General features: G+C 41.5%; 49 protein-coding genes and 1 riboswitch (1 of these 50 running past the window's edge). Of the genes, 8 read left to right on the top strand and 41 right to left on the bottom strand.

The window, feature by feature from the left end:
• Nucleotides 1–283 precede the first annotated feature (283 nt).
• The 6 genes from PQO05_RS14810 to PQO05_RS14785 all read right to left on the bottom strand — a co-directional run bounded on the left by PQO05_RS14810 (nucleotide 284) and on the right by PQO05_RS14785 (nucleotide 7463).
• Nucleotides 284–1708 carry a DUF3943 domain-containing protein gene (locus tag PQO05_RS14810; RefSeq protein ID WP_273628097.1) on the bottom strand — a complete coding sequence of 475 codons (1425 nt, stop codon included), beginning with the start codon at nucleotides 1706–1708 and terminating at the stop codon, nucleotides 284–286.
• Nucleotides 1709–1739: 31 nt separating this feature from the next.
• Nucleotides 1740–2507: a DUF2490 domain-containing protein gene (locus tag PQO05_RS14805; protein ID WP_273628096.1), complete on the bottom strand. Its 768-nt coding sequence runs from the start codon at nucleotides 2505–2507 to the stop codon at nucleotides 1740–1742.
• A 77-nt stretch (nucleotides 2508–2584) separates the two neighbouring features.
• Entirely contained in the window at nucleotides 2585–3007 is a 423-nt protein-coding gene (locus tag PQO05_RS14800; protein ID WP_273628095.1) for a hypothetical protein, read from the bottom strand.
• Between the two features lie 139 nt (nucleotides 3008–3146).
• Nucleotides 3147–4127: a SphA family protein gene (locus PQO05_RS14795; protein ID WP_273628094.1), complete on the bottom strand. Its 981-nt coding sequence runs from the start codon at nucleotides 4125–4127 to the stop codon at nucleotides 3147–3149.
• A 747-nt stretch (nucleotides 4128–4874) separates the two neighbouring features.
• On the bottom strand, nucleotides 4875–6080 hold the full coding sequence (locus tag PQO05_RS14790) for a helix-turn-helix domain-containing protein (RefSeq protein ID WP_273628093.1): 1206 nt from the start codon (nucleotides 6078–6080) through the stop codon (nucleotides 4875–4877).
• Nucleotides 6081–6320: 240 nt separating this feature from the next.
• Nucleotides 6321–7463, bottom strand: coding sequence for an AraC family transcriptional regulator (locus PQO05_RS14785; RefSeq protein ID WP_273628092.1), 1143 nt, complete (start codon nucleotides 7461–7463; stop codon nucleotides 6321–6323).
• A 316-nt stretch (nucleotides 7464–7779) separates the two neighbouring features.
• Between PQO05_RS14785 and PQO05_RS14780 the strand changes: the two genes are divergently transcribed.
• Nucleotides 7780–9402: a sensor histidine kinase gene (locus PQO05_RS14780; RefSeq protein ID WP_273628091.1), complete on the top strand. Its 1623-nt coding sequence runs from the start codon at nucleotides 7780–7782 to the stop codon at nucleotides 9400–9402.
• A gap of 199 nt (nucleotides 9403–9601) precedes the next feature.
• Here the strand turns inward: PQO05_RS14780 and PQO05_RS14775 are convergent, their stop codons facing one another.
• The 24 genes from PQO05_RS14775 to PQO05_RS14660 all read right to left on the bottom strand — a co-directional run bounded on the left by PQO05_RS14775 (nucleotide 9602) and on the right by PQO05_RS14660 (nucleotide 34725).
• Entirely contained in the window at nucleotides 9602–10030 is a 429-nt protein-coding gene (locus PQO05_RS14775; protein ID WP_273628090.1) for a phosphate-starvation-inducible PsiE family protein, read from the bottom strand.
• 18 nt (nucleotides 10031–10048) lie between these two features.
• Entirely contained in the window at nucleotides 10049–11428 is a 1380-nt protein-coding gene (locus tag PQO05_RS14770) for a DUF2252 domain-containing protein (protein ID WP_273628089.1), read from the bottom strand.
• A 35-nt stretch (nucleotides 11429–11463) separates the two neighbouring features.
• A complete protein-coding gene (locus PQO05_RS14765; RefSeq protein WP_273628088.1) occupies nucleotides 11464–12327 on the bottom strand; it encodes a DUF6515 family protein in 864 nt (287 codons plus the stop codon).
• A 21-nt stretch (nucleotides 12328–12348) separates the two neighbouring features.
• Nucleotides 12349–13089, bottom strand: coding sequence for a DUF2092 domain-containing protein (locus PQO05_RS14760; protein WP_273628087.1), 741 nt, complete (start codon nucleotides 13087–13089; stop codon nucleotides 12349–12351).
• Between the two features lie 34 nt (nucleotides 13090–13123).
• Nucleotides 13124–14551: a DUF1254 domain-containing protein gene (locus PQO05_RS14755; RefSeq protein ID WP_273628086.1), complete on the bottom strand. Its 1428-nt coding sequence runs from the start codon at nucleotides 14549–14551 to the stop codon at nucleotides 13124–13126.
• Between the two features lie 31 nt (nucleotides 14552–14582).
• A complete protein-coding gene (locus PQO05_RS14750; protein WP_273628085.1) occupies nucleotides 14583–15236 on the bottom strand; it encodes a hypothetical protein in 654 nt (217 codons plus the stop codon).
• Nucleotides 15237–15298: 62 nt separating this feature from the next.
• Complete coding sequence (locus PQO05_RS14745) at nucleotides 15299–16120, bottom strand: hypothetical protein (RefSeq protein WP_273628084.1); 822 nt, start codon at nucleotides 16118–16120, stop codon at nucleotides 15299–15301.
• A 22-nt stretch (nucleotides 16121–16142) separates the two neighbouring features.
• The gene (locus PQO05_RS14740; protein WP_273628082.1) at nucleotides 16143–16778 is read right to left on the bottom strand and encodes an outer membrane beta-barrel protein; all 636 of its coding nucleotides are present in this window, start codon (nucleotides 16776–16778) and stop codon (nucleotides 16143–16145) included.
• Between the two features lie 98 nt (nucleotides 16779–16876).
• Nucleotides 16877–17449 carry a DUF4136 domain-containing protein gene (locus PQO05_RS14735; protein WP_273628081.1) on the bottom strand — a complete coding sequence of 191 codons (573 nt, stop codon included), beginning with the start codon at nucleotides 17447–17449 and terminating at the stop codon, nucleotides 16877–16879.
• Between the two features lie 210 nt (nucleotides 17450–17659).
• Nucleotides 17660–18856: a BamA/TamA family outer membrane protein gene (locus PQO05_RS14730; protein ID WP_273628080.1), complete on the bottom strand. Its 1197-nt coding sequence runs from the start codon at nucleotides 18854–18856 to the stop codon at nucleotides 17660–17662.
• A 4-nt stretch (nucleotides 18857–18860) separates the two neighbouring features.
• Nucleotides 18861–19841, bottom strand: a complete 981-nt coding sequence (locus PQO05_RS14725) for a hypothetical protein (RefSeq protein WP_273628079.1) — start codon at nucleotides 19839–19841, stop codon at nucleotides 18861–18863.
• A 44-nt stretch (nucleotides 19842–19885) separates the two neighbouring features.
• A complete protein-coding gene (locus PQO05_RS14720) occupies nucleotides 19886–20368 on the bottom strand; it encodes a hypothetical protein (RefSeq protein ID WP_273628078.1) in 483 nt (160 codons plus the stop codon).
• A gap of 29 nt (nucleotides 20369–20397) precedes the next feature.
• Complete coding sequence (locus tag PQO05_RS14715; RefSeq protein WP_273628077.1) at nucleotides 20398–21195, bottom strand: outer membrane beta-barrel protein; 798 nt, start codon at nucleotides 21193–21195, stop codon at nucleotides 20398–20400.
• 232 nt (nucleotides 21196–21427) lie between these two features.
• A complete protein-coding gene (locus tag PQO05_RS14710; RefSeq protein WP_273628076.1) occupies nucleotides 21428–22675 on the bottom strand; it encodes a formylglycine-generating enzyme family protein in 1248 nt (415 codons plus the stop codon).
• Between the two features lie 62 nt (nucleotides 22676–22737).
• Complete coding sequence (locus PQO05_RS14705) at nucleotides 22738–23778, bottom strand: HAD family hydrolase (RefSeq protein ID WP_273628075.1); 1041 nt, start codon at nucleotides 23776–23778, stop codon at nucleotides 22738–22740.
• 12 nt (nucleotides 23779–23790) lie between these two features.
• Entirely contained in the window at nucleotides 23791–24930 is a 1140-nt protein-coding gene (locus tag PQO05_RS14700) for a glycosyl hydrolase family 18 protein (protein WP_273628074.1), read from the bottom strand.
• Nucleotides 24927–26282, bottom strand: a complete 1356-nt coding sequence (locus PQO05_RS14695) for a BatD family protein (protein ID WP_273628072.1) — start codon at nucleotides 26280–26282, stop codon at nucleotides 24927–24929. The genes PQO05_RS14700 and PQO05_RS14695 overlap by 4 nt, the downstream gene beginning before the upstream one ends.
• Nucleotides 26276–28042 (bottom strand): VWA domain-containing protein, encoded by a 1767-nt coding sequence (locus tag PQO05_RS14690; protein ID WP_273628071.1) that lies wholly within the window; start codon nucleotides 28040–28042, stop codon nucleotides 26276–26278. Before PQO05_RS14690 ends, PQO05_RS14695 begins: the two co-directional genes overlap by 7 nt.
• 4 nt (nucleotides 28043–28046) lie before the next feature.
• Nucleotides 28047–29030 (bottom strand): VWA domain-containing protein, encoded by a 984-nt coding sequence (locus tag PQO05_RS14685; RefSeq protein ID WP_273628070.1) that lies wholly within the window; start codon nucleotides 29028–29030, stop codon nucleotides 28047–28049.
• Nucleotides 29020–29505: a DUF4381 domain-containing protein gene (locus PQO05_RS14680; protein WP_273628069.1), complete on the bottom strand. Its 486-nt coding sequence runs from the start codon at nucleotides 29503–29505 to the stop codon at nucleotides 29020–29022. The genes PQO05_RS14685 and PQO05_RS14680 overlap by 11 nt, the downstream gene beginning before the upstream one ends.
• A 37-nt stretch (nucleotides 29506–29542) precedes the next feature.
• Entirely contained in the window at nucleotides 29543–30496 is a 954-nt protein-coding gene (locus PQO05_RS14675) for a DUF58 domain-containing protein (RefSeq protein WP_273628068.1), read from the bottom strand.
• 15 nt (nucleotides 30497–30511) lie between these two features.
• Nucleotides 30512–31471 carry an AAA family ATPase gene (locus PQO05_RS14670; protein ID WP_273628067.1) on the bottom strand — a complete coding sequence of 320 codons (960 nt, stop codon included), beginning with the start codon at nucleotides 31469–31471 and terminating at the stop codon, nucleotides 30512–30514.
• 78 nt (nucleotides 31472–31549) lie between these two features.
• Nucleotides 31550–33100 (bottom strand): arylsulfatase, encoded by a 1551-nt coding sequence (locus PQO05_RS14665; protein WP_273628066.1) that lies wholly within the window; start codon nucleotides 33098–33100, stop codon nucleotides 31550–31552.
• Nucleotides 33101–33117: 17 nt separating this feature from the next.
• The gene (locus PQO05_RS14660) at nucleotides 33118–34725 is read right to left on the bottom strand and encodes an arylsulfatase (protein ID WP_273628065.1); all 1608 of its coding nucleotides are present in this window, start codon (nucleotides 34723–34725) and stop codon (nucleotides 33118–33120) included.
• A 509-nt stretch (nucleotides 34726–35234) separates the two neighbouring features.
• Here PQO05_RS14660 and PQO05_RS14655 point away from each other — a divergent pair.
• Complete coding sequence (locus PQO05_RS14655; protein ID WP_273628064.1) at nucleotides 35235–37601, top strand: phosphoketolase family protein; 2367 nt, start codon at nucleotides 35235–35237, stop codon at nucleotides 37599–37601.
• A 66-nt stretch (nucleotides 37602–37667) separates the two neighbouring features.
• On the opposite strand, the gene PQO05_RS14650 is transcribed toward PQO05_RS14655, so the two are convergent.
• The 7 genes from PQO05_RS14650 to PQO05_RS14620 all read right to left on the bottom strand — a co-directional run bounded on the left by PQO05_RS14650 (nucleotide 37668) and on the right by PQO05_RS14620 (nucleotide 45062).
• Complete coding sequence (locus tag PQO05_RS14650; RefSeq protein ID WP_273628063.1) at nucleotides 37668–39863, bottom strand: bifunctional alpha,alpha-trehalose-phosphate synthase (UDP-forming)/trehalose-phosphatase; 2196 nt, start codon at nucleotides 39861–39863, stop codon at nucleotides 37668–37670.
• A gap of 134 nt (nucleotides 39864–39997) precedes the next feature.
• On the bottom strand, nucleotides 39998–40501 hold the full coding sequence (locus tag PQO05_RS14645) for a hypothetical protein (protein WP_273628062.1): 504 nt from the start codon (nucleotides 40499–40501) through the stop codon (nucleotides 39998–40000).
• Nucleotides 40502–40951: 450 nt separating this feature from the next.
• A complete protein-coding gene (locus PQO05_RS14640) occupies nucleotides 40952–41758 on the bottom strand; it encodes an SDR family oxidoreductase (protein WP_273628061.1) in 807 nt (268 codons plus the stop codon).
• A 99-nt stretch (nucleotides 41759–41857) separates the two neighbouring features.
• On the bottom strand, nucleotides 41858–42601 hold the full coding sequence (locus tag PQO05_RS14635; protein WP_273628060.1) for a menaquinone biosynthetic enzyme MqnA/MqnD family protein: 744 nt from the start codon (nucleotides 42599–42601) through the stop codon (nucleotides 41858–41860).
• A gap of 8 nt (nucleotides 42602–42609) precedes the next feature.
• Complete coding sequence (locus PQO05_RS14630) at nucleotides 42610–43227, bottom strand: histidine phosphatase family protein (RefSeq protein WP_273628059.1); 618 nt, start codon at nucleotides 43225–43227, stop codon at nucleotides 42610–42612.
• 20 nt (nucleotides 43228–43247) lie between these two features.
• Nucleotides 43248–44441 (bottom strand): aminofutalosine synthase MqnE, encoded by a 1194-nt coding sequence (gene mqnE / locus PQO05_RS14625; RefSeq protein WP_273628058.1) that lies wholly within the window; start codon nucleotides 44439–44441, stop codon nucleotides 43248–43250.
• Between the two features lie 90 nt (nucleotides 44442–44531).
• Nucleotides 44532–45062, bottom strand: a complete 531-nt coding sequence (locus PQO05_RS14620) for a hypothetical protein (RefSeq protein ID WP_273628057.1) — start codon at nucleotides 45060–45062, stop codon at nucleotides 44532–44534.
• Nucleotides 45063–45157: 95 nt separating this feature from the next.
• Here PQO05_RS14620 and PQO05_RS14615 point away from each other — a divergent pair, with 95 nt between their 5' ends.
• A complete protein-coding gene (locus tag PQO05_RS14615; RefSeq protein WP_273628056.1) occupies nucleotides 45158–46279 on the top strand; it encodes a trans-sulfuration enzyme family protein in 1122 nt (373 codons plus the stop codon).
• A gap of 14 nt (nucleotides 46280–46293) precedes the next feature.
• Here the strand turns inward: PQO05_RS14615 and PQO05_RS14610 are convergent, their stop codons facing one another.
• Complete coding sequence (locus PQO05_RS14610) at nucleotides 46294–46452, bottom strand: hypothetical protein (protein WP_273628055.1); 159 nt, start codon at nucleotides 46450–46452, stop codon at nucleotides 46294–46296.
• Nucleotides 46453–46659: 207 nt separating this feature from the next.
• Nucleotides 46660–46774: riboswitch (SAM riboswitch) on the top strand.
• Between the two features lie 233 nt (nucleotides 46775–47007).
• Here PQO05_RS14610 and PQO05_RS14605 point away from each other — a divergent pair.
• From PQO05_RS14605 to PQO05_RS14585, 5 genes are all read left to right on the top strand, one after another.
• Nucleotides 47008–48333 (top strand): O-acetylhomoserine aminocarboxypropyltransferase/cysteine synthase family protein, encoded by a 1326-nt coding sequence (locus PQO05_RS14605; protein ID WP_273628054.1) that lies wholly within the window; start codon nucleotides 47008–47010, stop codon nucleotides 48331–48333.
• Between the two features lie 52 nt (nucleotides 48334–48385).
• Nucleotides 48386–49441: a homoserine O-acetyltransferase family protein gene (locus PQO05_RS14600; protein WP_273628053.1), complete on the top strand. Its 1056-nt coding sequence runs from the start codon at nucleotides 48386–48388 to the stop codon at nucleotides 49439–49441.
• 298 nt (nucleotides 49442–49739) lie between these two features.
• A complete protein-coding gene (locus PQO05_RS14595) occupies nucleotides 49740–50915 on the top strand; it encodes a glycosyltransferase family 87 protein (RefSeq protein ID WP_273628052.1) in 1176 nt (391 codons plus the stop codon).
• On the top strand, nucleotides 50912–51868 hold the full coding sequence (locus PQO05_RS14590; RefSeq protein ID WP_273628051.1) for a glycosyltransferase family 2 protein: 957 nt from the start codon (nucleotides 50912–50914) through the stop codon (nucleotides 51866–51868). The genes PQO05_RS14595 and PQO05_RS14590 overlap by 4 nt, the downstream gene beginning before the upstream one ends.
• Nucleotides 51849–52628, top strand: a complete 780-nt coding sequence (locus tag PQO05_RS14585; protein ID WP_273628050.1) for a polysaccharide deacetylase family protein — start codon at nucleotides 51849–51851, stop codon at nucleotides 52626–52628. The genes PQO05_RS14590 and PQO05_RS14585 overlap by 20 nt, the downstream gene beginning before the upstream one ends.
• Before the next feature lie 184 nt (nucleotides 52629–52812).
• Here PQO05_RS14585 and PQO05_RS14580 read toward each other — a convergent pair whose 3' ends face one another.
• The 3 genes in view from PQO05_RS14580 to PQO05_RS14570 are tightly spaced (at most 49 nt apart) and all read right to left on the bottom strand, a layout consistent with a single transcriptional unit that may run on beyond the window.
• Nucleotides 52813–54396 (bottom strand): dihydrolipoamide acetyltransferase family protein, encoded by a 1584-nt coding sequence (locus PQO05_RS14580; protein WP_273628049.1) that lies wholly within the window; start codon nucleotides 54394–54396, stop codon nucleotides 52813–52815.
• 49 nt (nucleotides 54397–54445) lie between these two features.
• Nucleotides 54446–55690: a competence/damage-inducible protein A gene (locus PQO05_RS14575; RefSeq protein ID WP_273628048.1), complete on the bottom strand. Its 1245-nt coding sequence runs from the start codon at nucleotides 55688–55690 to the stop codon at nucleotides 54446–54448.
• A gap of 2 nt (nucleotides 55691–55692) precedes the next feature.
• A protein-coding gene (locus tag PQO05_RS14570; RefSeq protein ID WP_273628047.1) for a putative LPS assembly protein LptD crosses the window boundary here: on the bottom strand, nucleotides 55693–57671 show its 3' portion. 670 nt of this gene lie beyond the right edge of the window; 1979 of the gene's 2649 nt are visible here — the last part of the coding sequence; the start codon falls outside the window, past its right edge; it ends in the stop codon at nucleotides 55693–55695.

Genomic DNA, 57671 nt, shown 5'->3' with positions numbered 1-57671 from the left:
ATGTAGCTATTTACAAAGGCTTGTTTTGTTGCATATTTAAAAATGCAACTTAAGGGGTTAAGGAAAGCCCGCTCAATGAAGCTGCAAATCCTCAAAAAATACCTTAAACAAAAAAGTCAGGCCCTTGCGGACCTGACTAACAACCTATGAAAAACATGTGCCTATCTTTACCCCTAAATACTAAGCACATTACCAAATTTGAGGAGCTTTTATCATATCCCCAATTAATTATTACCTTTTTAAGTATCACATTGAAATTTGAAACTGCAAAAAATTTGCACCCTTAAATTTTGTAACCAATTGCCAACCTCAGATAAGGATACTTCTTATTAATATCATCATAATCTCTATAATAACCCTTAAGGTTAAAGAAACCACCTTCTGCCCCTACTGATACTTTATTAAATATCCTATACCTGGCTTCTGTTGAGAAGGTATGCAAAAAGTAACTTGATTTACTACCATTGAGTGTTACAAACCAACCACCCTGGTAATTAATTACGCCCGTAAACCTATTGTTTACCAATATTCCCCCATGTGCAATTAAGCTTATACCGGGCCCGTAGTCGTAATTACGCCCCTCGCCATAATATAAATATGCATCGGGCACTGCTCCCAGTACTATTGCACCTGTACCGAAGCGGGTTAAAAATTTCACCTTATCATTAACATCATATTCTGAATATAGGCTGAGGTTAACGCTTTGCCCACCATACTCAAATGATGAGTTATGGTAAAAATCATAGTTGAGGGTTAATGACAATAATTGCTCCTGCTTTAAAGTTGAATTGAGCTCCCATGATGATAGTAAGCCATTTACACGAACCGTGTTTAATCGTGCTGTATCATCGGCCCCCATTTCAACCATGATATCAAAATTATTAAATGCCTTTTTCGATTCGCGATATGGGTCGCCATAAAGCAAGCGCAGCCTGGCATACCAGCCGGTTTTGCCTTTGGTAAACAGCCCCTCATTCTTCTCACTGATCTGCCTTGCCCCCAGGTCTATTATACCAACTACACTTGTTGTATCCAAATCTGTATCTGGTTCATGCGATACCTTACCCCATTTACCATCAAGCAACCTGTTAAAACCATTCATTGGGTTTAATAAGAAACCAGCCACTTCGCTCATCTGCCTTTTAAAACCACGTTGATGCTTATTCACAACCCGGTTAGAGAGGCGGTACGTCATTTCACCCAATGATATCCCGCCGAAACTGGTATTAATAAAATCGTTAGGGGCCGGGTTGTGAGTTTCGCCGGCAATTTCCCACATAAAACTTCCCGCAAAGGCCGCTGGTGCTGATTGCCAGAACGAGTAACCATTACTCCTGAAAGCACTGTAATACATACTCCCTTGGATTGGATGTGCAATTTGGTTGGTGGTGAAATTATTATCGTCCCACTCCCAGCTGCTTGGTTTTAGGTTATGGCCTATACTTTTAAATGTTATATGTGCAAAATCGGCATCCCTCACAAAATAATTATACGACCAGGGGATAATTTGCGCCAGCATTAACTCGCCGGATGCCCGCCAAAAATGCTTTTTCACAGCCTGCGGTTTGTATAATGTGGAGGTATCTTTTAAGATCTTTGTTTTAGTTGTATCGGTCGCATCAGCAAAAACTACAGATTTGCAAAAAAATACTGTTAATAGCGTTATTAACGAAACTAAAAATTTCAAGATCACCCTATTTCGTTTCATTTTTAAAACTTTAATGAGTGTACAATTCCTATTAATTAGCACTAGATCCTTCAGGGGTTTTCTTACCAAACAAGGCATGGCCAATTCTTGGCAAAAGGTTAGTAAATACCACATTACATTGTATGGCATTATAACTTTGGTTCTCACCGGGCCGGGGTAAAAACTCATTAGAATAAGATAACTCTAACTGACAGTTATTTGTAATCCCATAACCTATACCTGCAGAAACCCTGTTTCGATCGAACAAGCCGCTGCCGCTTACCTTACTGCTGGTTTTAAAGAATAATTCTTCGGATCCTATACCGTAAAATACCCCTTTTGCAATTACGCTTCCATTTAGTGGGTAAACAACTTTTATTTGGCCCCGTAATCGGTCAACTGCCTCAAAAACAGAATCCACGTTTTTGATATGCCTGTCTTCTATACGCCAACGCGTTGTGAGGATGAGGCGCTTTCGTTTAATGTAATAGATGGCTTGTGCTGCGCTGCGCCACTCCGGTGCCTCTCGCTGATCGATCTCGGGGACATATTTGTTATAATAAAAAGCATAAAAGAACGAAAGTTTCCATTTATCATTAGGGTTATAATGCACCCAGGCCCGCGTGTATAGTTGTGCCAAACTGCTAAACAAACTTGTGTGGCCCGGTTTTGTAGTCCAGCTTTGCCCCACATTAAATTCTAATGACCACTTTTGGCTCAGATCATGGCTAAAATCGATCTCATTATTAGCCTGGTTATAACTTTGTGTCTGGGCATATACCCCTAAAGTCGTTAACTGACTTACGATTGTTAAGCACAAAATTATAATACATCTACGGTTCATCTAAAAAGCAACTTATTATAATTAAAAGAAATGTAAGAATAGATTACTATTCTTTATTTCATCGCAAAAACGGTAACGTTCGCACGCCCTCTCGCCACGCCCCTTGTATCGTACCAAAAATCAATTCTTCTTATTTTGCGCTGGCCAACTCCGCGAAGGTCTATTATCCGGCTTTCACCACCCTGTGGAATATCCATCATGGTTTCAATGTTGTCTGGTGCACCGTCGGCGTAGGTTACCACCATCTTTACCATCCGTAAAGGAGCATCGGTTACCTTAAATTTCACCGCCCTGAAGTTATTAAATGGCTCGCGCACAATTATACCGTCATGGTCTGCTGTAAATCTGGCCTGTGTGGTGCCAATAATTTGCCAGCTACCTACCGGCGCAGCCCTTGGTGTGCGTATTTGCTGGGCTTTTACCATTTGTGTAATAAGCAACGCCAGTGTTAAAAATGTAAATAGTGTTTTTTTCATGTATGTAGTGTTTAAGGTTTTTATTAAGATCGCTTCAGATTATGAACACCATGCCAATGGGCATTAAAAGAATGTATGCTACCCATTACAATCTTATAAAGTAGTTCTGTAACAGGTTAATAAATGAGTAAGTCACGCTCTACTCCGCCTTCTTTTTAGAGGCTGTACTGAACACATGGGCGATGGTTACAAAAAATGTATTGCCCTGAAAACGGTTTACCGCACTAAATTCGTCGAACCAGCGCAGGCCAAATAACATTCTCGATTTTGTCAATAATATATTGCCTTCCAAACCAGCTGAGTAAACATGGTCTTTACCCGGCAGGTAAATACTGTTTGCATAAGGAGTAATTATCGCAGGTGCCGGCAACTCATCATTAGAGGTCTTAAATTGCATATAATATACCGCCCCCGCTTTGATAATTGAACTTGGAATTTTAGAGCCATTAAAGGTATACCAGGTTTTGCCAAGGCCACCCTCTATCGATAATATGTCCCCCGGCTTGATGTCGGTACCTTTTTTATCATTATGGATCTCATAAGAAAACAGGGACGAAAATGAGATCGAGCCTTTTGGATCAAGCCTCAAAGTTGTGCCGGTTTGAAACTCATTGGTAAACATACCCAAACCTGCGTTGCTGCTGCCCCCAAATTCGTATTTACCGGTAGGTATATACATGCCATAACTGAAAACAACATCAGCAACCTTTGTTTTCCAACCTAACTGGAATGGTTGAAGATAGGTATCACTATAAGCAAATGAACTTTTAGAATCTACGTTATTACCTTGAATCCTGTTTTGGGCAAAAGGCAGTAATACAGATGCGCCATAATTTGCGCCCAGAATTTTCAAACTGCTTACATAACTGCCGCCCACACCGGTAATAAACATGTTGAAATTTGGTTCGGCTATTTTATTACCATTGGCATTTTTTAGGGATGAGGCATCATAGAAATAAAGGGGTACAAGTAGTGAAAACGTTTCGGCAGGTGCTTGCGAACCCGCATCGAGCCCTATACCGCCCAGTAACCTATCACCTTTAAGTTGGGAAAATCCTTTTTGTGCACTTATGCAAAGCAACAGGCAAGTTATTATTGACAGTGTACTTTTATTTTTCATAATGATATGGGTGTTGTTTAAAACAAAGGAACACAACTAATGATGCATTTAATCGTGTTTTTGCCATGCGGTTGGTTGCATTTTTAAAAGTGCAACAATAGTGTTTGCCTGTTGGCTGCAAGTTTGGACGGCTTAAACTCAAGTGTGACTATCTGTTTTCCTTTTTCTGTATATCACACGCATAACCGGTTTTTGTGCCCTGGTATTTTTAACCGGGAGCATGAGATATAATATTGCCAGAAACCTTTTAAGCTTTATTACATAATCGCTGTAAAATCTCTTTTTAGCCATCTTCTGAAATATTCAATACATTTAATTAATCTCAGGTAAGGGGCGTAATGAGATTTGAAATCGCGTAAATACTATTTAGAAAAAAATCATGTAATTCATGGTTATTCCGGGTATATCTTAATCTTCAGCCATATATGCGGTGGTTAACCCTATTGCTACAAGAAGGTATGATAAATTGGCTGCGAATAATATTTCCTGGTAAACAGCACCAGTGATGCCGGTATTTTTGCTACGTGCAGATAAGTTTGGGTAGCTAAACAGCAACCAATCTAAATTAACAACACAGTTAAAAATTGTGCCGGGAAATAATAACCTTTTTTCATTTCAATTTAAAATATCTACTTATTGGTAACCAATACAAAAAAACTATACATTTTGTATTTTAATGCTTTTTCGGTTAAAAAAGCCGTTGCATTTTTAAATGTAGAACCTATTCTAAATATGAAACGGGTTAATCTATGCCCGGTGTTTGCTCTTTTTGAGGGAATTAAAGTATTCTGAAGGTGAAAGGCCTGTAAATTTAATAAAGGCACGGAAAAATGTAGTTCTGGAGGTAAAACCAATTTCCCAGCATATACCTTCAAGTGTCAGCTGCTTCCATTCAATATCATCAATATTATTTTTGAGATATTCAATTCTTCTCAGATTGATAAAGTCCTGAAAATGTAGTTTAAACTCACTGCTGATTAAGCTTGATAAATGGTGTGCCGGTATACCGGTTTGTTCAGAAAGGTCTTTTACGGTTATACCCTTGTTTAAATAAGGTTTTGTTTGCTTAAGCACATCATCCAATATCAGTAAATATTCGTCCTTCTTTTTAGAAGTAAAAAGCTGTTTTACAATCAGAGATTTATCAGAGTCAACAAACTCCTCCACAGCATGCCGGGTAAATGTATGCGGGTTTACAGTTAAATTAAGCCCTGCATGCTCAAGGCTGTATAAAATATGTGGGTTAGATATTAAAAAAACTAATGTTATAAGCAGGATAAACGACATGGTAGTATCGCTCACAAAATCGAGACTGATAAAACTGATGTTTACAATACGTTGTACAAGCAGTAAACTAAACAATAAGATTAAAGTAATATTGAAAACCTTAACCCAATTAATTAACCTGTGGTTGTAGTGCAATGGTATGGTATGCCTTTTACGTTCAAAATTTATAATACATACACTTTGTAAAAATGTATAAAAAAGCCATAACATTGATTTACCTATAGACAGATCATAATATAAATCGGCATGGGTTACGTTAACAAACCAGTTAACAGAACTATCGGTTAGCGCCCTTTGAATGGCTTCGGGGTTGCGCAGGCTTAAATTGGTTAACACTAAAATAATTATCGCAAACGGCACAAAGTTTACCCAGTCATATTTCCGGTACATATTTAATGGGTAAAAAACATTGCGGATATATAAGTAGGCGCTTGGTGCCACCAGGTAGGTAATTGATTTGGCTATAATAAATAAAAAGGGAAGATCAATCAGCATATTCTGCATGTAGCAGAAGTTATATATAGAGCACAATGACAGGCTGAAGATGCACAAACTGAGATAGAAATTTTGCAGGAAATACTTTTTCGATGAGATTAATACAACAGACACTCCTACTCCAGCCAATCCGGTTGAAAAGAAGAAAAAGGGTAAAAGTTTTGAGTCCATAGGTCGAGTTTTTTATTAATGTTAACGAAAGTTTTTAACCGTGGGTTACAACCTTTAGGTGTAAACCTTGTTTCAAATCACTAATTAGGGGTAAAATGATATTATGAAACAAAAAGTATTATTCTATATTATATAGAGAGGGCCTTATTATATAGTAATATTTGACCCTAAGATATTACGAGTTATATCTTTTAAAGAAACTATATTAATATTTATGGTTTCAAATTATAATCTGAACCATTACAAATCTCTTTTAAAGTACGTTGTTGGCGTTTCGCCGGTAACTTTTATAAATGCCCTGTAAAAGGTAGTACGCGAATTAAAGCCCGCTTCGAGCGCAATACCTTCAAATGTATAGTTCGCTATTTTTTGCCCGCTGATACTATTAATAATATATTCAACCCGGTATTTATTAATTAAGTCCCTGAAACTAAGATGAAACTCGGTATTAATAGTTGCCGATAGTACATGCGTGGGTATATCCAGGTCTTCGGCCATCAGTGCCAAATTATAACCCTTGTTTAAATAATGTTTTTGATTTTGCAACAAATCGGCAATAGCATCTTTTACGGTTTTTAATTTTTCGGTTTTATCCGCAACCTTTTGCTCCGTATTAGTTACCAAAACTAATTCTTCATCAAAACTATAAAGCACTCTGGGCTTTAAAACCAGTATTACAGAAATGGTTAATAATTGCAGTGATACAGATACGTTAATAAAATCTTGCAGTGTATTAAAGTATAAGCCTAAAATGCTGGTTAAAAGTATCAGGCTAAATGTTGCGGTAGTTAGCAAACTGTACAATTTTAGCCAATTGATTAGGACTTCGTATTTCACCCTGATTTTGTGCGAGGCCGCAGATAAAAAATCGGTAATAACTTTCCATTGAAAATAAACATATATAAAAGCAATAATGGTGCGGAATATGAAATGGAAATGCGGCTCTAAGAAACCTTCGCGCAGGTAAATAACTTCAGCCCTGTGCGCCTGATAATACTGAATTACCTGTAGTTTATAATCAGTGCCTCTTAGATAAAAAGGCATCAGCTCAATTAATAAAAAAAGGCAGGGAAAGAAATGCACCCAATCAAATTTCCTGAATTGTGTTTCGCCATTAATTGTGGTACGCACATACAAATAAGAAGCCGGGGCCACCAGGTACATAACCGGCGCAACAAGCCTGAACAAATGTGGCCATACAAAAATAAGATGCGAGTACATGATGGCCATATACAGGCAAAACAGTGCATACGATATAAGTGATACACCAAGTAATCGTTTATTGAAGGTGTTTTTTTGAGGAAACAGCAACAGTATTAAGCTTACAATAACACCATAAACAGATGTTATAAGCATAAATCCTGCAATAAAATCAAATCTCATTTGCAAAATCCAGAATCGTGATAATATTTTAAGGTAACAGCAATAACAGTTTTTTATACGAAGCTTATTATCTTATAGTTATTTATTTTATCGCAAAAAGAAGAACAGCATTGCATTTTTGAATCAATATTAACGTTTAGTTATCCACACTTGTCCAAAATGTTAAGGTTTACACTATAAAAAAATGTACCACATTATTTTATGTATCATATTTAAAACTGGAACTTATGAACAAGCTCAATACAACAGGTTTAGGCAACAAGCGCTTTATATTTAAACTATAAATAAGCACGCTTTACCCCTGATAACTGGATTTATGAGCAAAAGACACACTATTGATTTGGGGTTAAGACAGGGGTATGAGGATGCCCGTATTAATGCACTAACCCGATACAGGATAGCCGGTACCCTGCCGGAAGAAATTTTTGACCATTACGTACAAATGGCCACCCTGATTTTTAGAATCCCTGCCGCTATTATTGCTTTTGTAAGTGCCGACCTGGTGCATTATAAAGCAAGCATTGGAGTAGGCAGTACAGCCCACAGTACACGCTATGGAATTACGTGTGCCGAAACTATTGATTGCGGGAAAGATATACATACGGTTGACCTGGCAAAAATCAACTATGGCCCAAGCCCGTCAAACTCTGATTCTGAGCCTGTTTACAATTATTACGTGGGTACACCCATTGTTACAGCCGATGGATATACGATAGGCTGTTTAAGCCTGCTGGATCATAAAGTACGGAAACTTACCGACGAACAGCATTCGGTATTAAAAATATTAGCCTCAGCTGTAATGGATGCTATTGAGGAACGCCTTAAAAATTTGCAGGATAGGGAGCGCAACCAATGGTTCTCAAAAACCACACAGGAGGGCATGTGGGAATGGGATATTTACCAGGATAAAATATGGTGGAACTCCGGCTTCAGTATCATCTTCGGCTATCCTCCTGCTACATCAAACCATTATGATTTAAATTTTTGGTGCAGCAGGTTTGAGGAGAATGCCTGTGGTAATATGAAAGATATAATGAACTCATTTATACTGGATGGCGAGTATCTCTTTAAAAAGGCCGATGATTCACTGGCGCATGTGCTTGTTAGGTCGGTTATAATCAGGGACGATTTTGGCCAGCCGGTAAAAGTGATCGGATCTATGCTTGATATCAGCGAACGGTTTAAAAACGAAGAGCTAAACCGCAAGGCCAATCAAGACCTGATGCGGAATAAGGATGAATTTATAAGCATAGCCAGCCACGAAATAAAAACACCTATCACCATTATTAAATCGTATTCGCAAATTATAAGAAAAGAGGCTGAGCGCGATGTTTACGATGATACCAATTTGCGGGTTTATGCCGAGCGGATTCAAAAGCAAAGTGACAAGTTGCTAAAATTGGTTGAGAACCTGTTAGACATATCCCGAATTAATACCGGGAAAATGGTTATCTATCCCGAAACATTCGATTTTACCAAACTGTTGGACCAAACACTTGATGAGCTGGATGCCAGGTCTGGAAGCCACATTATTGAACTTACGGGGGATACACCATTACGTGTATATGCTGATGAATTTCGCATTGGCCAGGTATTAACCAATTTAATTACCAATGCTATTAAATATTCGCCAGGTGCCGAACGGATAATCATCAATTGTGTTAAAAACACAGAGAATAATACGGCAACTATTTCTGTGCAGGACTTTGGCAAAGGCATAGCTAAGTGCGACCAGGAAAAATTATTCCAAAAATTCGAACGTATTATCAATATGCACGAAAACCAGGTTTCGGGAACCGGCCTTGGTTTAAGCATTGCTATGGAGATTATGAAACAACATGGAAGCACCATTATACTGCAAAGCGAAGAAGGCAAAGGTTCTACATTCTCATTTGAACTGATGCTCTCTCCTGCGTTCAGTTCACATCTTAATATATAGTGACATTTTGTTGTCAGCAAAAAAGACTTTTAAGACAATAAAAGTGGAACAAGGCACGAATGAAAAAAGCATCGGATTTACTACTTAATATACTAAATATCAAATAAATATAATTATACCAATTGGTACAATACATACTTTTAAATTTGTAACATCGAACAGGTGGAATATGTGGAACGTTCCAGTATTTTATTAAATATTATTCGCTTTCATTTACGTTAGATTTTTCTGATCTTGAAACCAGGAAATAGCCTGCTGATAAAGAAATTATTAAAGCCGCAATAGCGAATTCTGCTAAAGGGGTTACTTCCTCCATATCAAATATTAAGATTTTCCTTGTTACTGCAATAAGCCCTACAATTAATATAATTTTAAGTTTAGTAGAGTGATTATGCGAGAAAACTTTAATGGTCTGGATAATTTCAAGCGTTAACAAAATAGTAAAAAACACCCCCGCAATAGATCTGCCCTTGGCCTCCAGGACGTATGTTTTATCCTGGATACTATGAACCAACCTAAATACAAAGCTGAACATCAGATCTATTGTCTGGTAGCAAACAAACAGCATAGCTATGGCCATTAGTGCATAAGAAATATACTTTTCAAAATATCTAAAGAAGTTCTCCATACATCATCAATAAAATTATTAAACCTCGGCCTGTACACTAATCCGGCCATTCTGCGCTGCAATTAACAGTGCTTCATAGTCTTTCTCAGTTTGATCGGCATAGCCAACCGCGAAACCGGCAATGGCCTCAGCAAATACATCGCTTTTGCCAACATAACCGGCAATTTCGGGCGACATGCCACTTTTTGCATGTGATTTGGCCAGCGCCCAGCCGCATAGCAAGGCGTAATTTGAATATATGCCAGGTGTGAAATTGTCAATATTGGCGCTTGCCTTCATGTCGCGCAATTGCCTTACGTAAAAGTCGCGGCCTTCATTTGATCGTGTCCACCCTAAAAAAATATCGCTTACTGCCTGCATCAACTTCTGGCCGTTCACAATGCGCTCCCCATGATTTTTGTAGGGTGTTTTGGGATTGTAAGATTCCAATACCGATTTCTTAGCTTCTTTAAACTGCAAAATCAGTGGATCATCATCTTCGGCCATAAATAATGCGATGTAACACCTGGTACCTACGCTGCCTACTCCTACCACCTTAACCGCAACATCCACAAGGCGAAACCTTCGCAGCAAGGCTTTTTTATCATCTGTAATATGTTCGAGGTAACCATCAAAAAACACCTGTGCTTTCTCAAACAATTCACCATTATCCGGCAGGTGATAAATTAATGGAGGTTCATCAACAATCTTTCTTTTACCATCCTGCATGGCTGATAATTTGGGAAATGCGTTTTCCTGTGTCCGGCGCTTTGCCTTTGAAGCAGCCAGTTTAAAACGTTTGGTAAACTCCTCTTCACTCTTAAATAATTCCAGGATTGTTTTCTTATCGAGGCGGCTATACCAAATATCCAATTGATGCATGGTGGCGTATTTTTGCATCTTTTCGGCATACATTTTCACGGCGCTAAACGCTGCTTTCTTGTTTTCCTTATCTGCAAATCCCCTATACCTGCCGGCAAGCACAATGCTTGCAGCTAATCTTTTTAAATCCCACTCAAACGGGGCACTCAGGGTTTCGTCAAAATCATTGATATCAAAAACCTGTTTCCGCTCGGGCGTGGCGTAACCGCCGAAATTCATTAAATGGCAATCGCCGCAAGATTGTACATATATACCACTATTGGGTGTATACGACAGGTCTTCAGCCATAATAAGTGCTGCACCTCTGAAAAATGCAAACGGCGATTGCAGCATCCGCGAATGCCTTATCGGTACCAGATCCGGCAGTCTATCCTCGTTTGAATCGATGATAAGGCTAACAGGGTCTACCCTATCGGCCTTATCATACGCACTACTGCTATGCGCTTCTCTTGGCGTTTGTTCACGCTTGGTTTTACCATCATTAGATCTTTCTTCTAAAGTAGGCAGCGGTTCCCAAACTTTTCTTCCTTGTTTCATATCAATACCTTTCCCAATTCAGAGGTACAGCGTTATTACTTACTGATTACAACCACTTCGTAAGCATCTTTACCATCCTGCGAAATTGGCTGGTAATAGGTGTTATTGTATACCATGTACTTTTTGCCATCAATTTCCTGTTCGGCAGATCCTTCGGGCAATTGTGTAACAGTGGCCCCTACCGGCGGCTGAACAACCTTAAATGATGTTGCACTTATTTTTGTGTAGTAAGCCCCTCCGAAATAATAGTAGGTAGTACCGTTTGTAATTACCGTTGTATATCCCGATGGCAGCGAACTAACCGTAGCACCAACCGGAGCCGGTACCACTTTATAACCGCCAGAACTTTGCACATAATAAACGCCCTCATCATAATGATACTGTTCGTTCTCTATGCTGATAACAATGGCCGCCGTAGTTAAGGTTGCTACGAAGAAACCTATCGGGTGCCAGTATGGCCCCCAGTAAAATGGCACAAAGGGGTGATAAATGTATGGCATTGGCACAATTGGCCTTGGCCCGTATGGATAATAAGGATGCGGCGGCGGTGGAGGCGGCGGACCAGGATGTGGCCCAGGACCCGGACCTGGAGGATGCGGGTTAGGACCCGGGCCCGGATGCGGACCAGGTGATGGCCCGGGGCCGGGATTAGGATGTGGATTGGGGTTTACAGGTTTGCGCGTACCAGAGCCACCGGCACCGGGGCGCATACCACCGCCATTACCGCCGTTAAAACCGTGGAAACCACCTCCTCCGTTAAAGCCTCCGCCCCCGCCGCCGAAACCATGAAACCCTCCATGATGAAAGCGCTGGGCCAAAGAGCGATCTGGTGAGAAAATAAATACAAGAAGGCCAAACATAATAACAACCGGGCCTTGTTTTCTGATCAAATTTTTCATGACAATACCTTTTGTAAATTGTTATTGGTTAGCCGTTGGTTTAATAACTATCTTTTGTGAATTTGGCGGCACTATAAATTCAAATACCGAAGCAGGTATATCCGTATTAATATCCCAGCCCGAATAGATAGCCTCAAATTGAGGTGAACCCGGCCTGTTATTGTAAACAATTACCATTTTGGCCGGCAAAAACATCACATCATTTTGTATCCAAAACTGGTAGGTCATGGTAGAGTCTTTACCTGCTATGTGAAAACACTCCTTACCATTAACCATTGATTTACCAACGAGCGACAAATTAATAGCCGTTGATTTAATATCTTCTACAAAGGATGGGTAGAAAAAATCGGCTGCGGGTACTTCAATGCCATAAGTTTTGCTTAACAGCTGGATAGTTTCCAACGATGTAGCCGGTACATTATCGATATTGCTGTAGTCGTTATTATCGTACGAATAATAGGTTATTTGCTTCCCATTATAAATTAAGGCATGGCGCTCATTTTCTTCTTTATTATCAATCATTAATTTATCCGGAAAATGCGCATAAACCTCTTCTTCCTTCGATCGCTTAACAAGCCCGTAAGCATCAGTTGGTGTGTCATAAAATGCCTCTACGTGCACCTTGCACGATGTGATACTTTTTAAAGTATTACTCATACGCTGCATAATATACAAGGCTGATGTATCAACATTCTGGGCTCGTAAACTAATACCCGTTGCCAGTATCAGCCCCGATAAACATAAAATGAATTTAGTACGCATCTCTGTAAGTATTTAATAGTGATAAATTATCGGTTTACTTGCCCTGCTTTACAGGTAAAGGCTGTTTCCAAACGCCATTTGTCACGGCTTCTTTCGGCCCGTACAACCGTACTACATAATTAAACGGACCCGATGCCGGGCTTGGCAACCAATTGGATTCCTTATCTTTTCCGGGCGAGGTTGACTGTAAATAAATGATCAGGCTTCCATCTTTTTCATATTTCAAGGCTTTGCTCCTGTCGCCTATCGAGTAGCGGTTAATTGGATTTTTAACCAGATAACGCTGTGGGATAACGTATGCAGTAATGCTCCAGAAGTATTTCACCGGCGGGATCTGATCCTTAGTAAAAGTCAGTGTATACTTGCTTGTCCCCATCAGATACTTGCCGGTATTATCCCTGATACTGCCTGTATATACAGCTTCTTCTTTTGTATTGCCAAAAAGCCCCATAGCCGCAGCCGTAGCCCGGGTTAAATAGTTATTATGCAGATCTTCCCGTGTACCGAAAAGATTGATAGAACTAATTGTTTTAGCCTCGCTCTTAGCCAGGGTCTGCTGCCCATCTTTTATACCGGCATTAATAGCATCGGTAATTTCTTTCGGGTACTTGATCTTATCTGTTGCTAAACCCGGCGCAATGCCAATACTGGCAAATCTTTTCCGCAGGTTTATTTCTGATGGGTGTACACTGGTGTATTGCAACAATGAATTAAGCACACCAATAAATGCGGTAGAAGAATAATCTTTATCCTTCCACACAGGTAGCGGTAAAGCATATTTAACCAGCGCCGGGGCCGCTTTCTTTTCAAACTCGTGCAATGGCATCAACTTGTACTGTGCCTGGATGCTCTTTACATTAGGAATATCACTTTCACCTTTTACCTCTGTGCGGCCTAAAATGGTTACCAGGTTGGTTTCGCATTTAAATACCTTGTCAACTCCTGCAGGTTTATCGCCATGCCAGTTAGGGCCAACAATCATATAATTGCCGGCTTTAGTGCCAGTGGCACGTGTGCCTACATAAGCAAAATTATAAGTATACAAATCAATAAGCTGCATTACATAATACCGGTTGCTAATGTCGGGCACATGCAATATCACAGGCTCGGCAGTAAGGTTAAGCATAGCCCATGAGTATGGCGTGTCATCATTAGGCGTAACAATGCTGGTATCTGCAGGTGTAAACATTTTAGCATAATGCTTAAAACGATTAAAACCGCCTGCATAATCAGAATAGTTCTTATTGATACCATACAGGTAAATGGTTTTATAGTTATAAAACATTGAATAGCCATAAATCCAGGCATCTTTAGCGATAGCCCTTGCCGAATCAATATTCACAACCTGCGCCTTACCATTGATAGTCACAGTTGAGTTATTAAAATTACCCGGTTTTTTACCCTGACTATATCCGTCAGCGAACAGAAATACCGGAAAAAGAATAATGAGAAGCTTTTTCATTGTATACTTTTAATGAATTAAAACCAGCCGCTTATTTAGCAGTTGGGGCAACTAATCCATCTTTCACAACTTGCTCTGCCAATGCTTTTTCGTAGCCTTTCAGGAAGTCCTCCAGTGATGATGGATCGTAAGTTTTAGATTGTGCCGACCATACCAGTTTTTCTGAGGTGGCATCGTATAGGTTGGTTTCTATGTAATACACTTTACTGTTTTCATAATAGCCCGGTGAGTAGAAGCTGTTGTAACCGTAATTCCAGTAAGCACCAAAACTGCCATAATAACCAAAGCCCGGAGCCGGATACACACCTGTGCCTGGTACATAATGGGTTTCGGTTTCCTTGTTAACCAATGCTATTGTTAAAATACCATCGCAATTTTTATCACGAATGGCTTTCAAAACGGCATCTTTATCTTTATCGTTGCCGCTTGAATGGAAATCGGGAGGGAAAACATCCATACTTTTTACACTTGCAATACCCTTAGTGCTTAAGTATTGCGACATTCCATTTTCTACGGTTTGCTTAGCAGCAGCATTACCGGTAAGCGCCGATACAAACAGATTTTTGAATGCAACCTGGGTTACACCCGGTGCTTTGTATGAGCCAACAATTGAAGTACTTGATCCACAAGCCGAAACAAATAATACTGCAACCAGCAGTAAGTTGAGATAACCTAACTTTTTCATGATTTTTAGTTTTAAAGACGTTTATGTGTTTTCTATAAATGTTGTTTATTGTTTAAACTCTGTTACTTAGGGAATACCAATGCAAATACAGCCCTGATACCAAAGTCTGCCCTCGATATATCCGGTCCGGCTATTGGGATCCGTGGGCCTACGCCCAGTTGCACCGTTTGACTCCCCAGTTTGGTTACCCCTGTTATTATTGGATTTAAAAATCCGCTGAACGTACCCGTGTGCCAGTTTTCTGTCAACTCTGCATTTGCACCCAAACCGGCACCGCTTTTCCAGTTATGGGTAAAAAATGGCTGCATAAATAATTGGTTAACAGCCGATCGGTCTGATGCACCAACAACAGACCAGATCTGGTTAAATAACAACCCATAGGTAAGTGCACCTTGCTGCTTTAATACTAAAGCGCTTGGCCCAATACCAAACTTCTGCGTACCTAAATACTTACTGGTACCAGTTGGGATTAATAATGCCGGGCCAACTCCCCATATCAATCCGTTATTAATTTTAGTTGGTGCGAAGAATGCCGTTGCGGTAATATCACTTAAACCAGTTTGGCTTGTACCAACTCCTGTAATATTTGTTTGTGCAATAACCGGTAGGATAACCCTTACAATCATGTTCAAATTTGGGTTTAAAGAAACAGGCACAACCGGCTGGATATTCAGTGTGTTTTTAGAACCTTTGTTTGGGCCTATCCCCCAATCAGTATTGTTTTGAAAGGGCACACTGATTAGGCTTGCTACCGGGTTCGATAGCTTTTTGGCTAGTTCTTCTGCACTTTCTGCTTTGGCCGTATCCGGTTTACTTTTTTGCTGGGCAATAGCCAGCGTGGTTAGTAAAAAACCAAATACAACTGTTAATACTAAATTTTTCATGTTGTAAGGGTTAAATAATTAATTACGGTGCAGTAAAAAGCAAGCCCACCGTAATAGGGAACTGTGCTAAATGGTTGATATGGAATGCATCGTTGCTATTGGTGGCGTAATTATAAGCTACACTTACAAAGCCACCTACATTACGGTTAAACTTGCCTAACGCCCCTACTTCTGGCCTTACAACAAAACCCCAGTTATTTGAGCCAACGCTGTAAATGTTGAAGTAGGCGTTTTGTTCGCTATACTCTGCACCTAAACCTATACCGGCATAAGGCCTCACCATAGCACCCGGGAAATAATAGCGGATGCTGGCAGTTATGGGTGACGTATAGATCTGCCTGATCATGTCACTGGTTACTGCGCCGGTACCATCGGGCCTTTGGTAAGTTTGTTTTTTGAAGTATTGATCGAACGAATTGTAGCTAACTCCAATACCCACAGACACATCGGGCGTAATCATCCGGTGATAATCGAACCGGGCACCTGCCCAGCTGGTTTTGGTTAAGTAATTGCTATTGGTTGGAATGGACACCTCGTATCCAACAAAAAACAAGTCGCGACCGAGGTTAAGATCACTCTGAGCTTTAGTTTGCGTCTGGGCTTGCGCATAGTTGCAAAAACCTATTAATGCAACTATGATATATGTTAATCTTTTCATGATATGTCGAATTTTGATGTTATAAATAGGGAACTGTCCGTTAATTGGCTTTGAAATAAGGTGATTGCGTAAAGCCTTGATTAATTGAGTTAATACCTCTATTTAAATTCCCCCCCCACATCAGATCCTAAAGCGCCAAATGCTGTAGAGTTCCAGATCACCCGGTACTCGCGGTTAGTTTTAGCGTTCTTCAAATCATAAGCGTCGAGGATAACACTACCTGTTGTATAGGTGTAAACGGTAGTCCACGGGTAGTAATAAGGATAATACCCACCCCACCAATATGGGAACCAACCGGCATAGCCATCCCACCAGCCGGGATAATAAACATCAACATTTACTTGTTTGATAACCCCCAGGCGAAGGCCGAGATCGGGCTTGTTAAGTTTTGAGTTAGTAACAAATGTGTACCCTCTCGCCGTCATATTGGTTTTCACAGCATTAACCAACTGCTGTGCGTTGGCATCGGTAATAACAGTGTCTTTACCTGTACCACCCAGATTGATGACCGTATCAGATATGTAATAGGTTTTGTAAGTATTAAACGATACTGATTTATCGAAATTTGTTGACACGATAAAGTCGGAAGACAATTGATTATAATCGGGTTCTTTTCTGCACGATGCAAATCCAATTGCAACTGCAATTAATAAAAGAATATGTTTTTTCATGTTTAGAAATATTAGATTAATGATGTTGTTTTGGTAAATGAACTGAAGCCCGATTGGGCTTATTATATACTTATACCAATACCTACGGCATGTTGCCGTATACATGTAATATGTGTCGAAGTTCTTTACGTATCGACATCCAACTCACTGTTCCTGAACTAAATACAATTCGCATAATTATTATAAATTTTAGTTAAATAAATTCTCTCGTTACCGCAGCCAACTGCTGCCAAACACAATATAGTATGCCCATTTCTCTGGGCCACGTGCTACATCCGCGCCCATACGCAGGCCAAATTTTCGTGCTATGAGGTACCTGAAACCTGTGCCATAACTATACACCAGGTCGTTTGCAAACATGTCGCTCCATTTATCATAAGCAACGCCGGTGCCGCCATAAAACACGGCGCTCCAACGTTTATAAAAATCCCAGCGGGTTTCTACCTCAGACTGTAAAGTGGCTTTGCCCTGGTACCTGCCTGATGGCACCCCTCTTAAATTGACAAATGGTAAAGTGTAAAATGGTGGGCTGCCTAATGATTGTTGCCCCTCTATGCGCAGGCCACCTATCAGTTTTTTAAAAATTGGGGTATATCCAATAGCCGAATAATCGATTTGCCAGGAGTTGTAATCGCTGCCTAAAATGGAATTTGACCAAAAGAAATCTGCCTGGAGGCGCACCCCTTTATTAGGTGTAAAAATGTTATCGCGGCTATCGTATTGAAAAACACCTCCTACCTGACTGATGATGCTATTCAGTTCTTTCGAAGTGACAAAATCCGGCATGTTATCTCCCTTCGAAGAAATTTTCGCGTCCAGGAAAAGATATTGGATACCGGCACTCCACCTATTATTATTGCCAAATTGTTTCAAAGCCTGCAAATAGATGGGCACAACCTTGAAATTAAACTTGAATTCTTTTTCGCCTATAACGGGGAATGTATGATAAAAACTAAGGTTAAGGCTACCGTAAGCAGCCATTGCCCTATAAGTAATATTGGGTTTAGCAAATGTACCGCCCCTAAATAAACCAGCCATCCAACTGTTATTGGCTGTGTACATAGCCAAAGCACCTGTAATATCCGGGTTGATGCGCCTGATCCTTACCTTACCATTTACAGTATCAATAAGCGGTGCCCTTTGCTTTAAAAATACAGGCACCAGTGCGCCACCTATACCCCCTAATGCCGGTTCGGTAATTGGAACCGGTACTAACACAAATCCACCTGCGTAAATCATATAATTACTTAGATCGAAAGCATGATCGAGTGAATCTTTGAAAGAAACCTTATGCTTTTCCTTTTTCTTCGTAGTGTCTTTTGGAGCATCCTGCGCCATAACCGTTGCAACAGACAGGCAAAAAACACCAAGAATAATCAGCATAGATATGTGTCGAAGTTTCTTCATGTTTTTATAATCCAAAGCGATAGTTAACTGATATTAATAGTGATTTACGGCCTCCCAGAAAGCCTCCCTCTGATCTGAATTGCCAGTGATGGTTCAACTGATACTGCCCACCTGCCAGCATGCTCCAGTTAGAGGTTGCCCGTTTAATTAATGAGTATGATATAGATGCGTTTTGCAGATCAAGCCCGTTTATTTTGTCTAATAATTTTTCGGCAATCTGTTTGGTTACTATCTTTTGGGCGGGTGTAAGTGTTTGGTACCAGGCAGCAGTTTCATCTTTAATGGCCTCCAAATCGGGCTTGGCCGCATTGGTGTTTAAATCGCTGAATTGGATTGTACCCGTAGTAGTGCGCCCAATAAAAATCCCGGATGTACCTACCCAAAAGGTAATATTCCTATCGGGATGCGATTTGAAATTGATGGCGTGCCCAAAACGGCCGCTGTATGACCGTGTATGGATCGCGCCGTCAATTTTGTCTAAGAATGACCAGGTTTGATTAGCATCTATAATACCGAAAATACCATACATTGCCCCTCCCAGTGATACGCCGAGGCCTGTAGTTGGCCCTTTGAACTTAGCGGTACTCGAGAAGTTAATGGGCGATGTGATATTTACATTGGTACTTGCAAATGTTTCACCAACAATACCATAAACATTAAAGAATGGCAATGCCCACAGATCAAACCGCGTACTTACGGACTGAAAATTGGCTTTAACCTCACCAAATTTGATGAAGTTGAGTGGAACTAATGGACCGTCATTAAACCCCACCTGCAGATCGGAAATATTAATGAGTTGCGAACCGGTAAAATAATTTACCATTACCCCCGCCGGCAAAGGCATATCGATACCCTTTTTCACAACTCTTTTGCCCCATGCCGGAAACGTATAAGGATAGTTGGAATGTTTAATACTATCGATATACTTTTGCCTGATGGTGCTATCAGGCTTGGATTGGGCCAAAAGAGCTGCGGGTATTATCATACTAATAATTAATATGAGTGTCCTTGCCGTCATATTGGTAGGTATTAGTTATGCTTGGTTTTATCCAATTCGTCAATAAATGGAATATTATCCTGCACTTTCAACCTTACAATCTGTTGCAGGTAATTCTCTAACTGATAAAATTTAACTGCATTTTTGTCGCCTATTGTGCTTGCAAATTTGGGGAAATATGAACTTTGCAAGTCGGTAAACGCCCTGTCATTTGCAAATGTGCGTACAGCAAGTGCAGAAAACGCCTGTCCTTTCATGGTGTCATACCCCTTTAAATAATCGTTGACAATGGCTGCGCGTTTCTTACTTAAAGCCAGTCTTTTAGCCTCATAATTTTCATACAATGGCCAAAATTGTTTGCTTTGGGCAGCAGTCATCTGGATGTTTTGCTTTACCAGATCGGCTTTCTGTTTTTGGAAAACACTCTGTACAATGGCCAGGTCTTCATTACTAACCTGCGCAAATGCGCTAACAGTGAACAAGGTTACAATTGCTGCTAAAATGATACGTTTCATAGTGTGTGATTTTTATTGAGTTTAATTGTTTATGATTTAGATTTTCCGATGGCTATTGGGATACCCACGCCTAACTGTATGTATTGATTTTTTGCATTGAAAGGCACTTCGTCTTTGTACACATTTACAAAGCCTTGCGAAAAACGAAGATTAAGCCTTACGCCTTTGCCCTGGTAAAAGGCATATTGGATATCTGCGGCCACGTCAAAATCTACCAAGCCGTATTGATCACGTAAGTTGTAGGTGATGCTTTCTTTACCACCATCGGGCAGGGTTATTTTATATATATCTTTAGCGATGGTTCTAACTGCAAGCTGTGGACCTGCTGCGAAGCTTAGCCCTGTTGTTACATGATACCGCAGTAATGGGCTCAGCTCGAAATAAGTAAGCTTTCGCCTGATATCAGCATCTTCGGCACCCGGCACATTGGGTTGTAACTGATAAGCTAACGGAATTGCAGCAGCCCCTCTGGATGATTTAAAAATGAAGTAGTTACTTAGCTCCCATTGCCCTTTTAACTTTACATTGGTATACGCACCGATAATAAGGCCCGGCAGTAAATTGCTGCTTGGCGTGTTGGTTAAACCAGAGGTTTCCATACCAATATGGATCCCCAACGACAGGTTATCGTTGTGTATATTTTTACCAAACAATAAAGCCAGCAAAGCTTGCCCATGCACCGGTAAACAGTGCGCCGATAAGCACAATACCAACAATACATATTTAAAGGTTTTATACATCAGGCTGATTTTTAAGGCGTTTTTATTTGGGGTACTATACAAAGTAACCTCATTAACATGCCCGGAAGATGTATTTAGGGGTTCCAAATTGTTGCAATTCAAAAGATGCAACCCAATTTTTATGTGCAACAGCCTAAAAATCGATGAAAGATGGATTTTTTGAGGCTCTACATTTTAAATGAAGATCTCGCGCGTTTACAACGCGTGCGTAATACTTTCCGGCGATTGCATCGCCAGCGCATAAAACAACAAAGCATCATGGATTATCATGATGCTTTGTTATATAATTAAAAAAATTTAACCGGTGTATTTGAAACGATTAATTAGATGCCATTTTATTTGCAGATACAGGGGCTACATCTTTCACACAGCGGAAACCGATATGGTTAGATGCCGATCTGTAATCGCCTTTGCCGCGGGTGCCCACCATGTACCGGGTGCAATACTGGTCGGTACATAAAAATGAGCCGCCTCTTTGTACTTTCTTTTTAACGCCTGGTTCATCGGGATCATAAGAATCAGCCGGGCCTTTAGGGTTATTAGTTACTTTATTATTTGAAACAGTTTGATAATAATCCGGGCGGTACCAGTCATTACACCACTCCCAGGCGTTGCCTGCTATATCATATAAGCCATAACCGTTTGCAGGAAATTGTTTTACGGGGGCTAAGCCTTTAAAGCCATCAATACCTGCATCTTTATCAGGGAAAGAACCTTCAAATATATTGGCCATCCATTTGCCGCCGGGCTTTAGCTCATTGCCCCAGGCATATAATTTGCCTGATTCACCTCCTCTGGCTGCATATTCCCACTCAGCTTCTGTTGGTAAACGTTTACCTGCCCATTTAGCATAAGCAGCGGCATCCTGCCAGCAAACCTGCACTACCGGGTAATTATCTTTCCCTATAATATTAGTGTTCGGGCCTTCGGGGTGCCTCCAATCTGCGCCCTTAACGTAATCCCACCATTGCAGGTAATTGTTCAAAGGTACTTTTTGCGGCGGCGCTATAAATACCATAGATCCCGCTACCAGATTTTCTTCGGGCGCATCCGGAAATTCTTCGCGGGTTGGTTTTTGCTCTGCAACAGTTACATACCCCGTAGCTTTTACAAATGCGGCAAATTGTTTATTGGTAACCTCGGTAGCATCCATATAAAATGAGTGCAGGGCTACACGGTGAACCGGGCGTGCATCATTCATCATCTCGTGCCCGCCATCATTCATACCTACGGGGTTTACACCACCCATACTAAACTCGCCGCCATCAATAAATTTCATGCCGGCAGGCACTTCGCCAACACCGGCCGGTTTATCAAATACGGTTTCTCTGAACTCACGGCCGCCGCCTTCCATAAATGTGGCGCTGTCAGACCGTGTAAGCCCTGTTGGCCTGCACATAGAAGCTGCGCTGCCCGGAAAGTTTATCTTTTTAACGATATAGGTCTTTTTAACTTCTGTAACCTTAGCTGCAGAAGTAACATTATTTTCGGTTTTATCGGGATGGTTTTTACAAGCCTGTAAAGCCACCAGTGTTACTCCCAATAATATTAATGCCTTGCTTTTCATAGATGGATGCATCTTTATACCAAATTAGGTTTTTATAATTAATAATAGACCAATATGTACTACTAATTTACTGGGAATATTTTCTTCCAATCACTTTTCATACTTACTACATGCCATTTGTTGGCAGCAGCAGCGTTTAACGAAGCATTATCTTTTTCTTTATAAGCAAATTCGCGCACTGCATCATCATGATTAACCATTAATTGAAAGCTCGCATACTTATTACTTTGCGAAAATTTAAGCATCTGGATATCGCCACCGCTTTTTTCGTTACCGCAGGCAAAAACCGGTATTTTACCAATATGCCATTGTATGTTAACCGGCTTACCGGCCTTATCACAGATGGACGCGATTTTACCCTCGCGCATAATTTTGTGCGTAGCCTCATCAAACTTGTACTGTAGTTTTGTGCCTATCACCTGCTCTTTAGGGATACCATAATACCTGTCAGAAATTGCCCTTACGAACTCTATAGTCCCACCAGAACAGATGAACGTTTTAAACCCATTGCTGCGCAAATACTTCAATAATTCTAATTGTGGCTGATAAGTTGCATCCTGTACCGGGTATTTTTGCCTTTGAATTACATAATGGGCAGTATCAAAATAGAGTTTAACGGAACGATCAAACTCCTCTTCCGATGTACCCGACAGTGACTTTATGATAGCTCCTGCAATTACAGATTCATCTGCGGTAGCCAGGTAGGCTTTATCCTTTGTAATAATAGCCTTATAAGGTTGTTGTTGAGCCAGCTGTGGATTAGCCTGGATCATTTTTTTAAATGCAAGCTTTGCATATTCCAGTTCAATAGTGGGTTGCTCGGCCCAGAGTGTACCGTCATTATCGAAAGTGGCAATACGGTCTTCAACCGGGATAAAATCCTTTCCCGAACTTTTGGTCACTTTTTCAACATAAGCAATAATAGATTTCTTCAACGGGCCATCATTCCACGAAGGCAGCGGGTCGCCAATGGCTTTATTGATTGTGATTACGCTAACCTTTTTCTCATCTGCTTTCTTAGTATTGAACGATAAAACGGCAATACCAACTGTTACTACGCAAGCCACCGTTATGAGCTGTTTACCTCGGTTGTAAGTTTTCATACTGATCTTGTTTTAGTGTTTACTTTTATATTTTTTATTGGCCGCCGTATTTACCGCAGCAGTTATTAACGAATATTTGTTGTTTACATCCTGGCCCAGTTCCCAAAACATAATGCCTCCGCCAAAACGCATTGCACCTATTGTTTTCCGCTTCACGGTTTTAATACCGTCATAATAAATAGTGTAATGATGCGACGTGTCTTTGATTGATACCGGCTTTTTAGTTTTGATAATTGCACTGTCGCTATAAGCATTGCCGCCTTCTTTCAGTATGGTTTTAAAGGTTAAAACATGGCCACCCTGCGGTATACCACTCGGTCTGCCGTATATAGGCATTCCTAATACAGCTTTGTCTTTGCTCATTTTACGCACCCGCAACCAATAGTAGAAACTATTGTAGGCTATTTTACTGTGCTGTACATAGGGATCATCTTCATCATAAGCATCGTAAATCATCACATTGAACCAATCAACCCAGGGGCCGGTCAGTAATTCATCCTCAATAGCACTTGCCCGTTTGGCCTTGTTAATACCCGGTGCAACTGCACAGCTGAAATAATATTGGCCGTTAACATGGCAGCTATCACCCAATTCTTTTGCGAATAGCGTGAATGGCTTATCTGTTTTCTCTTTTTTTGTGGGGAACTCCCAATCCAGGTCTACCCCATCTGCCTTGTATTGGCGTATCAACTGCATAATTTGTGCAATGCATTTAGATCGTTCTGCAGCACTTTTCGTCATGATCTTAAATTCGGAAGGTTCGCCGCTAATACCCAAAAATGCCTTACTATGATTACGGTGCGCGCGCCTTACGAGTGTTTCTAAAGCCCGTGGATGCATTGCTTTTACTATATTATTTTTCAATACCTGTGCGCAGGCATAAACGATCACATTACATTGTGCGAATTTCTTTTCAGCCACCTCTGTCGAGTCGCGCGAATCCAGTATGTACCCAACAATCTTAAACCCAAACTCAGGAGGGGCAAATATTTTTCCAGACAATTTTTTAAGTGTGTGAATGGTATCAGTCTTTTTAGCAACGCTTGAATCTGGTTTAGATGCCTCCTTCTTTGCGTCTGAATTACAGGCGCATAGCAATGCTATACCTGTTAGGGAAAACAAGTAACTGAGTGATCTCTTTGTTTTGCTCATTCTTCCCATTCGGTTTGATTTAAGGCAATCTTATTATTCACTTTTACTTTGGCTTCATCCTTTAATTGTGCTCTATATTTCTTGATATTCTTCTTGAAATCAGCATCTACTGCTCCATCTGAATTATCGCCTGCGTATTGCTTCTTGTAGAAAGCGGCAATTTCTTCATCAATATTATTTGCACTTCTTTTTCTGGTATCATTTTGCAGTGATGCAGATTTATTGGTAACCGAAAACCGATCCCACCAGGCGTACATATTATTTAACAATACCAGGGACGAATTAGACGAGCGCTTAAACCTGGCGAACCAATAAGGCTCACTTTGCAAATAAGCCCGGCGTTTGGTAATTATTATTTTCACCAACCCTACTATCATTTTTATAATAAAATACAGCACGCAAAGCGCAACTAAGCTGTACAAGGCAAAATAGTACCATGGGATACCATAAATTAATTTGGGGCCGTGTTTAATCTTTGCAGTAGATTTGATAGGCTGTTGTTTATTCAGGCTATCCTTCAGTGTTTTTAAAATGCCCAGATTTGGATTTGGCGCTACGTGAATTTTTATCGCAGGTGTACTTCTTTTATAAACACGACTATTATTAGGATTAAACCATTCAATAGTGAAAGCCGGCATTACAAAATTGCCCTCTTTCTCCAATAAATAGTTAACGGTTTGTGTGCGGGTTCCATTAGCATCATAATCGTCACGCGTATCGGCAAGGGTTGCCGAACCTGGGTAAACGCCAGCCCAATCCAGACTGTCTGCCTTTAGTTCGGGGATAAATTGCGGTAAAGTACCCTTAGCATTAATAACTGTTGTGCTGATGATCACATCGCCAACTTTTAACTTACTAAGTGGCTTATTCCAAGTTTTGCTGATAGATACGTCCTTGGCGACAAACCAATTATCTGTCGACATATTTTTGGGAACAGGCTTAACGATATAAGATAGTGGCTGGGTTTTTATATTAACTTTTTGGCCCTTGTAATCATTAACCGCAGGCGTTGTGGCTACGATATTTATAGCGGGTAAAGTAAACCGGCCCGGTTTGTACGGGAATACTATAAAATAGAATTGTAACCCGGCGTATTGCTTCCCTTTTACGGTGAACACACCGGGTTGTGTCCTGTCGAAAGGTAAAATAAAAGCATTTGGAATTTGCAGGTTATCAAACTCCAATGGTGCGGTATACCAGGTTTCGGTTAATACAGTGAAAGTAACTTTAAATGGCTGTTGGGCATAAACCGTATTCCTGTCGAGTTGGGTTTGGGCAAAGCAGTTTACCTGCGCTTTGGTGGCAAAGGCAATACAAATAAATAACCCGATGAACATTAATTTCTTTACCACGGCGTTTTGCTTTTTTTAACGTTTCTGTAATAAAGTTTTTCCTGCAATAAAAAACGCTTATGTAAAAACTCACCCGGATCAGCTGCTGCTCTTCGTAACAGAATATTACTTGGCAATTGTCCGCTTCTATCAGGTGGCGTACCTTTACCCGGCGATTTTGATTCTTTTGCGATATGAATATTACTGGCCACCTCGTCTGATGTTCGGTCGCCGAACTTGGGCATATTTTTAACCCTCGTATCAGCACTCAGTTTCTCATCTTCCGATTGGGGTTTATGTTCTTTTAGCGGATCATCTTTATGCTTTTTCTTTGATGCAATCTGTTTATCGCCAAACTTATTGGTAACAGATTGCCCATCAAACCTTGCAATGGAATCTGCTTTGTGCTTTATGTTTTTGGTTGCTTCCAGGCTTTTAGCAACCTGAATTTTTAAAGATGGATCGAGATTGATAGCATTCTTAAAAGCATCTTCGGCGGCATCATAACGGCCAAGTCTTGTGAGTGCCAATCCCCGGTTATAGTTACCCGCCGCAGATGAATCTAAGGCAAACAGATCAGCAGCCGCTTCATAGTTTCCTGCCTTATAATAGGCCACAGCCTTGTACTTATCATCCTCAAAACGGTCGGCAGCTTCGGCGTATTTTCCGTTGTTCTCCAACATTTGTCCCTGGTAATCTTTGGTATACCACCAGTCAGGGTTCCTTGATTTTAACCCGCATGACGATAGGCTTAATGTAGCGAATATCAGTACACACCACTGAATGGTCCAGCCCCTTCTAAACCAGAACAAACAGATAGCAAGCGCGGGCAAAAGCATTAAATACCCCATGTCATCCCACTCTTTGGCATCCTTTTTCTTTTCAGATTCGAAGTATAGTTTCTTACTAACCCTGTCTGCTATGCCTTTAACATCAGAGTTATCAAGCGTTAAATTGGTAATGGTGATCTTGGTGTCCTGCGACAAATTTTGAAGCACCGACGGGTCTTGCTTCGATATAACTTTAGGGTAGCCGGGAATTGAAGCTCCGTTAGGTGTAGATACCAACAGGATTTCTAAACGGTGAATTGATTTATCAACCCAGTTACTTAGCAAGGCGGCGTCATCGGTATCAATAGCATCAGTCATTAGTAATAATGTACTGGGAGCGGTTACATGTTTCATCAGCGTATCAACTTCACGCAGTAAAACCGGGATATTACTACCCTGAACAGGCATAATTTTATTTGATAAGCTTTGAGAATGGAATTTAATGATCTTATAATCGCCGGTAAAAGGTAACACCGGATGGGCAGTACCTGCAAAAGCCACCAACCCTGCACGCGCACGCGGATTGGCATCCAAGAAATCAATGATCTTAAACTTAGCACGCTCTATTCTATTTGGATCAACATCCTTCACCATCATGGAACGGGATAGGTCTAATGCAATCAACACAACTGCCTGTATCTTTTGCCCGGGAATTTCTTTCTTTTTCCAGGTTGGCCCGGCAAGGCCGATTATCATACAACTTACCCCAATAATGAATAATAACATCGGCATAATAATAGCCCAATGGCTCCCTTTGCTAAACATATATTGTCGTAATGGGGAGGCAACCATTGTTTTCCATTTCCGGCGCTCGTGGTTACTGACGATAAGTAACAACACAATAACAGACAATGGCACAAACAAATACAACGCACGGAACCGCAGGAAGTGAAACTCCTTCCAGTCTATGTGTGTGATGATATTTTTTAAATCGTGCCAGTATGTTTCCATAACCTTAACTACTCCGTCTGAATAAATTAATAATGCCGTTAATTAACGGCGCAGCCAGCGCCAGTAATACCGCCGCCGCCAATGGATAATAATACAGCAGCACAACCGGCCTGTATGTATCCTCATCATAAACCACGGGTTGCAGCTTATCCAGTGTGGCGTAGATTTTTCTCAGTTGCCCTGTATTCATGGCGTTAAAATATTGGCCACCCGTTGTGCGGGCAATGTCTTTAAGCGTTTTTTCGTCCAGATCATATCCACCGCTGCCTTTGGCCTGCCCAATGCCTATGGTATATATTGTAATCGAATCGCGTTTTGCTGCCTGCGCTGCATCCAGCGGTAATATATCCTGGCCGCCATCTATACCATCCGTCAATAGCAGCATTACTTTTTGTTTAATAGTATCTTGCTTAAATACTTTTATTCCATAAGCTATAGCGCTGCCAATACTGGTCATTTGTCCGGCCATGCCTACTTCGGTTTGATCCATCAACCAGCTTACTGTTTCCAGATCAGTAGTAAATGGCGATTGCAGATAGGCATTCGTCCCGAACATTACCAAACCAACCTGGTCGCTTTTACGGTCTTTCACAAAACCTTTCATAATACTTTTAATAGCTCCCCACCTGCTGTATCGCCTGCCGCCAACCACCCAATCTGTAGTTGCCATGCTGAATGATATATCCGTTGCAATTAAAAAACTACGTACCGTTTTAGTCTTTTTAGCAGGTTTGCCCACATATCTTGGCGACGATGCAGCGGCCAGCAAGCACAACCAGCAAAGGCATAATGCTATCCAGGTCAATATATTTTTGCGGCTTACCCATGCCCTTCTTTTTACATGTTGGTTTGAAACGGCTGCTGCTCTTCGAAAAAACGGCGCTATCAACCCGCTTCGTTTTTTATGCAAAGGCGGCAGTATCAGAAATACCACTATAGGTAATGCAGCCAACCAGAAAACCCACTTATATGCTATTTCAAACTGCATTAATATGTCGTTTATGTTTCTTTATCCATCGTTTGGCTTTTTGTGTAAAAGCCTGTGCCTCATCAGCAGTAACTACTTGTTTCGATTGATAAATGGTTTGATTAAGTAACACTTCATCCTGCTCATTAAATGATTTTTCGTGCCAGGTACGGTTTATAAATGCGGTCCATTGCCCATCGCGCAAGCCCGATACATTTTGCCTGCCGTAACGGCTCATGGCAATGCGTTTAATCAGCAAGTCGGCTTCATATATTAAAAGATCAAAAGCTTGTTCATCTGTATATTTTTTTTCAGTATTGGCCAATAGTAATAAAGCATGTTTACGGTAACGGTTGAGTTGATATTGCCTTATTAATAGCCATACCAAACCGATAAGCAACAGCACAATCAGCCCTCCCACTACATACCAGCCGGGGGCTGTAAAGGTGAAGGGAACGGGTTTGGGTTCTATTAATTTTCCAAGTTGGTCATCCATAACGTTCGGTATTTATGTCAGGGAAGCTTGCTTCTGTTTATTTCTTTAATATTTTGCCCATGTGGTGCATAATCTGGTCTTCAATAGCTTCTTCGGTATTGAAAAACACGATGGGTATGCGATAAGGACTAAACTCATCCCGCAAATGCTGCTGCATTTCTACGAAACTGCTTACGTATTTTTTACCCCAGCTGCGCTTATTATTGCGCCAACTGATTTGTTTTTTACCGTCGCTTAAAACAAGCTTACCGTCTGGCAGGGCTTGATCTAACTGATCATATATATGTACCAGCATCACATCATTGTGCTGACTTATATTGCGTAAATACTGTTTGGTTTCGTCATCTATATTCGAAAAATCGCTGACCACCAACACCACATAATCGTGTGTAATGGCTGCCTGCGTTTTTTGCAGCATGCTGTTCAGCAGCTTTGTATTGGTTTCTATTTTTTTGCGTTGAGGCAGAATTCCGTTTCTGTTGACCACACATTGCAGAAAATGCTGCACCTGGGCCTTACTTCTTTTAGGCATCATAAAATCCATGCCTTCTTCGTTAAAAACTATCCCGCCTACCCTGTCGCCGCGTTTTATAGTGTAAAAAGCGCTGATGGCTGCCACATGTGCTGCCGATACAGCCTTTACAAATCTTTGCGACCCAAAAAACATACCGGTACTCTGGTCGGCCACGATAAAGGTTGGTCGTTCTTTTTCTTCGTTGAATACTTTGGAGTAGGTTTCACCTGTACGGGCTGTTACCCGCCAGTCGATATTGCGGATGTCATCCCCGGCTACATATTGGCGCACTTCTTCAAAATCAAGTCCACGGCCGCGCAGTTTAGATTCGTGGCGACCAGCCAGTACAGAATATATAGGATGCTTAGGCAATAAGTTGCCGCTCTGTACCAGAAATTCAAAACGCATTAAATCCTTGAGGTTGGTTACAATCTCGGGAGGATAAGATGTTACTTTATGTTTTCTGAAACCGAGCATACTTATTTCAATTACTTAGGCTACAGCTACATTTTTAAGCAGCTCATCAATAACAGAGTCAGCGTTAATCATTTCGGCATTGGCTTCGTAGCTCAATATGACGCGATGGCGTAACACATCATGGATAATAAAACGCACATCATCGGGCGTTACATAATCGCGGCCATCAAGCCAGGCAACGGCGCGGGCACAGCGGTCTATACTAATGCTACCACGCGGACTGGCGCCATAATTCAACCAGCGTTTTAAGTCTTTACCGAAGTTTTCTGGGTAGCGGGTTGCGCTGATTAGGTCTACTATATATTTTTCGGCAGGTTCTTTTACCTGTACTTTGTTGATCTCGGCGCGGGCATCAAAAACTGCTTTCTGTGGAATAACATCAGCTTTGGTTTCCTTGGCCCCTGCTTCAGAACGTACCAAACGCATAATTTTTAGTTCCTCGTCATTACCAGGATAAGTAATCAGCACCTTCATAATAAAACGGTCGAGCTGGGCTTCTGGTAATGGGTAGGTTCCCTCCTGTTCAATCGGGTTTTGGGTTGCCAGCACCATAAACAACGGATCCATTTTATAGGTTTTTCCGGCAACGGATACCTGGCGTTCTTCCATCGCTTCCAATAAAGCGGATTGTACTTTGGCGGGTGCACGGTTTATCTCATCAGCCAAAATAAGGTTGCTAAAAATAGGTCCCTGCTGAAATACAAAATGGTCTTTCTCCTGTGGCTGATAGATCTCAGTTCCTGTAATATCAGAAGGCAGCAAATCGGGTGTAAACTGGATACGGCTTAAACTGCAATCGAGGTTTTTGGCGAGGCTTTTAACAGCACGGGTTTTGGCCAATCCCGGCAAACCTTCCAGCAACACATTACCATCGGTTAACAAGCCGATTAATATTTTGGTAATTACATCCTCCTGGCCTATAATACTTTCGGCCATCTGGCTTTTGAGTTTCAGAATCTGTTCGAGGCTCGTCATAATTGGTAGAGTTAAAAAATTAACCCCAACCACACACGTTTGGATGCATGGTTGAGGTTGATAAGGTAGTATAGGGTTCTAATTTTTTATTTGCGGCGGCGGCAGTCTCTTCATTACTTCATCTATATTAAATGAGGCAGGTGCTTGCCTTGGCGGAAATGCCTGATAAGTGGCTAAATATTTGGCTACTTTTTCAACTGCTGGTAATATCAGGAATGCGCGTTTTACATACCAATCTTCCCAGGCTGCTGCATTAGATGGTGCATATTCGTATGGATCACTCAGCAAATCAATAAGCATAGGAGCCCTCAATTTGGTCATCGGGTAACGCCATATTTCCATACCGTGCGCATCCTGCCTGTTAAATACATATTTAAAGCGATCATCGCGATAAGCAACCAGGTCGCCATCATCGTCAAAATACACAAACTCATGGCGTGCAGTACCTGTTTTACCACTTAAGTAAGGCACCTGATTATAACCATCCAAATGCACTTTGAAAGATTTTGAACCTTCCTGAGCACCTTTAGTTACATCTACTGCAAGGTTTTGATCACCGCCAGCTGCTGCAACCAAAGTTGGCAACCAATCTTCGGCAGAAAACAAACCGGTAAAATTAGTGCCTGGTTTAACCACACCCGGCCAGCGAATTAATGCAGGCACACGGAAAGCACCTTCGGTTTGCATATCTTTTTCACCGGCAAATGGTGAAGAACCACCATCGGGCCACTGATTTTTCATGGCACCGTTATCAGTACTGTAAATAACAATAGTGTTATCTTCGATACCGTTATCTTTTAAAAACTTCAATAATTCCCCAACCATTTCATCGTGCTCAACCATACCATCGGCTTGTGTGCCTAAACCTGTTTTACCGTCTGAACCTGGTTTAAGGTGAGTAAATACGTGCATACGGGTACTGTTAAACCAGGTAAAAAATGGTTTCCCTGCCTTAATTTGTGTACCCATAAATTTTTCGGCTGCCGCCAGAAACTCTTCATCAACAGTTTCCATACGTTTTTTAGTCAACGGGCCGGTGTCTTCAATTTTACCATCGGCAGTGGAGTGAATTACACCACGAGGGCCAAATTGCTTTTTAAATGCAGGATCTTTTGGATAATCCGGATTTTCCGGTTCTTCCTCCGCATTTAAGTGGTACAGGTTACCAAAAAACTCGTCAAAACCATGCGCGGTTGGCAGGTATTTATCCTGATCGCCTAAGTGATTCTTGCCAAACTGTCCGCACATATAACCCAGCGGTTTTAAAAATTCGGCAATCGTTGGATCTTCTTTTTGTAGCCCAACAGCTGCTCCCGGTAAACCTACCTTAGTTAAACCTGTACGAAATGGGCATTGGCCTGTAATAAAGGCTGCGCGACCTGCGGTACAACTCTGCTGACCATAGTATTGTACAAATACCCCGCCTTCAACGCCAATACGGTCGATATTGGGTGTCATAAAACCCATCAGGCCACGGCTATAGGCACTAATGTTTGACTGCCCGATATCGTCTCCAAAGATGACCAGGATGTTAGGTTTCTTTTGTGCAAGGGCACTCCCGGCAAGGGTTAAAGTCAGCAGCCCGGTTAGGGCTGCCTGACGCTTGCTTATGTTTTTAAAGATTGACATAGATCATTTGTTTAGGTTTATTTATTTCCTCCCGCACCGGATACAGGCGCATGAGCTTTTAGTACCTGACTATTTATCGCGTTTATTTCATCCTCAACACCATCTACCGAGAAACTGGCAGGTAGTTGAGATGGCGGATAATTCTTGAAGGTTTCGAGGAAGCCAACAGCATGGAAACCAAGCCATCCTACGAGATAAGCATTTTTAAAGATCCAGTCGTAATATTGGTCAGAAACCAGATCGGCTCTTTCATAAGGATCCATCCTCAGGTTAAATAATTTTGGCACCCTGTATAGGATAAAAGGATCAGACCATACCCTGAACCCACCCGGAGCGGATTGTTCGCGGAATACAGCCTTCCAGTTTTTATACCGGAAACCTACCAGCTGTGCATCATCATTAAAATAAGCAAACTCTTCGCGGAAACTCTTGTCCGTTTTCCCTGTCAGGAAGTCGAGCTGGTTATAGCCATCCAGGTGTACTTTAAATGTTTTGCCGCCAATACTGGTGCCAGTCAACAAGCGTTCTTTAATGTTTGCATCACCTGCAGCTGCCAATAAGGTAGGGAACCAATCTAACCCGGCAAACATTTCTGTAGTTACAGTGCCTGGTTTAATATGCCCTGGCCAGCGCACAAATGCCGGTACACGATATGCACCTTCCCAGTTTGAATTTTTCTCGCTGCGGAATGGTGTGGTGGCAGCATCCGGCCAGCTAAATTGGTTGGGGCCATTATCTGTTGTAAAAATCACAATGGTATTGTCTGCAATTTTCAGTTCCTCAAGCGCTTGTAACAGTTTACCTACGTCGCCGTCCATTTCCAGCATACCATCTGCATAATCATTGCCAGGCATGCCGCTTTGGCCTTGCATAGACTGGCGGATGTGTGTAAAGGCGTGCATCCTGGTAAAGTTCATCCAACTAAAAAATGGCTTACCGCTTTGTACCTGTCTCTTCATAAAATCGATACAGGCAGCAGTAGTTTCATCGTCGATGGTTTCCATCCTTTTGGTGGTAAGCGGGCCGGTGTCCTCAATTTTACCATCGGCTGTGCAATGCAATACACCACGCGGGGTGTTATTTTTGGTAAAAGCGATATCATCTTTTGGCCAGTATGGGCGTTGTGGTTCTTCTTCCGAATCGAGGTGATATAAGTTACCGAAAAACTCATCGAAACCGTGTCTGGTTGGCAGGTATTCGTCCCTGTCGCCTAAGTGGTTTTTACCAAACTGGCCTGTGTTATAGCCCAGTGGTTTTAAAGCCTGTGCAATGGTAACATCTCTTGCCTGTAAGCCAACCGGTGCACCGGGGATACCTACTTTTGATAAGCCTGTACGTTTAGCGCACTGGCCTGTAATAAAGGTAGACCGGCCTGCGGTACAGCTGTTTTCGGCATAATAATCTGTAAACATCATACCAGAATGTGCTAAACCATCCAGGTTAGGCGTTTTGTAACCCAATACCCCGAACGAGTAGGCGCTGATATTAGTTTGGCCAACATCATCACCAAATATGACGAGGATGTTCGGTTTTTTCTGTTGCGCTAAGGCACTTCCGGCCATCGCCAATGTCAGCAAACCTGTTAAGGCTACCTGACGCGTACCAAGAGTTTTAAAGATTGACATAGTTATTTGTTTAAGTGATACATTACGTGCTAACTGCTGTAACAGCGATTCTGAGTGGTTTATACACAAAGTAATAGCATCAGGTGCCCTAAACTTGCACAATAGGCATTCAAACCCGTTGCAGTTTTGAATGTGCAACATTGTTTGACCATAACTGCCTTAAAACCTTATTTTGGATTAATAAAAGCCTATTTTGAACCTAAGAAGACTTTTTTACAGTAAAAGAATATCATCAGGTGCCTAATGGTTCATCTGTTGCACTTTGAAATGTGCAACAGAATAAGCTGTATTAATAAGCCTCCTGCCAATCAATCAATTTAATTTTGGCTGCCGGACTTGATCTTTCAGTTCAGGCTTAAATAACTCTTAAACAAAGCTTTTTTATAAGGCCTGAAAGCTATCATCGAGTAAACAATAAAAATATTTAACGTTGAGTTAATAAAAGCTTTGCCGTTATCTTGTATCTTACGATATAAGCAGGGCCCTATAACAAATAAATAATCTACACTATGGAAAGTACCTTAACATTAGAATCAGTTGAACAATTAAATGCTTACTGGCGTGCAGCAAACTACCTGTCGGTTGGCCAGCTTTATTTACGTGGTAACCCTTTATTGCGCGAGCCATTAAAGCTGGAACACATTAAAAATATGTTACTTGGCCATTGGGGAACTACGCCCGGCCAAAACTTTATATACACACATTTAAACCGGGTAATCAAGAAGTATGATCTTAATATGATCTATGTTTCAGGCCCTGGTCACGGTGGGCCTGCAGTTGTAGCAGGTACTTACCTGGAAGGCACTTATACGGATGTTTATCCTAATATTACGCAGGACGAAGATGGCTTAAGAAAACTGTTTACCCAGTTCTCTTATCCGGGTGGTATCTCGAGCCATGCCTCACCACAAACACCAGGTTCTATACATGAGGGCGGAGAGTTAGGTTATTCGCTGAGCCATTCTTTCGGTGCCGTAATGGACAATCCTGATTTGGTTGTGGCTTGCGTTGTTGGTGATGGAGAAGCAGAAACCGGCCCACTAGCTACAGCATGGCATTCAAACAAATTTATTAACCCGGTTACCGACGGTACAGTATTACCTATATTGCACTTAAACGGTTATAAAATATCGAACCCCACTGTATTGGCAAGGATTTCGCACGAAGAACTGGAGCAATTATTCCAAGGTTATGGCTACACGCCATACTTTGTTGAGGGTGAAGATCCTGAACCTATGCACCAGGCAATGGCTGCAACTTTAGATAAGGTTATTGAGCAAATTAAAAAGATTAAGGAAGATGCTAAGGCGGGTAATACAGAACGCCCTCGCTGGCCTATGATTGTATTGCGCTCGCCCAAAGGATGGACCGGCCCTAAATTCATTGACGGCAAAAAGATTGAGGGCAACTTTCGCTCGCACCAGGTTCCGCTGGCTGTATCGGCTTCTACCCCACCCGAAAATTTGCAAATGCTGGAAGATTGGCTAAAAAGCTATAAGCCAGAAGAATTATTTGATGAGAAAGGCGCATTAAGACCTGAGATTGCGGAATTGGCTCCTGAAGGCGAAAGACGAATGGGCGCTAACCCCCATGCTAATGGTGGTATATTACTTCGTGAGTTAAGGCTGCCCGATTTTAAGGATTATGCGGTAGATGTACCACAACCCGGTTCGCCAGGCGAAGGAGATACGCCTGTTTTAGGCCGTTTTTTGCGTGATGTAATTAAGCATAATATGGATAAGCGCAATTTCAGGATTTTCGGGCCGGATGAAACTGCGTCGAACAGATTGGAGGCTGTTTTTGAAGCTTCAGATCGCCAATGGGAAGGTACTGTTGTAGAGTCTGATGAATTTCTGGCACCATCGGGTATGGTGATGGAAATGTTGAGCGAACACCAGTGCGAAGGTTGGCTGGAAGGTTACCTGTTAACCGGCAGGCATGGTTTGTTTAATTGCTATGAAGCTTTTATCCATATTGTGGATTCGATGTTTAACCAGCATGCCAAATGGCTTAAGGCTACATCTGAATTGCCCTGGAGACGAAACATTGCTTCATTAAATATCCTGCTTACTTCTACTGTATGGCGACAGGATCATAATGGTTTTACCCACCAGGATCCCGGTTTTATGGATCATGTGGTGAATAAGAAAGCGAGTATTGTTCGTGTTTATCTGCCACCAGATGCCAATTGCCTGTTATCGGTAATGGATCATTGCCTGCGCAGCCGCCATTATGTAAACGTAATATCAGCAGGTAAGCACCCTGCGCCGCAATGGCTTACTATGGAACAAGCCGTGGAACATTGTACCCGCGGCATAGGTATCTGGAGCTTTGCCAGCAACGATCAGGATTGCGAACCCGATCTGATTATGGCCTGTTGCGGCGATGTGCCCACATTGGAAACTTTGGCTGCAGTATCTATCCTCCGTGAGCAATTACCTGAACTGAAAGTCAGGGTGGTAAACGTGGTTGATCTATTTAAACTTCAAAAATCGAGCGAGCATACGCATGGCTTAAATGATCTTGACTACGATGCGCTGTTTACCAAAGATAAGCCGGTTGTATTTGCCTTTCATGGCTACCCGTGGCTGGTACACCGTTTAACCTATAACCGTTTCAACAATAATAACATCCACGTGCGTGGATATAAAGAAGAGGGTACGATCACCACATCTTTTGATATGACGGTATTAAACGAGATGGACCGTTTTCACCTGGTAATTGATGCGATTGACCGCCTACCGCAAACCGGCAGTAAAGGTGTTTATTTAAAGCAAATGCTTACCGATAAACTAACCCAGCACAAACATTACATCAACGAAAATGGTAAAGATATGCCGGAGATATTGAACTGGAAATGGAATCCGGAGTCATAAGATCTCTAACAAAAGAAAGGCCCGGTTTAAAATCCGGGCATTTTTTGCTTTTGTATAATTTCGATATTAGCTATCTACCTGCGCAGTTACAGTAAGTGATTTTAACAGATCACGTACCTCAGTAGGATTGCGCATATAGAACTTTGCGGCTGATAAATTACTTCCTACCTTGATGGTTATAGCGCTGTCGGGCAAGCTTTTAAATATATCTTCATCGGTGTAGTCATCGCCAAAGGCAATAATAAAGTCGTAATCCTTTTTCTCGGCCAGTGTTAACGCGGCTTTACCTTTGTTAATTTCCATATTCTTTACCTCTACCACCTTACTACCCGGTAGTAGTTGCAAGCCTTTATCGCTGGCCATGTATTTCAAGGTATTGGTTAACTCGTTGGCACGCAACTCGCCTAAACCGTTTTGCGCTTTACGGTAATGCCACACTAACGAGTAAGTTTTTTCTTCGATAAAAGTACCCGGTGTGCGGTCTACATAAGTTTCCAAAATAGGGAAAATATCCTGTTTCCAGTTGTTCGACATTCCTCCCAACTTATGCCAATGTGTATGCTGCTGTTTAAACCAGGCACCATGCTCGGCAACCAAATAAATAGGCAGGTGGCCAAACCACTCCTCCAGGTTCTCATGCTTGCGGCCGCTTATTAAAACCACATCATTGGCAGGATCTGAGGTTAACTGATCAAGGATTTGATAGAGTTCGTCATCCGGTTTAGCCTGATCTACGTTCGATTTAAAATCAACCAACGTACCATCATAATCTAAAAATATAATACGTTGATGCGTCTTGGCAAAGCGGTTAATGATGGATTGGCGCGTACCGTTACTTACGTGGCGGGTTTGCATAGAACGCTGCATTTGCTTCACCTCGTTCAGCCTATCCATAAATATCTTTACCCAATGGCCAATATTAAACTTGGTTACGTTTTGGCGCATCAAGGTCATCCGGCGGCTTTGCTCAGCTTTTGGCATATTAATAGCTCTTACAATAGCATTGCTTACCTCCTGAATATTGTTGGGGTTTACAATAACGGCATCAATTAATTCTTTAGATGCCCCGGCCATCTCACTCAAAATCAGCACCCCATCGTGATGGATCCTGCTGGCTATATACTCTTTACTCACTAAGTTCATGCCATCACGCATGGGTGTAACCAGGCAAACATCGGCAGTATTATACAAAGCTGATAACGTCTCAATCGGGAATGATTTATAGAAATATTGGATCGGGCTCCACTCCAATGTTCTGTACCGGCCATTAATGTTCCCTACTCTTTTATCAATATTATCACGAAGTTCTTTGTATTGTGGTACCTGATCGCGCGATGGCACTACAATCATGTAGAGCGTAATTTTAGTAATGAGTTCGGGGTGCCTTTCAAACAATAATTCCCAAGCTTGCAGACGTTGCAAAATGCCTTTACTGTAATCGAGCCTATCAATTGAAAGTACCAGTTTTTGATTATGGAATGTTTCTTTTATCAGATCGGCTTCGGCTTTTACATTAGGTTGCAGTGGGAGCTCGGCATATTTTTTATCATCAATACCCATCGCAAATGCTTCTACAACTACGGCACGTTCGCCATTGTTAATTATGTTGGCAGATACTTGTATAGGCAATAAACGGCCAACCGCACTTAAAAAGTGGCGCACATCATCAAAAGTGTGAAAGCCAATTAAATCGGCACCCAGCATACCTTCGAGCAACTCATTACGCCAGGGTATCAGGCGAAACATCTCATTTGAAGGAAATGGAATATGTTGGAAGAAACCGATAGATACGTCAGGCCGCGCATCACGGATTAGTTTGGGTAGCAATAATAACTGATAGTCATGTACCCAAATTGTATCGCCTGCTTTGGCAACTTTTAAAATAGCATCACAAAACTTTTGGTTAACCTTTTGATAACACTCCCAGTTGGCCTGGTGATAGTGTGCATAAGTGGAAGCATAATAGTGGAATACAGGCCAGAGTACTTCGTTAGAGAAGCCCTCGTAGTATTGATTAATTTCATCCTGACTAAGGAAAACAGGCAAGAGGCTAAGCTCTTTAAGCTGTTGTGTTACATTATGCTGGTCGTGCTTATCGGCAATTTCAATCCCGGGCCAACCCAGCCACACATTATCATTTTGTTTATAAATTGATCCTAACCCGGTTGCTAAGCCACCTTCGCTTGGCGATAATATGTAGGCATCATCCTGTTTGGTAACTTTTACAGGAAGCCGGTTAGATACAATAATAGTTTTTGGCATATCGGCACGTAATTGTTAAAGTGATACAACACACTTATGGCCTTTTTGTTGGTAAAAAAGCTGTTTCAAACTTGCCTAAAACAAAAAAAGCGATACACCCGAAGGCATATCGCTTTAAAATATATACTGGAAAATTATTTGATTTGTTTGTAGAAGTAAACGTTAGCCTGAGGAGTAACTCTTACTAAAATTTCTTCTTTATCGTTTTTAAGGTCAACGAAGTAAGCTAATGGATCGCTGTCGCTAACTAAACGGTCTAATGAGCTTGGAGCAGTGTCATTGCTTTGGAATTTGATCACTTCGCCAACTGCATAACCTTTATATTTTTCAGTGATTTCTTTTTTAGCTGCAGCAGGTAATTTTTTGAAATCGATATTTTCTGTAGTACCCATGAACTGGCCACGGTTATCATAAAAAGCAGTCATTTTAACATCATCAACAACGAAGTCAGCTTTCTGACCGTTTGAAGTGTTTGACCAGCTAACGTTTTCTGCATTTTGGAACTGAACATCGAATTGATTCAGTACCTGGTAAGAAACGTTACTTGTATTTTTAGCAGCAGTTTTAGTGCCTTCGTTCGCAAATGCGGCAGTGCCTAAGGTTGCAGCAATAGCTACGGTTAAAATCAATTTTTTCATTGTCTTGTTTTTTAAATCCGTAACAAATGTACACACGAAATACATATTTCATAAATAAATTTTCACTTTTATGAAAAATTAATAATTAATGTGATTTTGTTTGAAGATTTTCAAAAACAGAGCCCATACTTAGTGTTATTTTTACAATATGGTAATGTTTTTTATGGATACTTAGTGTAGTTTTTACAATATCTATTTATCCATTACATAGTGTAAGTATTACAATAAGTAAAATTGACTTAAAATCATTCCTATTTAAAGAATAATTGATCTTATATACTGAATAAAAAAATGGTATTGAAGAATAGTTGTAGATACTTTCGACGAGATTGCCACGCTATCGCTCGCAATTGTAAGTAGGTTTAAGAATAAAAAAGAGACACAAAGTATTGTGTCTCTACGTCTTTTATGTTTTAAATCCGAAATCGAAAATTCGAAATCCGAAATTGATCAACCATTATCGGCAAAGCCCGGATATAGGGTCATGCCGCCATCACAGAAAATGGTTACACCTGTAATATAGTCGGCCTCGTCTGATGCCAGCCATGCGGCCAGTTTGCCAATATCATCGGGCTGGCCTATTCTGTTATAAGGTATCAAAGTTAAAAGGCTGTTCAGTGCCTCTGGGGTATCCCAGGCATTTTTATTGATTGGTGTTTGTATAGCACCGGGGCCAATACCCACCACCCTGATCTTTTGCGGGGCAAGTTCTTGCGCCAATGTTTTCATCATCATCATAATACCGCCTTTACTGGTAGCATAGTTAACGTGGCCTCCCCATGGAATAACCTCATGCACACTGCTCATGCAGATAATTTTACCGGCAGCTTTGCTCACTCCCTCTACAACTCCCCTGCGGATAAACTCACGGGCTGCTTCGCGGGCGCAAAGAAACTGCCCGGTCAGGTTTATCCCGATCACGGTATTCCATTGATCGAGCGTCATATCAACAAATTTGGAGTCTTTTTGCAGGCCGGAGTTGTTTACAAGTATGTCAATCGTTCCATAACGCTTAAACATTTCCTGAAACATGGCCTGCACCTGTTCTTCGTGGCTTACATCGCATTGCCAGGCGTAGGCTTCGCCACCGGCATCTGTAATTTCTTTAACTACCTCGTCGGCAGCATCTTGGTTATGTGCGTAATTGATAACCAGTTTGGCACCTGCTTTAGCCAGTTCAAGGGCTACACCTTTACCAATACCGCTATCGCTCCCGGTTACCAGGGCAGCCTGGCCTTTTAATGATCTTGTATCCATTTATGGGGTATTTATTGATTTTGATTAAATTTAATACTTAACCAATAAATACCACCCAATAATGTTTGCGCCTAAGCGAGATTTAGCAATTCCTTAATACTAAAGCGCCATAATATAGTCGTGAAACAAATAAAGCGCTTTCTTTTTGTCTTCTGTTAGCGGATAATCAATTTTATGCATTAAGTAATCCCTAATGTCGAAATCATCGCGCATCGGGAGTTCTTTAAATAAATCTTCACGATGATCTAAGCCGTATTGCAATGACTCGTTAAACTCATCGATAAATTCCTGCGGAATAGGTTTATTTGAGATCCAGGCCGCAAAAGTAAATGGCAGGCCGGTTAATTTTTGCCATTCCTCGGCCAGATCATATACAAACGGAAACTGATCTTTTTTACCGAAAGTGCGATCGCCAATTTGTACAAATGCGGTGCATGGTTCGCCAGACTGGGCATAATCCTCTGCATTAATAACCTGTTCTGGCGCTACCTGCCAATGATTTTTCATCAACACTTTGGCCAGGTTATTTGATGAACGCGATTCTGGATCTAACTGAATAGTCTTCACATTCTCAATAGCGCAGTTGCTGAAAATAAAAACAGAATCAACTTTGCCAACGGCACCAATGCAATAGTTAGATACAATGTGCCATTCAGGTAAACTAAGTGCAGCAGCTACCGGAATGAGGCCAATATCAGCACGGTCGTCAATTAGTTTTTGGGCGCAATCTGAGGGAATATCCAGGCTCAGATCAATTTTATTAATAATATCGGTATGGTTAATACCATACAAAAACGGCTTGGTGTTAGTATAACTAACGGCCGATATGCGAATCTTATTCAAAACGTGTATTAATATTTTAAATGGATAGAATTGTTAAAATCGGCGATCTCAAATTTTTCGCCGTTGTAAGTCACTTTATACAATACCAGGTTTTGGTGCGGGAAGCTTTCCATTTTGGTCAGTGGTTGCTCGGTAAGCAGGCATAGCAATAAACGCATGGCCCGGCCGTGCATACAGATCAGCACATTCTTTTCTTCAGGATGGCTCATAATGGTTTCCAACGCTTCTTCCTGGCGTGCTTTTACCTCGTTAGGGCTTTCACCACCTTCAAACTTTACATCAAGCCTACCGGCAGTCCAATCGCGCATCAGTTGTAAAAACGCAGCTTTGGTTTCTGGTGTGCTCGGCTGACCTTCATGAATGCCCCAAGCCAGCTCATCGAGGCCTGAAAGCTTTTCGTAAGGGATACCCTTATCTATAAAACCCTGGATACTTTGCTGGGTACGTTTAAGGGTAGAGATATAGATCTTATCGAAATTAATATAACCGTATGAGTTAAAAAATAGCTGAGCTTGTTTGCGGCCTTCGTCATTTAAATCTGTATTCATCCCCCGCCCTTGTACTATCCCTTGCTTATTCAGATCAGTTTGTCCATGACGAACGATGTATAAAGTTTTAATAACCATTTATTGTATAAAGTATATGCTTAGTTAACTACCGGCAAACGGTAAAACTGTGGTTTTGCCTCTTCCGGAAAATCGTAGTTGGTAAAATCTGTAACTACATTATATAAAGTATCGCGCTCAATAGCGGTACGGCCTGCATTTTTAATGAGGTTTACCAGTTCTTTAGTACTCATACCAGGTGTTTGCTCTTCGGCACCGGCCATTGAGTAAATTTTGGTAGTATCATCAAGTGTACCATCAATATCATCAACCCCAAAATTCAGTGATAGTTGCGCTGTAGTACGGCTTATCATTGCCCAATAGGCTTTAATATGATCGAAGTTATCAAGGTAGATCCGTGCGATGGCGTAATTACGCAAATCTTCTACAACGGTTGATTCGGCAACGTTCGACATCTGGTTATCCTTGTTACGGAACTTCAACGGAATAAAGGTTTGGAAACCTCCGGTCTCATCCTGTAACTGGCGCAGGCGATCCATGTGATCAACACGGTGACGGAATTCTTCGATATGGCCATATAACATAGTGGCGTTTGAACGCATGCCCAGTTTATGCCATTCACGATGAATATCGATCCATTGATCGGCAGTACATTTATCTTTGGCAATTTGCTCCCTGATTTCTGGGTGGAAAATTTCGGCGCCACCACCTGGCATTGATTCCAGTCCGGCTTCCTTCATCAGGGCCATACCTGTGGCATAATCAATTTTAGCTTTTTTAAAGATGTAGTGATACTCAACCGGGGTTAATGCTTTTACATGCAGTTCGGGGCGATGTGCCTTGATACGGCGGAAAAGCTCTGCGTAAAAAGGAACATCGTATTGCGGCAATACACCACCTACAATATGCACTTCGGTAACCGGTTCGCCATCGTATTTTTTTACGATGTTCAGCATATCGTCCATCGTGTATTCCCATCCTTCTGATCTTTCTTTGATCAGGCGTGAGTAAGAGCAAAATTTACAATCGTAAACACACAGGTTGGTTGGCTCGATATGAAAATTTCTGTTGAAATATGTTTTATCTCCGTGGCGTTTTTCGCGGATGTAATTGGCTAAGATACCCAGGTAGCCAAGCTCGCCTTTTTCGTAAAGGGTAACCCCTTCGTCAAAGCTAATGCGTTCGTTGTTAAGTACTTTTCCGGCTATATGTTTCAGTTCGTCGGGAAGGCGGGTGTCATTTAATAATAACTGTAGATGTTGTTCAGCGTCCATTAAATCACTTTTTTGTTAGCAAAAGTAACAATTAAGGCACTAATCCGCATCACATCGTTGTAACAAATGTTACAACGGCTTATAAAATTGTTAGTTTACTACAAACCTTGGTGTAGCCTGTATGGATAAAATTGTGATCCCGTTAAAGCAATCATCCTGGCATCCTTTGGGTACATAACCACAGTTGGCAATCAATCCATCTGCATTAGTTTCAAAGTAAATATCATTGGCTTTGCGATCAACCTTAAGCCATTCGTTTTTGGCTTTCGAATAGATCTGATCTAACGTAAGTGCCTCCTGCCCTTGCGTATGCGCACCTATGCTACTTTTATCTTCAGTAAAACTGAGGTACAAAACAGATTGATGAGCGTCATTTAAGCGGTAAGCCTTGTAATCGCGGCCTACCACAATACCATTTATAACTGTTACGGTTGTTGTACTTGAATACCCAAACACAGAACCTGATGTGGCTATATAAGTATAACTGTTACCGCTCGACTTCTTAAAGTCCTGCAATTTTTCATAACTGGCCTCAAACTCGTCTTTTTTAGCTATGCCATCTTTTTTGCAGGCGCTCAACAGCGTAATAGCCGTTAGTAATAAAAGTAATACTCTTCTCATACGTGTGGTTTGGTTTGTGCGTTTGTATATGATTACGTTGTAATATTTTTGACTGCTACAGTTAAAGCTGAATTTTTCTTCTTTATTTTGACGCTATGCATATCGAGACTATCGCCATCCACGCAGGAAACCATACAGACGAAACCACCAGAGCAGTTATAAAACCCATTGTAATGTCGAGCACGTTTGAGCGCGGCCCCGATGGTGATTACCCTGGCGGTTATATGTACGGCCGCATTGCCAACCCTAATCGCAGTCAGTTAGAAAACGTTTTGGCTAAGCTGGAACTGGGCGAAGATGCAGCAGCTTTTTCATCAGGCAATGCAGCTGGCATGGCGGTATTTCAATCATTAAAACCAGGTACGCATATTATAGCGCCTGATGATATGTACCATGGTTTGCGCAATCAGTTGAAGACACTTTTTGCAGGCATACTGTGGTTCGATTTTATCGATCTGAGTGATTTGGAACTGGTTGAACAATCTATTAAACCGCATACCGGCTTAATATGGATAGAAACACCATCTAACCCATTATTAAAACTAAGCAATATTACAGCGCTGGTAAAATTGGCCCATGCGCACGATTTGAAGGTTGTGGTTGATAACACCTTTGCCTCTCCTATCTGTCAATTACCGCTTACTTTGGGGGCTGATTTAGTAATGCACTCATCAACCAAATATATTGGCGGCCATAGTGACATTACAGGCGGCGTTTTAATTACACCGGTGAAAGATGAATGGTGGGAACGTATCCGCAATGTGCAAAGCATGGGTGGTGCTGTGCCATCTCCGCAGGATTGTTATTTCTTAGTCCGCAGTATTAAAACATTACCTTACCGTATGCGTGGCCACGTAAACAACGCACAATTAATGGCCGAATTTTTAGAGAAACATGCCAAAGTTGAAGCTGTAATGTACCCCGGGCTGGAAAGCCACCCGCAGCACCAACTGGCTAAACTGCAAATGCTGGCCTTTGGAGGTATGTTATCATTTACGGTTAAGGGCGGTGCCGATGAAGCAAAAAAGGTTGTAAATACGGTAAAGCTATTTGCCCAGGCCACAAGCTTAGGCGGCGTAGAGAGCTTGATAGAGCACCGTGCATCAGTAGAAGGGCCGGACACTAAAACGCCTCAGAACCTGATCCGCGTATCTGTTGGTTTAGAGCACATTGATGATCTGATTGAGGACATGTCTGCTACATTAGCTACGATATAATATTCCCTGCTAAATTAAACCGGGTCGCCCGGATCTTCGTGTTTACCCGGTTTAATTTCAGATTCCTCTATTTCTTTTTCGAAGTCTTTCTCATCTTTTTGGTTGCGTTTCACCAACCAGATAATGCCTGCAATAACAAGTATTATTATTAAACCGGCTATAGGATAGTTCATGGTTTCTGCTTTTAATTAGGAAGTTGCAAGATTATAATTTGTTTCTTTTCAGCAGGTTATCTTTATGTTAAGATATGGTGCTTAGTACATCGCCCGATGACATTTCAATAAAATTGAAATTTAATTTGGAATTATGATCTGGTTTGCCCTACCTTTGAAATAATATTTGGTAGTAGTACCACGATCAATTTCCCCTCAAAGGTTTTTGATTTATATAGAAGCGGCGAGAGAACAGGCTCCAAAACCCGCTGGCAACCCTCTAAAAGGTAGAGAAGGTGCCAATTCCTGACCCGGAAATAATTAACCCCGGGGCATATAAATGATAAAATGGAAAAATTAATTCGCATTCTTCAGCAGTACTTAACTCCTAAACAAGGTCCTTCAGTTGTTTTAATTCCGGTTAGAGCAAAAAACTGTATGCACACTTGTTGTTGCTGTTGCTAATGCAATAACACGTTCCCTTTCTCCTTCCTGAAACTGTACGTGTATTCCATGGATATCCTATATCCCATAGTGTGTTTATAACATTTTGTTTAACTACTAAATCTATCCCCCATGTCTACATTAAAATTCGAAACCCTACAACTACATGCAGGCCAGCAGGCTGACCCAACAACAGGTTCACGCGCAGTGCCGCTATATCAAACAACATCTTATGTTTTTAATAATGCCGAGCATGGCGCCAATCTTTTTGCATTAAAAGAATTTGGCAACATTTACACCCGCATTATGAACCCCACTACCGACGTTTTTGAGAAACGTATCGCAGCATTAGAAGGTGGCGTGGCGGCCCTTGCAACAGCATCGGGACAAGCGGCACAATTTATCGCACTTAACAATATACTGCAAACCGGTGATAACTTCGTTACCTCTCCTTTTCTTTATGGAGGCAGCTATAACCAGTTTAAAGTTGCCTTTAAACGCCTCGGTGTTGAAGCCCGTTTTGCCAAAGATGATACAGCAGAAAATATTGAACTGCTGATTGATGATAAAACCAAAGCCATTTACCTCGAAACCATTGGCAACCCCGGCTTTAGTATCCCTGACTTTGAGAAAGTTGCAGCTGTTGCTAAAAAGCACGACCTGCCTTTAATAGTCGATAATACCTTTGGTGCCGGTGGCTACCTGTTCCGCCCCTTAGAGCATGGTGCACACATCGTGGTAGAATCTGCCACCAAATGGATTGGCGGCCATGGTACATCTATAGGTGGAGTTATTGTTGACGGTGGAAATTATAACTGGGGCAATGGTAAATTCCCGCAATTTACTGAGCCGTCTGAAGGGTATCACGGATTGGTATTTGCTGATGTATTTGGCATCGGTGGCCCTTTTGGTAATATTCAATTCATTATCCGCGCTCGTGTTGAAGGACTGCGCGATTTTGGTTCGTCACAATCACCTTTCAATTCATTTTTACTGATTCAAGGATTAGAAACCCTTTCACTACGCGTACAACGCCATGTAGATAATACTTTAGAACTGGCTAAATGGCTGGAACAACAACCACAGGTAGCTAAAGTAAATTATCCGGGCTTGCCATCATCGCCGCACCATGCTTTAGCTAAAAAGTATTTAAAAAATGGTTTCGGCGCTGTATTATCATTCGAATTAAAGGGCGATAAGACCAATGCCGGCACTCTGATTGATAGCCTGCAACTGGTTAGCCATCTTGCTAACGTTGGCGATGCTAAAACGCTGATCATCCAACCATCGGCAACTACGCATCAACAACTGAGTGATGAAGAGCAATTATCTGCAGGTGTTACACCTACCCTGTTACGTGTAGCCGTAGGTATTGAGCATATAGATGACATTAAAGCCGATTTTGAACAGGCTTTTGCAAAAATAAAAGAAACTAAATCTGAATTGGAGCTGGCATAACATCTCTCCTAACATTTCGCCTTTGGCGGAAAGGAATATGACGACGAATACAATGAATACTGAAATATATAAGCATCCGGAAGAATTTGTTCTGGAATCGGGTAAAAAAATAAAGGGGCTGGAAATAGGTTTTCATACTTATGGAAGGCTCAATAAGAATCGGGATAACGTAGTGTGGGTATGCCATGCCCTCACTGCAAATTCCGATGTGTTTGACTGGTGGCAAGGCTTTTTTGGCGAAGGTAATTTCTTTAACCCGGATGAACATTTTATTGTTTGTGCTAACATCCTGGGTTCGCCTTACGGCACCAGCAATCCGCTATCTGTAAACCCCGATACTAACGAGCCTTATTATCTCAGTTTTCCGCAGTTCACTATTCGCGATGTTGTTAAGGCGCACCAACTATTGGCTGATAGCTTGGGGATTGATAATATCCATATCCTTATCGGCGGCTCACTGGGCGGTCAACAAGCTTTGGAATGGAGCATTGATCAACCAGAAAGAATTAAGAACCTGATTTTGATTGCTACAAACGCGAAACACTCGCCGTGGGGCATTGCCTTTAACGAATCGCAAAGATTAGCCATTACTTCAGACCGTACTTTCTATGCCAATACCGCTAAAGGTGGCGCTAAAGGCTTAAAGGCGGCACGTAGCTTTGCATTGCTATCGTACCGTAACTACAAAACTTACTCGCTTACCCAGCAAGAAGAGAATGCAGATGTCACCGATAATTTCAAAGCATCATCGTACCAAAGCTACCAGGGCGAAAAACTGGTAAACCGTTTCAATGCCTACAGCTACTGGTATTTAACAAAAGTAATGGATTCGCACGATGCCGGCCGTGGCCGCAAAAGCGTTGAAAAGGCACTGAGCACCATTAAAGCTAAAACGCTGGTAGTGGGTATCCGCTCAGACGTTTTGTTTCCTTTGGAAGAGCAACAATACCTGTTTCAGCATATCCCAAAAGCAGCTTTTGCAGAATTGGATTCATTTTACGGGCACGATGGCTTTTTAATTGAGACTGAATCACTGACCAATATTGTGACTTCTTTTTTTAAAACAGATGTAAAGGGTAAGATCATTGAACTGCAGCAATCTGCTTAAAAACATATAAGAACCTTGTTTTAATTAGTTTTCTTAGTTTTTTAACAAAAAAATGACATTTAAAAATCTGACCGTCAGGCAATGCCGTATATCTGTTATCAGGTAAGGTTATTGCCCGGTTACGAGGGGTCAGTTAAGCGGGCAAGCAAATAGCCTTAATTGTGAAGATTCCTGATGTTGTTTTTAAAAGAAAGGTTCCGCAATAGCGGGACCTTTTCTTTTTTATAGCAGCTTTGTTATATAGATATTACCTCCCTTATCTATATATTTGTAACAAGAAACTGACAAATCCTAATTAATGTCAAAACTGGGCAAGCTGCTTTTAAACAAATACTTTGTTACTATTTTATGGTTCGGGTTAAGTCTGGCCGCTGTTATTAAGCAAACGGCGCATCACCATATTAACAACTACTTTATATATAAGTATACGTTTGTTAACCTGTTAAACCAGCATAACTTATATACCCCACAACCCCAATTTTATTTTGACACTAACCACTACGGGCCATTGTTCGGTTTGCTTATTGCTCCTTTTACTTATCTTCCCGATAGCATAGGCGTAATCTTATGGGTGTTATTTAATGTATCGGTATTATACATAGCCATACGGCAATTACCATTCACATTAAACCAGCAACTGGCTGTATTACTAATCTGTGCACATGAGTTAATGACAGCTGCCTTTGCCGTTCAGTTTAACCCCAGTATGGCAGCTATTATTATACTAAGCTTTGTATTTATAAACCGAAAGCAGGATTTCTGGGCAACGCTGCTCATTGTTGCCGGTACGTTAATAAAGCTCTACGGTATTGTTGGCCTGGCTTTTTTCTTTTTCTCGAAAGACAAGGTGAAATTTATCTGGAGCTTCGCGCTATGGTCGGTAGTGTTATATGCATTGCCTATGCTGGTATCATCGCCTCATTTTGTAAACCAATCTTACCTGGATTGGTATGAGAGTTTATCGCATAAAAACGGTGAGAACACCATGTCGACCATGCAGGATATTTCTGTAATGGGGATGATCAGGCGGGTATTTAACTATCCTCAGCTTTCTAATACATTGGTGCTTCTACCGGGATTGTTATTGTTTGCAACGGCTTATCTTCGTTTCAAATGGTTTAGCAATATGCAGTTCAGATATTTGCTGCTGGCTTCTACGCTTATTTTTACGGTAATATTCAGTACCGGGTCTGAGTCCCCTACTTATATTATTGCTTTTACGGGCGTGGCAATTTGGTTTATGAATTTGGATAGGCCGATTACAGGATTTGAGATCTTTTTACTGGTATTTGCGCTGTTGATCACTAGTTTATCACCGTCAGACCTGTTCCCGAAATACATCAACAAACACTATATAAAACCTTATGCGTTTAAAGCACTACCTTGCTTTGTAATTTGGTTGAGAATTATTTACGAAACTTTAACAAGAAACTTTAGCCGCAAGGGCTCAGCAGAAGAGGTAGTTTTATCATGATAAAGAAAAAGATTTCGGTTGTTATACCTTCTTACAACGAGGTTGGAAATATTGATATACTGGCATCACGACTTATAGCCGTATTAAAAACCCTGCCTTATACTTACGAGGTTATTTTTGTGGATGACGGCAGTTCTGACGGCACGATTGAAAAGCTGAGAACTATCAGCGACCTCGATGACAACCTTTATTACCTGGAATTGTCGCGCAATTTCGGCCACCAGAATGCTCTTAAAGCAGGTTATGATTATGCAGACGGTGATTGTATTATCAGTATGGATGGCGATTTACAGCACCCGCCCGAAATGATTCCGCAATTTATGCAGAAATGGGAAGAAGGTTACGATGTGGTTTATACATGCCGTGAGTACCAGGATGAGGCCACGATATTTAAAACCAAATCATCTGATCTGTTTTATAAAATGATCAATTCCCTCTCTGATACTAAGCTGGAGAAAGGCACTGCAGATTTCAGGTTGATTGACCGTAAGGTAGCCAACGTACTAAGCACCCTAAATGAAAACGGCCTATTCATGCGTGGCTTGGTTAAATGGCTTGGATTTAAGCAATATGCCATTTATTACCAGGCGGAGGCTCGTTTCTCTGGCAAAAGCAAATACACTGTTAAAAAGATGGTAAAGTTTGCTGTACAGGGTATTACTGCTTTTAGCGTAAGGCCGCTGTATATCGCAACCGGTATCGGGTTATTCTTTTCGTTATTGGCTGTTTTGTATATCCCCTATATTTTAATCAGTTACTTTACCGGGCACGTGGTTTCGGGCTGGTCATCGTTATTGGCTACCATTGTTTTTTTTGGTGGTGTACAACTGATGGTGCTCGGCATCATCGGCATGTACCTGGGCAAATTGTTTATGCAATCTAAACAAAGGCCAAATTATATTATCCGTTCTACTAATCTGCAACGCATCAATAATGATCTTATTAAGCTTTGATATCGAAGAGTTCGATATGCCTTTCGAATACAACAAAGAATTGTCGTTTCCCGAACAATTGGCTGTATCAACAGAAGGCACTTATAAAATATTAAACATCCTGAAAGAAGCCGGCATAAAGGCAACTTTCTACTGTACTGCTAACTATGCTGTAAACAAACCCGAAGTAATTAACGATATTATTACCCAGGGACACGAAGTGGCATCGCACGGTTACTATCACTCAGATTTTAAACCCGAGCACCTGCTGCAATCCAAATTAAAACTCGAAGAACTGACCGGTAAGCCTGTAATAGGTTACCGCATGGCCCGCATGATGCCGGTTGATGAGAAAGAAATTGAAAAGGCAGGTTACGTTTATAATTCTTCTATTAACCCTACCTGGTTGCCGGGCAGGTACAATAACTTTAGTAAACCACGCAAATGGTTTTACTTTCAGAATGTGTTGCAGTTGCCATCATCAGTATCGCCAATAATCAGGTTCCCGTTATTTTGGTTGAGCTTTCATAACCTGCCAATGGGTATTATGAAATGGCTGAGTGCATCTGCACATCGTAAAGATGGCTATCTAAACCTATACTTCCACCCCTGGGAATTTACAGATCTGGATAAACCAGAAAAATATGGTTTCCCTGGTTATGTGGTTAAAAATACAGGAGATGCTTTTGTAAAGAGATTGGCAGATTTTATTGCCTGGGGACAAAAGAAAGGCTATTCTTTTGGGAGGACTGATGAGTTTATAAAAACTATAAAGGCTTAAAAATTTGTCATTACGAGGTACGAAGCAATCTCATAGCTATGTAAATCGAAAAGCATTGGCTACGAGATTGCCACGCTATCGCTCGCAATGACAAAAAGTATAAAGCAAGCAAGGCGTTTCATTTTGAAACGACTTGCTTGCTTTATATTAAATCCGAAATCGAACATCCGAATTCCGAAATCGGTTATATCTCTTTATTAATATCCCAGCTCTCCAGGTAATCAGCGACTTTTTTAATAAATGAGCCGCCCAAAGCGCCATCAACTACACGGTGATCGTAAGATAGCGACAGGAACATCATGTGTCTGATAGCTACCATATCGCCGTTAGGCGTTTCAACTACGGCAGGCTTTTTCTTGATAGCACCAATAGCTAAAATAGCAACCTGCGGCTGATTAATAATTGGTGTGCCCATTACGTTACCGAATGTACCTACGTTAGTAATGGTGAATGTTCCGTCTTTAACTTCATCAGGCTGGAGCTTGTTGCCACGTGCACGGTTAGCCAAATCGTTTACTGATTTTGTTAATGAAACAAGATTTTTCTGATCTGCGTCTTTTATTACAGGCACAATCAGGTTGCCGCTTGGCAAAGCTGTTGCCATACCGATATTAATATGCCCGCGTTTGATGATCTGCGTACCGTTTACTGATACATTGATCATCGGCATGGCCTTAATGGCTTGCGATACCGCTTCAACAAATATCGGGGTAAAGGTTAACTTCTCGCCATATTTGGTTTCGAACTGTGCTTTAGCTTTTTCGCGCCATTGTACAATATTGGTAACATCAGCTTCAATAAATGAAGTAACATGTGGTGCAGTTTGTACGCTGTTTACCATGTGCTCGGCAATCAACTTGCGCATACGGTCCATCTCGATGATCTCATCATTAGCACCTATCGAAACAGTTTTAACTACAGGAGGTGCCTGCGGTTGTTGCGGTTCGGGTTGTGGATATGGTTGCTGCGGATAACCCGGAGGCATCGCATAGTACACCGGCATTTGCTGATAAACGATATAAGGCGGCGCCTGCTGGTACATACTTGGTGCAGGCATACCATAAGGTGCCTGCTGGTAAACCGGCGGTTGCATTGGCATGCCATAAGGCTGCTGCAATGGAGCTTGTGGTTGCTGTACCGGCGTAGCTTGTGGCTGCTCTGGTTGCGGCGCAGGCTGTTGTGGTGCTGCCGGAGCCGGCTGAATTGGCTGTTGCTTACCATTACGATGATTTTGCAGATAATTCAGCAGATCATCTTTAGTTAAGCGGCCATCTGCACCGGTACCTGTGATGGTATCCAATACAGCAATGCTCAGGCCTTCCTGCGCGGCAATACTTTTTACTAACGGTGAGTAAAATTTATTAGACTGGCTTCCGCCCTCTTGCAAAGCAGGCTGTTGTACAGAACTTGCTCTATCTTCAAGCTGGTTTATGCCAGGAATAGTTTGTGTTTGAACTGGTGCCGGTTGTGTTTCTGGTATAGTTTGTACCGGTGCCTGTACGGGCGCATTATTTACAGCTGCTTTATCTTCAACCTCAATTAATGCAATGGCTGCACCAACCTGTACTACATCATCAACCTTAAAAAGCTGCTCAGTTAATTTACCGGCCACTGGCGACGGCACCTCAGAGTCAACCTTATCTGTAGCGATCTCTAATACCGCTTCATCGGCTTCAATATAATCACCAGGGTTCTTTAACCACTTGATGATGGTTGCTTCCGCTACGCTTTCGCCCATTTTTGGCAGCAACAACTGATAATTCGACATAGATGAATTCCTAATGTTAATCTGTCAAAATTAAACTATTTCGGCGTTTTTAATCAAGTTCTGTTAATAAAGTATTTAACATACCTAAAGCGGCTATAGCTGTACGCTCTATATTTTGTATCCGTTTGCTACCGAAAGTAAACTTTTTGATCAGGCTTTTGCCGCCTCCGGCAACACCAATCCACACAGTACCAACGGGTTTATCAGGCATACCGCCATCCGGACCGGCAATTCCGGTTACCGCAATGGCATAGTCAGATTTAAAATTAAGCAACGCTCCTTCAACCATTTCGGTAACAGTTGGTTCGCTTACAGCGCCGTATTGCCAAAGGGTTTCATTCTTCACGCCTAAAATACTCTCTTTCAGTTCGTAAGAATACGAAACTGCACCACCAAAAAACACTTGAGATGAGCCTGCATGTTGGGTAAACAGGTGCGAAATATATCCTCCTGTACAGCTTTCGGCAACAGAAAGGGTTAAATTACGGGCAGCCATTTTATTCAAAATCGCTTTCTCTAGAGCAATATCTTCTTCGGCTACCACTACCTTGCCAATCCGTTCAACCAGTAACGCACTGTAATGATCTATCTGTTTTTGCAGATCGCCGGTTTTATCCTCGTATCCGCTTAATCTTAATCGTACCTGGCCTAATTTAGGCAGATAAGCCAGTTTAATGGTTGGTGGCAGGCTGTTCTCAATATCAGCTATCCTTTCGGCCAAAAATGATTCACCCTCTCCTACTGTTAAAATAGTTTTGTGGATCACTTTAGGCAATTGAAACCTTTCTTCCAACTTAGGTATAACCGTTTCCAGCATCATGTACTGCATCTCGAACGGTACACCGGGCATCGAAACATAAATCTTTCCTTCGTAGTCAAACCACATACCCGGTGCTGTGCCATTACCGTTAAGTATTACTTCACAGTTTTCGGGCACCTCGGCCTGCTTAACGTTTACATCAAGTAGCGGGCGGTTATATTTTGCAAAAATCTGCTTTACATTTTCAAGCGCAGCTTCATCTGTTTTAAAACCTACACCAAAATATTCGGCAAGCGTTTTTTTGGTAATATCATCTTTGGTTGGGCCAAGGCCACCAGTAATTAAAATAACATCAGCGCGTTGCTGAGCTTCGGCCAGGGCATTTAAAATATGTTGCCTGTCATCAGATACAGATGAGATTTGCTTTATACGCACACCTGCCTCATTTAAACGTGTAGCCATCCAGGCCGAGTTGGTATCAATGATCTGGCCGATAAGTATTTCGTCCCCTATGGTAATAATCTCTGCAAGCATATTTAGTAGTAAGGGTTATAGTATTGATTGTTTGTATAATCGCTTCGTTTGCTCAGTTTCAAATCCTGTAAAATAGATGCCTTAACACGCAGCATTACACTGTACATTTTTAAATAACCGAACGGGATCCATTGCACGGCAAGGTCCCAGCAGTGTAAGTCGCGGTAAATACCTAACTGGCAGGTACTCACCTTCTGCTTCCGTATATCCAAATCCGAATAGTAGGTCACCTTCCATTTTGGCGTAATATTTACATCGCCACGGGCCTGTATCGTATTGGTTACCGATGTTGAAGTTACGTTGTTAGTATAGTTGAAACTATAGCTCAGGTTAATATTCCAGGGCACGTTAAAATCAACAAACGCACTTTGATCCTGGCTTACCAACGCTAAACGCTCGGCCTGTTCTGGTGTAAGCCCCTGCGCCAGGGTATTATTTATACCATTCTGCACATTGGGGTTAAGCCTGTTACCTGTTTTAGCATTAGAGTTTAAGCTAATATCCGTCGATGCAAAAAACGAAGTCAACCTTGGAAATTGGCCATTTTGCCAGGTATAACGATCTATACGCTGAGCATATTTATGAATCTGGTTTCCGCTAATGGTATCGCGCACATTTACCACATACGGGTCAAACACCCCACCAAAGCTAATATTCAGCTTTTGATTAAAGATTGCCGTATGCCCGCTAAATGAGATAAGCGATAACTTCATTGAATCGGCCGCGAAATTATAAAAGGTAGAAAATGTTAGGCCCTGCAGTATCTGTATTTTCTTATCCGTTTGGGAGGTATCCGTACTTTTTGCGCGTACCTTGGCCTCTATCGTATTATCCAGACTAAAGCCTATACCCGCTTGTTTACCCGGCGAGGGGCCACCAACCGCTGTACCATTAAAAATTGAATAACTGGTGGCCTGGTATGGATATGGTACAGATGCCTGGCTAACTGCTGTTTTATAATAGCCATAACTCGGATCGCCAAAATCAGGACGGTAGTTAAAGCTTAAAGACGGCGTCATCACATGACGGATGGCCTTTAGCTTACCTTTAAAATTCATGGTACCATATACTTTTGTCGATACAGAAGCGCCCAAAGTATACTCGCCAGCCCGTTTAAAGCCAGGTATGGTATCAATAATTAAATTACTGCCGGTAAGGCTGGTACGGTCATACTTTTCATTGATAGACTGGATATTCCAATACTCGGTATAGTTAAAGTTTGTGCTAAACTGGAAAAACTTAAGGAATGTAAGGCTTAAGCTAACAGGTATGTTTTGCTTAAAACCGGTTTGCAAACGTTTGGCTAAAATATCACCCTGAAAAAGCTCATCCTCCGGCAAACTTGAAACCTTGTTGGTACCTGATGAATTATAGCTTATGGTTATTTTTTGATACCACTTTTGTTCACCCACCCTGTCTTTTGAGTCAAACGGACTTATACTGGCCATGTTGAACGTAAAAGACGGTAATTCCAAATCAACAGTTTTCTTTGCCAGATCTTGTGAGTGCGTTAAGTTAACAGAAAGGTTGAAGGGAGAACCCGCCCAGGTTTTCGAATACGCGATACTGGAGTGCAGGTTGTTTTGTGTAATTTGTTGCAGGTTATAATTTTGGTTTGCACCAGAGTTTGAATAATAACTGCTTGAACCAGCGTTAACTGAGGCGCTGAATACCGAGCCGGGGTGTGCACTTGGATCTTGCGAGTGCGACCATAAGATGTTAAATGTTTTTCGTGCAGGGTCGCCCGGGTTACCGTAGTTATTTGAGGCATAGTCAAACCTGGCGGTACCGGTATATTGGTAGCGCACAATATATCGTGCTGTTGTACCTATTTCATACGAACCTTTGGTATATATGGAACCCGTAGTGGTTAAATCAATATTATCATTTATACCAACGTAATAACCAAAATTTTGCAGATAAAAGCCACGTTGCTGGTCTTCACCAAAAGTAGGTAATATAACCCCTGAAGCTCTTGTAT

Origin of the sequence: Mucilaginibacter jinjuensis (assembly GCF_028596025.1) — a bacterium.
Classification (GTDB): domain Bacteria; phylum Bacteroidota; class Bacteroidia; order Sphingobacteriales; family Sphingobacteriaceae; genus Mucilaginibacter; species Mucilaginibacter jinjuensis.
This window is presented reverse-complemented; position numbering and strand designations above follow the sequence as displayed.

Excerpts from the sequence above, each read along its gene's own strand:
- PQO05_RS14810 (WP_273628097.1), bottom strand. The coding sequence starts at position 1,708 with ATGAAACGAAATAGGGTGATCTTGAAATTTTTAGTTTCGTTAATAACG.
- PQO05_RS14800 (WP_273628095.1), bottom strand. The coding sequence starts at position 3,007 with ATGAAAAAAACACTATTTACATTTTTAACACTGGCGTTGCTTATTACA.
- PQO05_RS14795 (WP_273628094.1), bottom strand. The coding sequence starts at position 4,127 with ATGAAAAATAAAAGTACACTGTCAATAATAACTTGCCTGTTGCTTTGC.
- PQO05_RS14790 (WP_273628093.1), bottom strand. The coding sequence starts at position 6,080 with ATGGACTCAAAACTTTTACCCTTTTTCTTCTTTTCAACCGGATTGGCT.
- PQO05_RS14785 (WP_273628092.1), bottom strand. The coding sequence starts at position 7,463 with ATGAGATTTGATTTTATTGCAGGATTTATGCTTATAACATCTGTTTAT.
- PQO05_RS14780 (WP_273628091.1), top strand. The coding sequence starts at position 7,780 with ATGAGCAAAAGACACACTATTGATTTGGGGTTAAGACAGGGGTATGAG.
- PQO05_RS14775 (WP_273628090.1), bottom strand. The coding sequence starts at position 10,030 with ATGGAGAACTTCTTTAGATATTTTGAAAAGTATATTTCTTATGCACTA.
- PQO05_RS14770 (WP_273628089.1), bottom strand. The coding sequence starts at position 11,428 with ATGAAACAAGGAAGAAAAGTTTGGGAACCGCTGCCTACTTTAGAAGAA.
- PQO05_RS14765 (WP_273628088.1), bottom strand. The coding sequence starts at position 12,327 with ATGAAAAATTTGATCAGAAAACAAGGCCCGGTTGTTATTATGTTTGGC.
- PQO05_RS14760 (WP_273628087.1), bottom strand. The coding sequence starts at position 13,089 with ATGCGTACTAAATTCATTTTATGTTTATCGGGGCTGATACTGGCAACG.
- PQO05_RS14755 (WP_273628086.1), bottom strand. The coding sequence starts at position 14,551 with ATGAAAAAGCTTCTCATTATTCTTTTTCCGGTATTTCTGTTCGCTGAC.
- PQO05_RS14750 (WP_273628085.1), bottom strand. The coding sequence starts at position 15,236 with ATGAAAAAGTTAGGTTATCTCAACTTACTGCTGGTTGCAGTATTATTT.
- PQO05_RS14745 (WP_273628084.1), bottom strand. The coding sequence starts at position 16,120 with ATGAAAAATTTAGTATTAACAGTTGTATTTGGTTTTTTACTAACCACG.
- PQO05_RS14740 (WP_273628082.1), bottom strand. The coding sequence starts at position 16,778 with ATGAAAAGATTAACATATATCATAGTTGCATTAATAGGTTTTTGCAAC.
- PQO05_RS14735 (WP_273628081.1), bottom strand. The coding sequence starts at position 17,449 with ATGAAAAAACATATTCTTTTATTAATTGCAGTTGCAATTGGATTTGCA.
- PQO05_RS14730 (WP_273628080.1), bottom strand. The coding sequence starts at position 18,856 with ATGAAGAAACTTCGACACATATCTATGCTGATTATTCTTGGTGTTTTT.
- PQO05_RS14725 (WP_273628079.1), bottom strand. The coding sequence starts at position 19,841 with ATGATAATACCCGCAGCTCTTTTGGCCCAATCCAAGCCTGATAGCACC.
- PQO05_RS14720 (WP_273628078.1), bottom strand. The coding sequence starts at position 20,368 with ATGAAACGTATCATTTTAGCAGCAATTGTAACCTTGTTCACTGTTAGC.
- PQO05_RS14710 (WP_273628076.1), bottom strand. The coding sequence starts at position 22,675 with ATGAAAAGCAAGGCATTAATATTATTGGGAGTAACACTGGTGGCTTTA.
- PQO05_RS14705 (WP_273628075.1), bottom strand. The coding sequence starts at position 23,778 with ATGAAAACTTACAACCGAGGTAAACAGCTCATAACGGTGGCTTGCGTA.
- PQO05_RS14700 (WP_273628074.1), bottom strand. The coding sequence starts at position 24,930 with ATGAGCAAAACAAAGAGATCACTCAGTTACTTGTTTTCCCTAACAGGT.
- PQO05_RS14690 (WP_273628071.1), bottom strand. The coding sequence starts at position 28,042 with ATGGAAACATACTGGCACGATTTAAAAAATATCATCACACACATAGAC.
- PQO05_RS14685 (WP_273628070.1), bottom strand. The coding sequence starts at position 29,030 with ATGCAGTTTGAAATAGCATATAAGTGGGTTTTCTGGTTGGCTGCATTA.
- PQO05_RS14680 (WP_273628069.1), bottom strand. The coding sequence starts at position 29,505 with ATGGATGACCAACTTGGAAAATTAATAGAACCCAAACCCGTTCCCTTC.
- PQO05_RS14675 (WP_273628068.1), bottom strand. The coding sequence starts at position 30,496 with ATGCTCGGTTTCAGAAAACATAAAGTAACATCTTATCCTCCCGAGATT.
- PQO05_RS14670 (WP_273628067.1), bottom strand. The coding sequence starts at position 31,471 with ATGACGAGCCTCGAACAGATTCTGAAACTCAAAAGCCAGATGGCCGAA.
- PQO05_RS14665 (WP_273628066.1), bottom strand. The coding sequence starts at position 33,100 with ATGTCAATCTTTAAAAACATAAGCAAGCGTCAGGCAGCCCTAACCGGG.
- PQO05_RS14660 (WP_273628065.1), bottom strand. The coding sequence starts at position 34,725 with ATGTCAATCTTTAAAACTCTTGGTACGCGTCAGGTAGCCTTAACAGGT.
- PQO05_RS14655 (WP_273628064.1), top strand. The coding sequence starts at position 35,235 with ATGGAAAGTACCTTAACATTAGAATCAGTTGAACAATTAAATGCTTAC.
- PQO05_RS14650 (WP_273628063.1), bottom strand. The coding sequence starts at position 39,863 with ATGCCAAAAACTATTATTGTATCTAACCGGCTTCCTGTAAAAGTTACC.
- PQO05_RS14645 (WP_273628062.1), bottom strand. The coding sequence starts at position 40,501 with ATGAAAAAATTGATTTTAACCGTAGCTATTGCTGCAACCTTAGGCACT.
- PQO05_RS14640 (WP_273628061.1), bottom strand. The coding sequence starts at position 41,758 with ATGGATACAAGATCATTAAAAGGCCAGGCTGCCCTGGTAACCGGGAGC.
- PQO05_RS14630 (WP_273628059.1), bottom strand. The coding sequence starts at position 43,227 with ATGGTTATTAAAACTTTATACATCGTTCGTCATGGACAAACTGATCTG.
- mqnE (WP_273628058.1), bottom strand. The coding sequence starts at position 44,441 with ATGGACGCTGAACAACATCTACAGTTATTATTAAATGACACCCGCCTT.
- PQO05_RS14620 (WP_273628057.1), bottom strand. The coding sequence starts at position 45,062 with ATGAGAAGAGTATTACTTTTATTACTAACGGCTATTACGCTGTTGAGC.
- PQO05_RS14615 (WP_273628056.1), top strand. The coding sequence starts at position 45,158 with ATGCATATCGAGACTATCGCCATCCACGCAGGAAACCATACAGACGAA.
- PQO05_RS14610 (WP_273628055.1), bottom strand. The coding sequence starts at position 46,452 with ATGAACTATCCTATAGCCGGTTTAATAATAATACTTGTTATTGCAGGC.
- PQO05_RS14605 (WP_273628054.1), top strand. The coding sequence starts at position 47,008 with ATGTCTACATTAAAATTCGAAACCCTACAACTACATGCAGGCCAGCAG.
- PQO05_RS14600 (WP_273628053.1), top strand. The coding sequence starts at position 48,386 with ATGAATACTGAAATATATAAGCATCCGGAAGAATTTGTTCTGGAATCG.
- PQO05_RS14595 (WP_273628052.1), top strand. The coding sequence starts at position 49,740 with ATGTCAAAACTGGGCAAGCTGCTTTTAAACAAATACTTTGTTACTATT.
- PQO05_RS14590 (WP_273628051.1), top strand. The coding sequence starts at position 50,912 with ATGATAAAGAAAAAGATTTCGGTTGTTATACCTTCTTACAACGAGGTT.
- PQO05_RS14585 (WP_273628050.1), top strand. The coding sequence starts at position 51,849 with ATGATCTTATTAAGCTTTGATATCGAAGAGTTCGATATGCCTTTCGAA.
- PQO05_RS14580 (WP_273628049.1), bottom strand. The coding sequence starts at position 54,396 with ATGTCGAATTATCAGTTGTTGCTGCCAAAAATGGGCGAAAGCGTAGCG.
- PQO05_RS14575 (WP_273628048.1), bottom strand. The coding sequence starts at position 55,690 with ATGCTTGCAGAGATTATTACCATAGGGGACGAAATACTTATCGGCCAG.